Origin of the sequence: uncultured Nostoc sp., from assembly GCF_964245575.1 — a bacterium.
Lineage (GTDB): Bacteria > Cyanobacteriota > Cyanobacteriia > Cyanobacteriales > Nostocaceae > Nostoc.
The window spans coordinates 1-53,970 of record NZ_CAXTNP010000016.1 but is presented as its reverse complement, the minus strand read 5'-3'; the positions used below and the strand labels follow the sequence as shown (position 1 = coordinate 53,970).

The following is a 53,970-nucleotide window of genomic DNA, read 5'->3' as shown; positions in this document are numbered from 1 at the left end:
AATTCAATAAACGACTGCCCGAATTCAATCAACGACTGCCCGAATTCAATCAACGCCTACCCGAATTCAATATAGGAACTTAGCAAATTTGCTTTTATTAAACACGAAAGCGATGGCTTTGCCAACGCCTGCCGTAGGATGCTCGAAGGGCTGTAGGGCGAACGCAAGAGTTGAACTGATATAGCTGTAGTCACTAATGCTAGGACAGTGTTGAGCGCTCAAAGCCTTGACAAAACAGGGTTTTTACTCATAAGTCAGCACTTTGCTATACAAAGCGTAGACGCTTCTTCGGCGAGTCAAGAGACATCGCCTAAAAGTGTATGAAGAACAAGAGCGCGATTGTAGTAATACCAATTCTGTATGAAGCGCCAAACTATATGAGGAACGAACCGCAAAGGGCGCAAAGGAGAGGCAGCGCGGTCTTGGGGGTTTCCCCCATGAGCGACTGCCGTCACAAAGAAGAAAGAAAATTTGGCGCAGCCTTACAAAGAAATGGTATAAGCGATGCTTACGGCAACCCCTCCGGACAACGCCAAAACTGACGAATTATTTGAGCGATGCCTTTGGCAACCCCAGAGCGTGTACGGAATTGTTAATTTTTGCTTGATTGCGTAGACGCTGACTTGGCGAGTCAAGAGACATGGCCTATTGTGTAGGAAGAATCAGTGTGATTAAAGCAAGCGATCGCCTCCTCACTCATCCACTCATCCACCCTAGTACCGCAAGGCGGAATTCACTCATTCAAAATTCAAACAGGTATACAGTGTAAGCGTTTCGTTGATTTGGAATGGTGAGGCAGTCCGGTCTTGGGGGTTCCCCCCATGAGGAACTGCCGAACCCGAAGGGCTGGTTTATTTACGCCGTGTTGTACTAGTGACATCTCACCTGTAAGTCTACAAAATCATTAAAACAGAGAAGGTCAAAACTCCCACGAAATTGTGCCCTGCACCGTGAACGGCTCACCAGGATAAACACGCAAAAGGTCACGAGCAGACTCAAAATAATCCACATCAAACAAATTTCTGAAATTGACCTGTGGGCGGAGCTGTCCTTGTTTATAAAAAATGGCAGCATCAGTACGAAAATAGCTCGGGAGTTCAAAGGAATTCTCTAAATCTGCTTGGCGATCGCCTACATAGAATAATCCCAAACCAAAGCCGAGTCCTTTGAAACTACCAGATTGAATTTCATACTTCGTCCACAAATTGAAACTATTTTTTGGTACATTGTTCAGGTAATTACCTGGTGTGTAAGTCTCGTCTTCGGTGATTTTGGCATCCGTGTAAGCATAACCTGCAATCACATTCAAACCGGGTAAGATTTCACCCCCAATGTTGAATTCGATACCTCGGCTGCGCTGCTCACCTGTTTGAATCGAAAAATCTTGATTAATTGGGTCTTCAGTCAAGACATTGGAGCGAGTCAGATCATAGAAAGCAAGTGTTGTAGAAATTCTCTGATTCAAATCTGCCTTAACCCCGACTTCATACTGCGTGGAACGTTCTGGTTCAAAGGTGCTGCCATCAAAGCTACGTCCAATCGCTGGGGTAAACGAGCGACTGTAGCTAGCATAGAGTGAAATTGGCTCTATGGGTTGGTAGACAATACCGAAACGAGGGCTAAACGCATCTCCTGACTGGCTGCTTTCGGTGTTTGCGACCAAATCTCCATCTGTCTGTTTAAAGGCATCAAACCGTACACCCAACAGCAACTTCAGATTCTCACTCAGCGCGATCTGATCTTGGACATAAATACCAAGTGCCTCTGTTAGAGAAGAATTATTTGGAGTACTGGTAGTTTCACCAATGGATTGGTCATAGACTGGGTTAAACAGGTCAATGGGTGCTGCATTAGCATTCCTAAATAAAGATTCATAAGAGAATCTACTCAGGTCAAATCCAAACAACAACTGATGCTGAATGGAGCCAGTTGAGAATTTGCCAACGATGTCTGTTAACAGATTGTAAGCCTCGTCATTAAACTCTCCTTGATTAAATTCTCAATTTAGTATTCGGTTCTCCACGAGAGGAGTACCATCACGTAGAAAAGCACTGGTTTCAAAATGATAAAATGTTGCCCGAAAAGCGTTTTTTAATGACCAGTTGTCACTAAATTTGTGTTCTAAGCTATATCCAATTCTACCAATGTCTTCATGAACATAATTGTCATTCTTGTTAGGTCCACTCGTGTTCAGGTTGCGTGGTATTTTCCCATTTGGGTTAGGTAGTACAGTGCCGACGGCTGGTAGGAACAATCGATTGGTGTCTGCACTGATGTACTCTCCTTCCAGAGTTAGCTTTGTTCGCTCACCAATTGCAAAACTCAAAACTGGCGCAATCAGTAGATTTTTATCATGAGCAAAATCGATAAAACTGCCTGCATCTTTATAAGACACATTCAGTCGATACAGCCCTGTTTTGTCATCGTTTAAAGGTCCAGACAGATCCACAGCGCCCCGATAATAGCTGTAACTTCCAACCGTTGCTTCAAGGGCATAGTAAGGAGTTGAGAGGGGCTGCTTGGTAATCAAGTTGATTGTGCCACCGGGACTACCATTACCAAACAGAGCTGAAGCCGGACCCTTGAGGACTTCCACTCGCTCTATATTAGAGAGTTCCAGTGAGCGTGAACCCACAGGATCTGCCAGACCATTCCTGAGAATAGTCCCACTATCAAAGCCCCGAATGGTAAATGAACTTTCTTCGGTATTGCCAGTTGATCCCAATGTTGTAATCACACCCGGAACATTTCTTAAAGCATCGTTCAAGCGGGTGACTTGTTGATCACGGAGTACCTGTTGGGGTACAACTTGAATTGATTGTGGGATGTCGCGCAAGGGTGTATCGGTTTTGGTTGCAGTGGTCGCATCTGGTAGATTGTATCCATCTTGTTCCCCTGTTACCACCAACTCAATTGGCTGATCACTTTCTGCCGATGGTTGCTGTGGCTGGGTTTGGTTTGTTGCCTGCTCTACTTGAGGTGTTGGTTGTGTTTGGGGTGGCTGCTGTGCAGTAGATGCAGCAGTTGTCAACCCGAAGATCAGACCTTCATCACTGTCAAATAACTCGACTGTTGGTAAGCTTGCCTCACCTATGACTGTCACTCGGATAGTATTGGCATCAAAATTATTGACTATTATTTCACTAATTCCCGCAAGTGGTTTATCAGAACGGAATGTAAATGCCTCACCTGAAGGTAAGCGCAGCTGGGCATTGGGAATATCAGCAATAAAACTATTACCAGCAGTGCGATTAGTAACTTGTAATTGTTCCCCTTTGCTAGTTTGTAGAATCACCTCTACACCTTTATCAGTGGGATTTGCCTTCACTTGCGTCACTTGCACAACTTCACTTGGAGGTGTTGCTTGTGGGGTTGACGATTGAGAAAACAACCCACTAACATTGGTGGCTGGGCGTTCCATTTCGCTCAGTGACTTAATTTTTGTAATTACTGTTTGCGAATTTTGTTTCACTTCTGCCCGTACAGATTCTGCCATAAACATTGGCAGAAAACTGATCGCCAACCATAGCCAAATAATAGACGACAACTGCTGACTTCTCACAATAATACCCCACACTCCAGTAACCAAAACCCTTTTTGTTGAGAAGGTTTCTGAATAAACTCGAAATGTAGATTACAGGAATTGGATGAGTCGCGTCTACCCCAATACAGAACTAATCATCGTCAAACAGACTTTTCACCCAACAAACACTGACTCGGAGAGATACCAAATTTACGTTTAAAAGCAACACTAAAGTGTGTGGGATTGGAGTAACCAGTCATAATTGCCACTTCTAGGACTGTGCGATTTCCTTCTCTGAGCCAGCGTTTTGCTCGCTCCATGCGTTTATCTGTCAAGTAACCAAATACGGTAGTACCAAAGAGTCGCTGAAAACCACGTTGAAGGGTGCGATCGCTTACTCCCACAAGTTGTGCTAATTCTAATAATGATGGTGGATTAGCTAGGCAAGAGAGTAAAATTTCTCTTGCTTGGTATATACGCTCAACAGTTCCAGCTCTAAATCGCGGTTGTGGTTGCAGTCCACCTTGTTCAGCTAAGAAGGGGGCAAGTTGCAACGATATCAACTCTAGCACCTTCGCCTGTAAATACAAACGCTTCGTCATCCCGTGGTAGGGACAGTTGACTATTTGCTGTGCCACTGTCTGTATTGCTGTTGTAGTTTTTGGGTAGAGCAATGTCTGCCACTCGTTACCTTTTACCAAAAAACGTAGTTGCGGTGGAATTTCTCCGTCCCCTATAGGAAAAAAGGTTGCTAACAACTCAACAGGCATACACAAGCCAATACCCACCTGTGCTTGAGAAGCCAAAAAAGTCATATTTCGTTGAATGCCGCCACCTGAAATGAGTGTGTATCCTTCTCCTAATTGCCCTCCAAATTCATCTATAGTTGTTCCTGAAATATTAACAGCAAATTCCAAAGGGTGAACGCATTCACAGCCTGGTTCTAGTATGTCATCGTAGTATTCGTAGTTACAAATCCCCAGCCACACTTGGGGATGCACTTCTATGCTTCGGCTATATCCTTTGCCTAGTTGCTTGGGTATTTGAGAATAAGATTCAAATGGCTCTGAGGAGTTTTGCTGGCTATTTTGTTTAGCTTCTGCCCAAAGGTCTCTTTCCTGTTCCGGCGTTAGGGTAATGGTCATGGTTAATGATAATAATAAAATTTATCATTAATTATATGTTAGTCTGGCCTTAGTAGAGCTTACCGAGCTACGCGTAGCATCTCGTAGAGAAAGTATCGCTTATAGCAGTTTTCAGTCACCACACAAGCCACGCGTAGGCGTAGCCAGCCGTAGGCATCGCTCAAATTTTTTCGTAACTCATTCTTAAATAGCTGGCGATCGCGTAGCGTCTCCAAAGGAGAATCGCACCTGCACATATCCTAGTTAGTACTCCAAAAAGGCGACGCCGATAGCGAAGCGTTAGCGAGTCTTCGAGCGTCATAGCCCGTCGAAGACATCGCACCCGACATACCCTTAGTTATGGATCTGGCTGCTCAGGTTCCGGTTGTTGTGATGGATAAGTCGCAATTGCAACATACGCTTCATCTCAAGGATAGAAGCGTAAGATACCCACGGTGTTTGCTCAAAACTGCCAGGTAATTGTGCCCTGGATTGTCAGGGGATCGCCAGGTATAATCCGATTTACGTTTTGTGCAGAGACAAAATAATCAGTGTCGAACAAATTCCTGATATTGATCGCAGCTCGGTAATTATCCCGCTTATAATAAATAGCTGCATCTGTACGTACATAACTAGGTAACTCAACCGTGTTGCCTAAGTCGGCTTGCCGATCGCCGTAGTAAAAGGCTCCTACACCGAAACCTAATCCTTTTAAACTGCCGGATTGAATTTCATAAGTTGTCCAAAGGTTGAGCGCATGTCTTGGCACATTATTCAGTTGATTACCTACTAGTAAGTCGTCGTCTTCTGTGATTACTGCATCAGTGTAAGCATAGCCAGCAATGATGTTCCACCCCGGTAATATTTCGCCAGAAATATCAAATTCAATCCCACGACTGCGCTGTTCCCCAACTAGAATTGTTAATCGAGGATCGTTTGGATCTGAGATTGGTAGATTTGTGCGAGTCAAATCATAAAATGCCAAGGTTGCAGCTAATCGCTGTGTCAAATCTGCTTTAACCCCAATTTCATACTGCGTTCTTCGCTCTGGTTCCGGTGGAGCTGCACCCAATGTATATAGCCCCTGACTGAATGAACGGCTATAGCTGGCGTAGAGTGAGATCGGTTTAATCGGCTGGTAAACAATGCCAACACGGGGGCTAAAAGCTTCTGCTTGGTTAAAGTCGGTTGTCTGGTTCAATAAATCTTCATACTTTTGATTGGCAATGTCAAAGCGTCCACCCAAAATTACTTTTAAGTTTTCTGCTAGAATAATTTGATCTTGAAGGTAAAAACCTAATTGTTGGATCGTATTTTTGAGAGCAAAATCTGGAAGAGTTGCTTGTGTAGCAGTTCCATACACAGGATTGAAAACATTGAGAGGAGTAGTGCGATTGAAAAGAGCTTCGGCATTAGTGTCAGTTTTATTCAAGTTAAATCCAGCGACTAGCTCATGCTTAATACTACCTGTTGTCAACTTAGCGACCACATAATTGTCTAGATTATAAGCATTTTCATCGTAGTCAAAATCCTCAACGCCTCTATCTATGGTACGCAAATCATCTTGTAATCCGAAAGGAGCGACAATATTTCGTCTCAGGCGAAACAAAGAAGTCTGAAAAACGCTCCGCGCTTGCCAATTTTCACTAAAGCGATGTTCAAAGTTATAACCAATCCGAAATGCACCGTTAGAGGCGTTATTCAAATCAGGCTCACTCAGAAAACGATTACGAGGAATTTTGCCATTGGGGTTAGGCAGTACGCTTCCCTGTGCTGGTATCCCAAAATCATAGGGTCCCTCTGCATCAGAATAGCTTGCTTCTAGGGTCAGCTTTGTTCTGTCACTAATTTGCCAGCTTACAGTAGGTGCAATTAGATATTCCTGTTGATTGTAGAAATCAATAAAGCTTTCGTTCGATCCAACAGAAGCATTCAGGCGATACAACACCGTTTTACTGTCATTCAACGGACCAGATAAATCAATTGCACCGCTATAGGTATTGTAGCTACCAACAGAAGTTTCCATGGAGTAGAAAGGATCGCGTAATGGTTGCTTCGTTACTAAGTTGACTTTACCGCCGAGTCCGCCTTGACCGAATAGAACTGAAGCGGGCCCTTTGAGTACTTCAACCCGCTCAATATTTGAGCCAAACCCGACACTCCCGATTGAACGGTCTTGTACCCCATTGAGTAGAGTGTCTGAAAAAGCATTAAAGCCGCGAATACTGTAGATATTGAGAGGATCGCGAGGGCTTCGACTTCCTACTACAACACCCGACACATTTTTTAACACGTCTGTTAGGCGAGTTGCTTGCTGGTCTTTAATCACCTGTTGCGGTATGACCTGAATCGACTGGGGAATATCACGCAACGGTGTGTTAGTTCGGGTGCCCACACTACTATCAGGTACGCGATAGCCGTCAAGATCACCTGTCACGACTAATTCAATCGGCTCATCACCCTGTGCTGATGGTGTCTGTGTTGGTGTTTCACTTACTGGCTGCTGTTGTTGTGGCTGTTGTGTGGGAGATGTCGCAATTGCAGCAGAAGTTATACCAAAAACTAGACCTGCATCATCATCAAATAACTCAACTGTTGGTATAGCCGCAACACCCACCACCGTCACTCGCACAGTATTTTCATTGATATTTATAACTGTTATTTCAGTAATTCCCGCAGTCGGTTTCTCCGAACGAAATGTAAAAGCATCGCCTGATGGTAAACGCAACTGCCCACCAGATACATCAACGATAAAATTATTACCCGTACTGCGATTTGTAACTTGCAGTTGAGTGACAACAGGTGTCTCTAAAATCACCTCTACGCCTTGGGGAGTGGGATTGGCTTTAACTCCAGTAATCGGTACAACTGAACTTCTTTGAGAAGGAGGGTTATTTGGTACTGGCGACTGTACTAGCATTCTAGCGCTAGTGCTGGGGCGCTCAACTTCACTCAATTGTTGAATTTTTCGAGTCAGCAGTTTTATATTTTCCTGGCTTTGAACTTCCTGCTTCCCAACCGTTGATTTAATTTCTGCCCATCCAGGTTCAATGGCAACAGTACTCAAGCATCCCGATAGACTAACTAAAAACCACAGTCGCACACTAACAAATAACCAGCAACGTTTCATCACAACTCCTGACACCAGCTTGCAGAACTTTGCCCAATTAATCCGCTTTGCAGTCATACCCTTTAATACTTGCCACTTGTAAGAACAGACACGAAAATCTGTTCCCTGCTTGTTGAAGCAGAGTTCTCAGGTAATATGAATCCAGTTTTTCAGACCAAAAATGGATTAGTGCAAATCGTTTCTAATTCAATGAAGCTGAGTATAGAGAATTAATGGCAACTGTGTCTACTCAAAAACCGCATCACGATCCCGAAACCGACTTTTTCCCCATTAAACTTTGACTCGGTGTAATCCCGAATCTGCGTTTAAAAGCAGCTGCAAAGTGTCCCAGGTTAGAATAGCCAATGCGGTTACCAACCTCAGCAATAGTCATGTTTCCCTGACGCAATAACTGCTCTGCCCATTCCATACGTTTTTCTGTCAGGTAGCTAAATGCTGTTTTGCCAAACAGTTCCTGAAATCCACGTTGCAGGGTGCGATCGCTTACTCCCACCAACTGCGATAATTCCAGTATCGATGGCGGATTCTCCAAACGGGAGAGTAAAATTTCCCTGGCATAATGAATCTGGGCGATAGTTTGTGCCTTTAATCGTGGCGGCTGTTGCAGTCTCCCTTGCTCTGCCAAGAGGGGAGTTAATTGCAACCTCATCAGTTCTGGCACTCTTGTCTGCAAAAACATCCGCTTGCTGATTCCTTGATAGGGACAATTAATGATTTGCTGTGCCACACAGTTGATAGCAGCTGTCTTTTTGGGCTGTAGCATTATCTGCCAATCATCACCCTTTGCTAGTAGGCTGAATTGAGAAGGAATTTCGCCGTCCATTGTTGGGAAAAAAGTTCCTTATAGCTCAGGTGGCATATGAATCTGAATATCCACATTCCGTTGGAATTCTAGATTCTCGAAAGTCCGTGAGCGTTGAACACCAGCACCAGAGATAAGTGTATTGTCTGCATAAATTCCTAAAACATAGACACCAAATTGCAGTGGATGATTTGATTGAGGAATTTTCACCAATACATCATCGTGATATTCACTGTCACTAATTGTAAGCCAGAGATTGGGATACACTTCAATCTCTCGCACATAGCCTTTGCCGAGTTGCCTGGGCACTTGATAAATAAATTCATCAGGCTCTGGGTTTTGCAGGCTGTTCATTTGGGCTTCTTCCCAAAGTTCACACTGCTCTTTCTCCGTCAAGGTAATTGTCATAATTAGTATTAATTAATGATATTGGTTATCAATAATTTACCGCAATTTTCCCCTCACTTTTGATTGAAAATGTTGCAGCCTCTAGAGAAATTATTGAGAAATTTCTCTAAAACTGAGACAAATATTACAGATGGATAATCAATTACAAATTTTTCTCAACTGTATTTCTACAATCTGCGATCGCAGATGCTGATGTCACAGAGTGCAGATATCCTTAAAATGATTAACACCAGATGAACTCTCCCATGTGCGGCTGTATCAAAAATTGATTCTGTGAAATGTATTTCTTTTTCCCTTGTTGCGATACCACCACATCACAAACTTGGTGACAAACTTAAGGGTATAAGTCTGAAGAATACATACAAAATTTCCGGTGGTATTCCCCAGAAAGTTTTGTAGTTTAAGACAACTCATCAGATATCATTCATTTCCCAAATAAGCTTCAATTACAGCCCGATTATTTCTGACAACTGATGGTTCACCCAATGCAATCAATTGCCCAAAATCTAACACAGCAATGCGATCGCACAAACCCATAACCAATGGTACATGGTGTTCAATCAGGATGATCGTCAAATTGAATCGATCGCGCAGGCTACGGATAAATTCACTGAGTTGCTGCTTTTCGTTGGGGTTCATCCCCGCCGCAGGTTCATCGAGAAGTAAAATTTGCGGTTTTAATGCTAAAGCACGGGCAATTTCTAGCCGACGCTGATCGCCATAGGCAAAGTTTTTGGCTTTTTCATCAGCGCGATCGCTTAATCCCACTAAATCCAATAAATCTAAAGCTTTTAGCTTAGTTTTCAATTCTTCACTAGGCGCTGGTGGTAATCCCAAAACTCCTGCAATCATATTACTTTTAGTATGTAAATGCCGAGCAATTATCACATTTTCTAACGCCGATAATTCCCCAAACAAGCGGATGTTTTGGAAAGTACGGGCGACACCTAAAGCAGCAATTTGATGAGGACGCAGTTGGGAGATTTCTGCATCTTGATAAATTAATTGACCGCTAGAAGGTGGAATGAAGGCAGTAATCAAATTAAACAGTGTTGTTTTGCCAGCACCATTAGGGCCAATCAGTCCAAAAATCTCATGTTTCTTTACACTAAAAGATACATTATTTACCGCCACTAAACCACCAAAGCGACGAGTCAATGCTCTTGCTTCTAAAACAATACTGCTGTTAGTTTCTGGAATACTATGTGACATTTTTGCATATTATTATGAATATAGGACTTACGCAATAACTCTCTAAAATCTTATTCCTTTGCGTCCTTTGCGTCCTTCGCGGTTCGTTTATTCCTGATTTTCCGTCTTTGAAAAATATCTGGAGTAATTAGCCCTTGGGGGAAAAAGATTGTACCTATTACTATTAGTAAGCCAAAAATAATTAATCTCCCATCGCGTAAAAATTGTGCTAACCAATTAGGTAAACCACCAGTATCAGCGAGACTTCGCAGAATCTCTGGTAAGGCTGTAAACAGCATACCTCCGATTACTGGGCCTAAAAAACTTCTCGAACCACCAATCAAAACAAAAGTTAAATATATAATACTGGAATCAAAAGTACCTTGACGAGCATTCCAGGTGTTGAGAAAGTGGGCGCTAATTGCACCTACAACCCCTGCAAGCATAGCCCCTAGTGTAAACGCCAAAACTTTGTAATAAGTAGGATCAATTCCCATTGCACCCGCAGCTAATTCATCTTCGCGGATAGCGATAAAAGCCCTTCCTACGCGGATGCGTTCTAAACGATAAAGCAGTATCATACTAATTAATAGTAAAGGCAGAGCAATCCATAAATATTCAATTTGTGTTTGGAAAGGTTGAGGAATGCCAAAAATTCCAACAGCACCGCCTGTAATATCTAGATTGAGAGAGACGACGCGCAGAACTTCCACAAAAGCTATAGTAGCGATCGCTAAATAAATTCCTCGCAATCTCAACGCTGGAATTCCCACTATTACACCCAATAAACCAGAAATTATCCCAGCAATTAACATCTCCAATAACAACAAGGGAATAGGAAATAAAGTACTGCTAGATGTAAAAACTTTGGTAGATAAAATTGCTGCAATATACCCACCTAAAGCATAAAATCCTGGACTAGCTAAAGATAATTGTCCTGTCATTAGCGGTAAGTAAAGCGATAACCCTACTAGCGCCCCTAATACCATAGAGACAATTAGAGATCCGTAAGTAGCTAAAAAATCAGTCATTTTCAAACATTGTGATTAAGCTTAATCAAACTATCACTATTCTCACCTATTAAACTGTTAATATTTGGTCTGCTGTCAGCGCCAGTTCAGGAAAAGTTTGTGACACAATCCGTTCTGAACCTCTAAACAGCGTCCGTTGGTATTTTCCCTCAGCATCTAAGAGAAAAACAAACACAGCCGGAACTTTTGGATTTCCTAAATACTCTCTTAGTCCAATTGCCAAATAATCTACAATCCAATATTCTGTAATACCTAAGCGTTGATATTCATCCAATTTATCAATGTAGTCATCTTCCCAATTAGTTGATGTCACTTCTACAGCTAACTGGATAGGTTCTTCAAGTGCAGCATAAGCAGAACGATTTGAGCGCCATTTATCTTTATCTATGACACTTACATCAGGCTTGCGCCCTTGCTCTATTCCATTAGCAGTTATAGTTTTAAAGACTGCTGTATTTTTTACTACGTAATTCAGATTTAAACGTTTAATTTCATCTTTGAAAGAGTCAGCCATAAAGTCAGCGACATCATCATGATTTCTGGTTGCACGCACCTCTACAATTTCTCCATCTACAAGTTCATATAAACCTTCTTCTGGACACTGTTCTAAAAATTGCTCGAAAGTTAGTTTTTGTCTAATGTATGTTTTCATAGTGCTACGTCTATTTAAACTTTTTGAATAAACCGCCGCCCTAGCAAACCTTGGGGTCTAACTAATAGCATGATAAACAAAATTCCAAAGGCTACTGCGTCTTTATATCCAGAGAATTCCGAAGGAACAAACGCCTCGACTAATCCAATTACTAAGCCTCCCACTACTGCACCGGGAATACTACCTAAACCACCTAAGACAATTACTGCTAAACCCCGCAAACCAAAAGCAATGCCGAAATATGGCCCAGCAATACTAACACTAGAAGCAACTAAAGTTCCTGCTAATCCTGCTAAAAAACTGCTGATGAAGAATGTTAGGATGATAAAGCGATCGCTATTAATTCCTAACAAACTAGCTGTAGTTGGATCTTCTGCGATCGCCTGCATTGCCTTACCATATTTAGTCCGATTGATAAAATAGGTAAGAATTGCCACAATCACCACTGATACAGCAAAAATTACCACCTGAACGCTACGAATAGGAATCGGATTATCTGGACTACCAAAATTAATCGCAGGTGGCAAATTACCGTAAGTATTTGCGGGGTATGTGTAACTTTCTGCGCCTACTAAATACTGGATTAAATTTACAATTACCACTCCTACCCCTAAGCTAGAAACAACAGTTAGCAAGGGATCAGATCCTTGACGGCGCAAAGGTTGAAAAGCAACCCGTTCCATCACTACCCCTACAAATCCCGCCAAGGTACTTCCTAAAATTAAGGCTATAACAAATGGTAATTTTATCGGAAAGGCTGCATTAGCTAGCAAGCCGTTAAATCCAAAGTTACCACCCATGAGTGCATAAGTGAAATATGCACCCAAAGTAAAAATCGCGCCATGAGCTAAATTAATGATGCCCAAAATAGAATAAACTAGGGTATAGCCCAATGCAAAAATTGCATAGATACTACCGATAGATAATCCGTTCAAAAATTGTTGCAGAAATAGAGTTATATCCATGTTGCAACTATTTTATAAATACGAACTTTCCAGTGTTTCCATCTTTATCCATCTTAATTTGGGCAACGTAAAATTCTTTTTGAATCACATCACCGACTGGTGTAAAAGCAATTTCACCTAAAGGAGTATCATACTTTCCAGCTAGTATTTGCTTGTTCAATTCTGTCCGCAGTTTATCAAGAGGTAATGTGCTGATTTTGGTTTTTTTATCCAACTCTTTAAGAGCTTCAACATACACCTGCACCGCAGCAAAAGATTGACCGGTGAATTGGGCTGGTTCTTTCTTGTATTGCTCAATATAAGTTTGGCGAAATACCTTATTAATCTCACCAGTATATTCAGGACTATAAGCTTGAGCAATCAGCACACCATCGCAAAGTGCTTTACACACAGATAAAACATTTGGTGTATTTAGACCATTACCACCAATAATTATGCCTTTATAACCCAGTTCTCGCAGTTGTCGCACTAAATTACCACCATCAGCAGCTAGTCCCGAAATAATTACTAAATCTGGTTTTAAGTTAATTGCATTGGTAGCTTGGGCTTGAAAATCTGTATCAGTAGTTTGAAACTTTTGAACTGTTACTAATTCTAGCCCTTGTTCTTTTACTGCTGTTTGAAAAATCTCCGTTTCTGATTTGTTAAATGCATCATTTTGGGCGTAAAAAACTGCCACTTTTTTAATTTGAGGATTTTGCTTGAGTGCAGCTTTTAGTGAATTAGGGGCAACTATAGAGACGGGGGAAGATACACGAGCTACATAATCACCGATTTCTGGAATTCCTTTTGCGGTATTTGATGCGCCAATAACTGGGACTTTAGCACGTTCGGCGATGGGGTCAGCACTAAAAGCTTGCTGTGACAAAGTAGGCCCAACAATACCGACAACTTTATCTTTGTTAATTAAAGTTTGAAAAGCGTTAATTGCTCCAGCTTCATCACCGCTAGTATCTTGGTTTACCAATTTAATCGGAGTGCCATTAATACCACCTTTACTATTGAAATACTTCTCGGCAATTCTGGCTCCTACGAATCCCTCTTGACCAAGTAATGCTACGTTGCTGGTTTGTGCTAAGGCAATACCGATGGGAATAGCACCTGATGTAGTCGTTGTCTGGGCGGTGTTAGTTGTAGTGTTATTTGTGGTGGTACTAGTTGGAGAATTTGTCACAGAGCCACCGCCACCACCACAGCCTGTTAGTAGCAAAGCGCAAGTTGATAATAATGCTGTTGTCTGAGCGATCGCGTTCTTCATCGTTAGATAATCATGTAGTTATTAGATATTCGGCAAAAGCTAATAGTAATTTTCATCATCTGCAAACAAATTACGCAGATTTCCACTTTTGCACGAATTATATTAAATCATTCTTATTTGACCATGCAAAGACAAATATTCAAAGTGTTTGTAAATACAAATTATAATTAGCCATAATTTTACCATTCCCAGGTAAAACTTGGGAATCGTTAAACATGAGCGCCCTCAGGTGTCAGATGTTCGAGTCAAACTTAAGTGTCTTAACTTATGCAGCCGAATAACGGCGGAGTATCAGACTAAGTTGATGCATGATTTGTTCAGACTTAAACTCTGGTATAAACAAAGTTTTACCTAAAGTTTACTTTAGTAGAGTTTAATTCGATCAGTGTTGATGCAACGGCTGATAATAGCAGTTCTATCGCACGAAGATTATGAGTTTGAACTGGATAATGTAAAGGCTTGTAACTGATTTCTCTAACTTTTAGAACTGACTCTCCCCAGTTATCCTCTTCCCCTTCTTTAATAATTTGAGATCGTTTGAGTATTAGGCAGGTAAAACTTATTAAGACCTTTTTTCACTACCAGCTAATTCCTTAGGTTCGTAGTGACGACAACCATTACATGGGCCTTGGGGATTGACAGCACAACGCATGTAGCCAGATCGGGCATTAAATTTGCAGCTGATATCGCCAATCAGATAACCCACACCTTCTAAATAATAGCGATCGCCTTCTACAGGTCTGACGTTTTGTCGTCCCCGTATCGGTCGAAAATTCATGGCTGCTTGTCTGAGTCGTAGGCGCGATCGCGCATGGGTTTTGCGGATCGCCCACAGAGAAATCAGGGACGGTAAAAAACCAACGGCAATCACTAAAAGTGTCTTTAACACCTTCTTTTTACCTCTTCTATGCGCTGATTGATTGTCCCTGATGTTGCACTCTGGTTTTAGGGAAGTGCAAATATTAGGGCAGCTTTGCCTATTTACTACCACAGTTGGTAGCAATTAGCAATGGCAGTGTAGTGAGTAATTTTGAGGAAGAATTTCCTTCTGCCACTTTAATCAGCATAACTGTTACAACCTCAGGGGTGATCTGCCGTTGAATATTGATAATTTTAAGATTTGTTGACTAATACCTTTTTGAAAAAGTGTTTTGTGTCAGCCTTAGCCCCATTCTTGTTTTTTCTGTGTCGCTGCGATGCTAATCTTTTTTTGGTTTGCTGACGAAGTTGCTGTGCTAGCAGTGCGGCTTCCCTTTCGGCTCGGAGTAAATCAACTTTTCGCGTTGTCAAAATAAATGATTCGTTAGACTTTCGTTTCACCCAAGGCACCCTAACTGCGAAATACTGACAAATATTTTTGCATAGCTCCTTTATCAAGAATGGGCAACGTTTTTGAGTATTCAGTGTGTTAGCGATCGCTTTCAACTCCAATATCGCTGCTTCTAACTCTCCCGCTATCTGATTGATGCGTTCGACTTGTGTTATAAAACGCTCCCGTTCACTGATGATTTTTTCTTGGGGTTGCAGTGGCACTATAGCAGTAATTACAGATGTAGGCTGGAACAGCAAAATGGGCTTTTTGTCCGTGTCTTGGATTTTTTTCATACTACCTCAAGCAAGGCTAGCTGACTTTTAAGGCATTTTAGCAGTTAATTAGTATTTTTGTACTATAAGACTGTGTGTATACGAAGTTTAATCTAAGAAATTCTGCTGCATATAGCTTTTCCTAATCAAATGAAGTAGATTGTAGCCCCCTATCGAAGAGCGGGGAGACAGGGTGTTTTCATACAACGAGAGAAACAAACTAAAACTGGGTTTTAAAGCCTCTCTCCATTTGCCTAACGGCAGGCTGACGCCAACGGGAAGAGGAATGAAAGTGGGATCAAAATCTATAGTTATACATGAGAAGTCAAGACTTATGTATTTTTCTTTTTTTGTATGAAACCACCCTGCTCTCGAAGAGCGGGGAGGGGTTCCGTGAGAACCGCTATAAGCGAAAATGACTGCATTTGTAAGCTGAAGTAGATCCGCCAGGGGTAATAATATTTCTAGTAGAGTTATTTGTAATTAATTATCTTATTTATGAAATTAAGAATATACGAAATAGCTGATACCGAAGAAATTATGAAACTGTTTTACGATACTGTTCATGAAGTGAATATTTACGATTACACACAAGAACAAGTAGATGCTTGGGCACCAGCAAATATGGATATTGACGTTTGGATTAAAGGTTTAGCAAGTAAGTTTACTTATGTAGCAGAGGAGCAGGGTAAAATTATTGGTTTTGGGGAATTAGAGCCTAATGGACACATTGACCGTTTTTACTGTCATAAAGATTTTCAAAGAAAAGGGATTGGTAATAAAATCTTAGAACAGCTTGAATCAAAAGCAAAGTCTTTGAGAATTGAAAAGTTATTTACAGAAGCCAGTATTACAGCTAAACCTTTTTTTGAAAGCCAGAATTTTATTGTTGTGAAGCAGCAAGAGGTAGAACGTAGAGGGCAAAAACTGATAAATTTTATTATGGAAAAATCAATTTAATAATTTTTAAATTTATTTCAATAACTGATTAATTTGAATTTGCAGTTTTTCTCGTAATTGTTGTGCCTGCCGATAAGTTATGTTACGCCCTTTGTTTGAATGGTTATGCAATTCTACTGGTTCCAAAGGTTGAATAAAGTAATGCAGCCGAGTTCTCATTGCCCAAATTCCCATTGAAGGAAACAGAATTAAGGCAAGCATTAAAGGCGAGATAGGCAAAAATGGTAATTTGACTAGTCGTTGCAATTTTTTGAAATTAACAGCCCAAGGATGTAAAGATTCGCTACCGATGCAAACTACTGGCAGAATAGGAATTTGATAGCGATCGCTCAATTTAATAAAACTCACATCAAACTTTTCTAGTTGATAGCGTCTCCTCCAACCTTTCAAAGGGCCGCGGATACCTTCAGGTGCATATAAGACAATTTTATCTTGGGCGATCGCTGTTTCAAAATCATCTAATTCGGCTCGCACACCACCCAAAACCTGCGACCATTTAGGTGGCAACCACCAAATCATCCAAGGATGCTCAAATAATGCTGGACTTGCTAATGGTTGTACCACCCATCCTTTAGCTTCACTTAATAAATAACCCAAAGTCAAAAAATCCCAAGGAAAGCTCATCCCTGCGTGGTTCATTGCCACAATTAATAGCCCTGTTTGCGGCAAGTTTTCGACTTGTTGTAATTCTGCACGAAAATAGTATTTGACGATGGGGCCGAGAACTTCTTTGCGAAAAGCTTGTTGATATTTGGGATCAAATTCACTAACTTCTGTTCGGGGTGAACGAAAACCAAGACGCAACCAACGACTCAGCAGCGCCAGATAAAATCCGCCAGGAATTAAAAATAATCCATATTCTGGCCAATTCCAACCGTCTGAATCCGTATGATAGTGCTGCCAATGACGGTTGAATAAAATTAGCCAGCCTGGAGGATACCAAAGACAAAACCAATCAAACCAGCTAAATATATAGCCTTCACCTGGTGCATTTTCCAGTTGAGTATTTAGGAGGTTTTCAGAGTGTTGATTAATCAAAACAATGATATGAATTAGGCAAAAACTTTATTTAAATCTTATTATAGCTTTATAGCTTTGCCATTGGGATATTACCTTAGAAGTAAAATTAACTACATGATTTGGAAATACTTGTAAATGCAAAGTATTAGATAAAACTTAAACTTATGTATCCAATATATCAGTAGTAATTTTATCTAAATTGTCAAAATTCTATAAGTATACTATTTTGGCATCACGCACCTGAGAAAACTTAATTTTTATTTTATAGTTAGCTAATATAGTTGTTTTGTCTCAACAATTTTTTGTGGCATCACCTTAAAACAGTTAACAGTTATCAAAAATATGGTGGAGACTTAAATCAGTGAACAGTACTTAATGAAGACTGATAACTAATATTGGTATTTAGCCAAAAGATGAAATTGATAATAACTAATGACAGTTTAAATTCTTCCTCAAGCTGGAGACAAATGGCAAGACACCTGTCCTACTCTTCCTATTATGGAACTAGGAAAGTCACTAAAAATTTCAAATTTAATCCGTGAACTTCGGCAGCAGCTTGATCTCTCTCAGGAAAAGTTTGCAGCCAAGTTGGGAGTTTCCCTGCGAACAGTTAATCGCTGGGAGAACGGATCTACAACGCCTTCACACATGGCACTAAAGCTAATTGAAGAAATGTTACAGAAGATGGGCGAACCTGGCAAAAGACTACTGAACGAGTATCTTCTAAAAGCGGAGCAGCGGCAGGACTCTTAAGATGATGGTGAAAGTACTCGAAAAAAGTTTGATGATGCGCTCTTGGCTACTAACATACAGCGTGATGATTCTGGCAGTCATAGCGGCGTTACTGCTGACGCGACTGTTGTTGCCAGTCTTCGATCCGAGCGTATTTACATTTTTTTATGCTGCTGTGGCAATCAGTGCCTGGTATGGTGGCATGAGACTTGGAGTACTAGCGATCGCTCTTTCTGTTACAACTGCGCTCTATTTTTTGATCGAGCCAGTCTACTCGTTCGATTTTCTCAGCCCGAACGTCTTGGTACGATTAACCTCGTTCTCACTAGTATCCTTCTTAATTACCGCCCTCTCTTCAGAGTTACGAACTGCCAGACGCAAGGCAGAAACAAGCCTAAAATTGTTGCAAAATAGCGAAATGCGGTTTAGCCGATTGGCAGAATCCAACATCATTGGAGTTATGGTAACTGATATGAGCAACGGCTCGATCATGGAAGCCAATGATGCTTTTCTGAAGATGGTTGGCTATACGCGAGAAGATTTTGCCGCTAACAAAATGAACTGGCGTAAGATTACCCCACACGAGTATCTTCTTTTAAGTGAGTGTTCAGTAGAAGAACTTAGAACGACCGGAGTATGTAAACCCTTTGAGAAAGAATATATCCGCAAAGATGGCGATCGCATTCCCGTTCTGCTCGGTTCTGTTGTCCTGGGAGATACGCAAGAAACGGTCATTGGCTTCGTTGTTGATTTGAGCGAACGCAAACAAGCAAAAGCGGCATTACAGCAAGCCAATGAGCGGAACAGACGCACTCTGGAAAACATGAGTGATGCATTTATTACTTTAGACCGGGATTGGCGAATCATCTACCAAAATGCCGAAGCAGGGCGAATTAACGGCAAATCCCGGACAGAGGTGATTGGTAAGTCGTACTGGGAGGAATGGCCCTTATCAGTAGGCACTAATGTAGAGTGCCAGTACCGGCGGGCGATGGCAGAACAGATTCCCGTCCACTTTGAGCATCACTACTACTTCCCGTCCAAGTATGACCTGTGGCTGGAGATTCACGCCTACCCTTGTGAAGATGGTCTTGACATTTTCTTCCGTGACATCAGCCAACGCAAGCAAGTAGAACAAACTTTGCGGGAGAAAGAGGAACGTCTGAGATTAGCTAACGAGCGTTTTGAGTTAGCATCTGCTGCGGTCAACTGTCTCATTTATGACTGGAATATAAAGCAGGATACCGTTGAAAGAACCGACGGGTTAACCAGAATTTTGGGTTATTCCCTCGACATTGCCCAACCAACAGGTAATTGGTGGCGTGAGCTTGTCCATCCAGAGGATTTGCAACGTCTAGAAGAAGAGGCAGCGATCGCTTTGGCAAATGGCGATCGCTATGCTGCCGAGTATCGCATTCGCAACCAGGATAATCAGTACATCTATATATTGGATCAGGGAATAGTAGTGCAACGGGATGGTGATGGAAAACCAGTCCGCTTAGTTGGCAGCACTACAGATATCAGCGAACGCAAGCAAGCAGAGAAGGCAGTCCAAGCAAGTGAAGAACGCCTCAGGAGTTTTGTGAAAGCGAATATAGTTGGCATTCTCTTTGGTGATGTCAATGGTAGCATCACTGAAGCTAACGACGAGTTCTTGCGAATTGTGGGCTATACCCAAGCAGATATCCAGGCAGGCAGACTACGCTGGACTGATATCACGTCTCCTGAGTACCAATATTTAGATGAACTGGCTATTGCCGAGGCAACCGCGAAGGGAACCTGTACACCCTATGAGAAGGAATGCATTCGCAAGGATGGTTCTAGTGTGCCGGTTGTAGTTGGTTACTCTCTGTTAGGAGAATCTCGGCAGAACTCAGTTACATTCATTCTTGATATTAGCGATCTCCAGGAAGTTAAAAAAGCGCTAAGTCAGAGTCAAGAGCAATTTCAAGCTTTTATGGACAATATTCCAGCCGCAGCATGGATTACGAATGTAGACGGACGTGTACTTTACCTCAGCCCCACTTATCTAAATACATTCCATGTAGCAACAAAGGCGATTAATAAAAATATTTTTGATCTATACCCAGCCCAAATCGCTCAACCCTTCCTCGATAACATTAGAATGGTTGCCAACACGAATCAGGTTGTTGAAACCATCGAGTCTGCCCCACGCACAGATGGCACTCTCGGCGAATTTTTAGTATATAAGTTTCCGATTGCCAATGCATCTGGGCAACGCCTGGTAGGAGGGGTTGCAGTTGACATCACCGAACGCGAACGCGCCCTTCGTGAACGCCAGCTTGCTGAACTTGCCTTGCAAGAGCGCAGTGAAAGACTCAAACTGCTCTCTGAAACAACCAGTGATTTGCTTTCAACCGAGCGCCCCTTGGATTTAATGAACAGCTTGTTTAGTAAACTCTCGGCGCAGATGGATTTGCACTTTTACTTCCACTATCTAATTGAGACGCACGAAAATAAGCAGAAATTTCGGTTAGTAGCTTGGAACGGCATTACTGATGAAGTATTTCAAGCAATTGAATACCTGGAATTTAATCAAGGGATGTGCGGACTAGTAGCGCAAGAACGCCATCAAATTGTCGTCAATGATGTGCTGCACTCTAGCCATCCAAATGCCCAAATCCTTCATCCTTTTGGAATCACAGCCTATGCTGGTCAACCGTTAATTGCTCAGGGAAAGCTGCTTGGTGTCCTTTCCTTTGCCAGTCGCACCCGTACCCACTTCACTTCTGGGGAAATTGCCCTGCTGCAAGCAACCTCCGATCAGGTGGCAGTTGCTCTGGAACGCGCTCAGTTGATGGATTCGTTACACCAGCAAAAAGAGCAATTAGTCCAAGCTAACCGAATCAAAGATGAATTTTTGGCGGTTCTTTCCCACGAACTTCGCACACCGTTAAACCCGATCCTGGGATGGTCGAAGTTACTGCAAACTAAAAAGTATGATCAAGCAACCACCACTCGCGCCCTGGAAACCATTGAGCGCAATGCCAAGCTTCAGACGCAACTAATTGAAGATTTGTTGGATGTCTCTCGCATTTTGCAAGGTAAACTCAGTCTGAATATTGCTTCTGTGAATCTGGAAACTGCGATCGCAGCAGCAATAGAAACTGTACGTCTAGCGGCTGAAGCCAAATCGATTCAGATTAACACTGTCCTTGAACCAAACATCGGCCAAGTAACCGGTGATTCAGCTCGCTTGCAACAAGTTATCTGGAATTTACTTTCCAATGCGATTAAGTTTACACCCCAAGGTGGACAGGTAGAAATCAATTTACAGTCACTTGATTCTCAGGCTCAACTTCGAGTCAGTGATACAGGTAAGGGAATTAACCCAGATTTTTTACCCTATGTATTTGACTACTTCCGACAAGCTGACGGTGCAACTACCAGGAAATTCGGCGGACTGGGATTAGGATTAGCTATTGTTCGTCACATTGTAGAGCTACATGGCGGTACAGTTCAGGCAGAAAGTTTGCGCGAAGAACAGGGAGCAACCTTTACAGTCATGCTACCGCTGATCAAGATTTATCTAAATAGCCACGAGAGTGAGCAACAACCTGATGATTCGCCTGATCTAAATGGGGTAAAAGTTCTGCTTGTAGATGATGAGCGTGATACGCGAGAGTTAATTGCTTTCATTCTGGAGCAGTCTGGCGCGGTAGTAATTCAAGCAGCATCGGCTGTGGAAGCATTACGAGTCATGCCTCAGTTCCAGCCAAATCTGCTGTTAAGCGACATTGGAATGCCGGAAGTAGACGGCTATATGCTGATGCGTCAAATCAGAGCCATGTCACCAGAACAAGGAGGGACAATTCCAGCGATCGCTCTCACAGCTTATGCAGCTGAGGTTGATTATCAACAAGCAATTGCTGCCGGATTTGAGCAGCATATCACCAAACCAGTAGAGCCAGCTAAATTAATTCGAGCGATCGCTAACCTTATTTGTAGTTGTAGCGATCTGCAAACTAACTTACGATCCTTTTAGACTCCAAAATGACTTTGTGTAAGTTATCTTCTGAAGAGCTTCAAACCGTCTACCCGGAAGCGGAAATTCAATTGTGGTGCGAAGATGAACAGACGCTCGAAGACTCGCTAACGCTTAGGGCTTAAGCCAATTCTAAGACGAGTTTATGTACCTGAGGGAGAAACACCAATTGCCAATGTCAATTGGAGATTTAAATGGAAATGGAAAGTATGCATTCGTACATCCTAAAACAGGAGAAACAAAAGGCGTGGATTCTGCCATACGTCAATACCGAACTTTTTAATCAGGTTTTAGCAGACTTGGCGCGTGAATTTGAATTAGGTGCTAAAAAACACATTCTTCTAGCTGTTGACCGAGCTGGGTGGCATATTAGCCATGATTTAAAAATTCCATTCGGGTTACATTTAACACTTTTGCCCTCTCATTCACCCGAATTACAACCCGCAGAAAGATTGTGGACTTTGGTTGATGAGCCGATCGCCAATCAATCATTTAAAACCCTAGATGATTTGGAGGAAGCTTTATTTCATCGATGCCAATCTCTGCTTCAACAGCAAGATTTGATTCAAGGGTTAACTAGTTTTCATTGGTGGAATAAAATCGGAGTTTAATCGTAAGTCATTTTCCGGACATGATATGAAGCGTAAATATAATCGGGAAACCTGCGGCTGATTCGATTGCTAACCATCCTGTCCTCAAGAAAGGAAAAAAATTGCACAAGCTTCAGGAGAAAGCTGCGTAATTTTTCAGGGAATATAATTGTCTTACTCTTTTACCTCAGCCCAAGAGGTAGAAAAGTAACGCGAATTTTTATTTTCGCGTATGACATACATGAACTAATCTTTTTTGTCTAAAGTCAAGAATTACGAATTAGTAATTATTTGGTTAAGCTATCTTCAATTATGAAGCAGAGACTACAGCTTCAGGTTGATAGCGGATGCCTGCTTGCTTGAAGCGATGTAAAGCTTCACCCAAGCGATCGCAGTCGGCAATCAAACTGATCCTTACATAACCCTCACCTGCAACTCCAAAGGCATTACCTGGCGTAAGAACAACGCCAGTTTGCTGCAACACATTCAAGGCAAAATCCGTGGAACCCATACCCACAGGACACTTCACCCAAAGATACATAGTCGCCTTGGTTTTGGGGATATCCCAACCCAACTCTCCTAACCCTTGAATGAGGAAATCGCGGCGGGTACGGTAGCGCTGTTGTACTTCATGCAAATACACATCTGGCAATTGCAAAGCGGTTTCGGCTGCTGTTTGTAATGCGGCAAAAATGCCGTAATCCAAGTTAGTTTTCAGTGTCCGTAAACCTTGAATTACATGGCGATTACCCACCACAAACCCAACGCGCCAACCAGCCATATTGTAGGTTTTAGATAAGGTGTGAAATTCCACACCAATTTCTTTCGCGCCGGGAATTTCTAACAAGCTAGTGGGTTGATAACCATCAAAAGCTAACTCGGCGTAACACAAATCATGCACCAGCAAAATTTCATATTTGCGGGCGAAGGTGACGATTTCTTCAAAAAATTCGCGGGGCGCGGTGGCAGCAGTGGGATTACTGGGATAGTTGAAATAGAGAATTTTAGCTTGTCTTGCAACTTCGTCAGGAATTGCAGCTAAATCAATTAACCAGTCATTCTCTGGTTTAAGAATCAAGCTGTGGATTTTCCCGCCTGCGATCGCTGGCCCCCGAAAATGGGCAGGATAAGCTGGGGAAGGAACTAAAACTAAATCACCAGGGTTAACGTAGGCAAGTGCTAAATGGGTTAAACCTTCTTTAGAACCGAGTAGCGGTAAAGCTTCACTATCAGGATCGAGAACCACACCATAACGACGATGATACCAATTGGTGATCGCCCGGCGGAAACTAGCAGTCCCTTCAAAAGGAGGATAACCGTGATTGGCGGGATCTTTTAAAGCGGCGATCGCAGCTTCTACAACTGGTGCTGGTGTTGCACCATCAGGGTTTCCCATACCCAAATCAATTAAATCTAACCCTTGTTCCCGCGCTTTAGCTTTCAGTTCATCTAAACGGGCAAATACATAGGGTGGCAGTTTTTGTATACGTTCTGCTGGGACAATCCAATTTAAACTCATGCTTCAACCTCGTCACTCATTCCCTTGGGCGAAACTCGATTCATAGTATCTCTACTATCTATGGGTGCAGTGGTGGAAACCATTGCTGCCATCAACTGTTCTGGCGCGACTTTAAATGGTAGTCGATGGATGTCAGAATTAGGAACTAGGGCAATTTCGGCGGCTGTTTGCAACTCGCCTAATGTAATATTGCCCAATCCCAGATCACTTAATTTTTGGGGTAGTCCAATTTCTGTGTAGAACTTTAACAACTGTTGCCGTGCCGATCCTGCTAGTTGATTGCCTTGTAGCATTTCTTCTAAACGCAGTTGCACCAAAATCCCAAAAGCAACTTTTTCGCCATGAATACTGCCATGTCCTGAAATGTGCGTTAAACCATTATGCACGGCATGGGCCGCAACTGTGCGACACTGTGCCCCTCCAAGTCCTCCAACTACCCCAGCTAATAAAACAGTCGCGTCTACGACTTCTCGCCAAACCTCACTACCTGGTTCTTTCAGGGCGGGGGCTGACTTTTGCAATAAGATATCTCGCAAAACTCGCGCTTGTTGCACCGCAGCAATAATTAAAGTGTCTTGCAAATGCCCACTGCTAACTGAGGCTTCATACCACTTAGCGATCGCATCACCAATTCCAGCGATTAAAGTCCGTTGTGGTGCAGTTTTAATCAAGTCATAATCTAGTATCAATAAATCGGGACAACGAGACAGCCCCACATCGTAAAGAAACGCCCCATTTTCCGAATAAACATTCGACAGGGCACTCCAAGCTGCACAGGTAGACGCTGATGTCGGAATTGTCACCACTGGTAACTGTAACTGATGCGCGACTAATTTCGCCGTATCTAAAGCTTTGCCACCACCAACACCAATAATTACGTCAGCTTTATGTTCTTTTGCTTTCTTCTGTAAAGATTTCAGGCTAGCTTCGCAGCAATCTGCACTGTATGAAGCTTGGGCAGTATGTAACTGTTGCGTTTCTAAAACTGGGAGCAAATTTTTTCGGCTGATGGCAAGAGTAGATTCACCTGCCACAATTAAGGGACGACTTCCCAAACAGGCGATCTCTGCTGCGGCTGCTTGCAACACCCCAGAACCACGGATTACTTTTGCTGGGGCAACTGTGAGCGTCAATAATGAATTAGAGGTTTGAGTAGACAAAGAAGGTTGAGTAGAAAGTTGATTAGACATATAATCTAGTTTGCCAAAACCTTGATATTTCTTAATACTAATAGACTGGTGATAAGGAATACTTGTTGCCAAACTGTTTTTTGGATGGCTCCAACCTTACATCCGACTCATTTGGATTTGAGCCAAGCAATAAACTATACAGAGTAGTTTCACGAAGTTGCTTGAATCTATAATGCCCATTAGCTTGAAATTCCGAACTATCAAAGTTTTGAATAACCGTATAATTAATTAACATTACCATTCTCAGATTCTCAAGAAAAGGGATTGAGAACTGAATAATCTATCGATGGTCATTCCAGCTATGGATACGTGCGTAGGGTCGAACATTTATCTGTACTCTCCACAGTTGATTCATTTGCTGCAAAGACTTATGAAAATGTCAACAGTGGTAATTAGGATAACAACTGACAAATTACAACTGTCAGTACCCATTACCTGCACGTTAATTAACTTTTTCCCAAAGTGTAACCACTAAAAGTGTGAATATCTTAATCGAAAAATAACTATTAATGTATCGGTAAATACAAAATAAATTATGTCATCCTGATAACAGGTAAATTATTTTTGTCCTCTTGCATGAGACAGGGGATAAGGAGAAACTTGTACAAAAATTCCCCCTACCCCTCTGGTTCCTGCTCCTCTGCTTCCTGCTTCTTAAGCGGTAGGTTTTGGCAATTGGGCGAATTTTTCTGTGTAAATTTCGACTGCGATCGCAGAATTTTCCCGAGAAACGAGCGATCGCTTGGCCTCACCCAAGTAAACTGGTATAGAAGTCCCTGGTTCCGGGTGGATAATGGTACGAGCGCGAACTGTCAACTTGTCCTCTTGTCGTGTACCTGAGCGACCAGAAGAAAACAGATTACTAACTGCTTGACGTAAAGTTGCTTCTAATTGTGTGGGTGTAATTTGGGGTGATGTGGCAATCACCGCTTGTGTTGACCCATTGTCATAAACTAAAGTGTACCGGGCTGCTCCTGGAATCACAGTCCGACTCAAGGGGACTATCGAAAGTGCAAATAAACCAGCCGTCAGCACCAGCATAAAGCCAGTCGTACCCACTAGCCGAAAGCGGATGCCCCATTTGAGAATAAAAGCCAAAAATGTTAAGGCAGCAAATAGCGAGGTAGCGATGCCTGACCATTGGGTGTACTGAAGAAAGTTAGCTGTTGTGAGCATAAGGTTGGTTATGGAGGCGTCTTTTTTTTCGTTACCGACACACCCATTTTACCGAGAGCTTACACCATAAGGGTTATCGTAGTCTTTAATTCCAATCAGAATATTGTGTGCGTAGATGCTTCCTCGGCTTGTCGTCAGCAGTCCATGTGCGGGACGCACCTTCAGAATGGAAGAAACCAAAAATCCATCCACAGACAGTCAATAGTTAGCTTAGATGAGCGAACAGATAACATCGTAGTAATAGCAGGTGAAAAGACAGTTGTAGTAATTAATCCAGAAGCAGAGGTTGATTATGAATAAGCTTAACTTTAGAGAAATGACACGCAAGCAATTGCGAGATTATATCTTACAAAATCGTGGCGATGCCGAAGCAATTCACGCCCTAGCATTACACGTTCAGGCTAATGGTAAACGTCTCAATTCAGTAGATGAACTACAACAAGTCATCCAACAAAAACGTAACCAAGGCTTAGAGCCATAGCTAAAAAAAAATTATCACTCCGTTAGGAAGCTATACGATTTTGTTAGGTTGTAGTGAATAAAGCTGGGAAATAAATTGCTTAACCAACTTCCCCAGCCTCCCCAATTTTTCTAGAATAGTATTGGCTCACCAGAGACAATATGGGAATTTTTAGATGTCTGCAACCTAGTTTGAACACTATCAATGATTGCTACCCAATCGGCATCTCTATTCCATTCAGAGTGAATTCTGGTTTTAGTTGCCGCGTCGTAGAGGTTACAAAAAACCACATTCTCTTTTCCAGCAATTGCAGCGATAATCAGGGGCTTGGAAAAGTCCTGGACACATGATGCAGCTAAAAGGAAAGTTTTAGCAAAGTTCGTTTCTATCCCAGTCCTAACAACATAAACTTCATCCGCACTAACAACGATGTGTAACTTAACGTTGTCCTTTCCCTTAAATTCTGTCGTTTTTAATTTCAGTTCAGATATATACCCAGTTAGCCCTGTTTGGTGGACAGGAATAGTTTGATCCTTATTGATATCGTAGTTATACCACAAGTAGGATTCCCCGTTTAATTCTCCGCTTTTCACATACAAATAAATTGGTTCTGGCGGGTTACAAAGACCTAATTTCATTTCAGTGACCATGTTTTACATTCCTTTATGAAAGCTCAAATTATTTCAGAGATTCCGTCAAATCAATAGATTTGAAAATTGTGTTTAACTGAAGAAAAATAATAAATATACAAAAGGGCATCTACAAGAGATGCCCGTCATGCAGGAAAATCCCAAAGGGTTGTCCCTACACCTTCCCAACAATCAGCAACAGTAACTAATTAAGTATTAGTCACACTCACAGACGTGAATATAGTAATCTTATTAACTTGAAAAGCTAAATGTCCCCAGTGCATACACTGAAAATAAAATTATGGATATTTGAAGTTGCTGTTTGTCATTTCCTGACTAATTTGGATGAGATGCAAGTTTGTCATGTATGTTATAACGATATACTACTCCACAAATAGCAGCTAAAATTAACCATGAAAATGCATTCAAACGAAAATCGAATATGGTTACATCTACTGTATTCAATAGAACCCACCCAACAAAAGCCAGAAGATAACTGAAAAATATCAATCTGTCTTCTTTATTTATATATTTTGACTTTCGGAGTAATTGGACACCTGTAATCAAAATCCAAGCGAGTAAGCCACAAAATAAAAGAGTACTGGGAAAACCAGTTTCAGCAGATAACATCAAAAACAAGTTGTGGGGATGGCCCAAGGGAATCTGCATCTTAGCTTGGTAGAGTCCACTAAAACTGCGTAACCCCCAGCCAATCCAAGGATGTTCCTGAGCCAAAGACCAGGCAAACTTCCACTGAGTTTTTCGCATTAAAGCGACTGGTCTATCTGGATACATGTCATCATTTAACCTTGCCCAAAAGAAGGCAGGAACGTACTGACGAAAAAATTGAGCGACTGGCGAGGGAGCAAAAGCTGCCAAAAGCACACTAGAGATGATCGCAGCGACGCCACCCACAAGAATGCGCCAACCTTGGTAGAGTGCATAAGCTAAACAGGCAAAAATAGTGATCGCCCACCCATTGCGCGAGTTGGTAAAAATCAAGGCGATGAAATTTGTAATCATCGCCACGGTTAGGAAGAGAAAGGGGAGTGGGGAGTGGATAGAGAGGCGATTAATCGCGTCTGTACTGGGGAGATGGGGGAGAAATGACTGTTTACTTTTGACTATTAGTTGCTGATAGTTTTCTAGCCACAACCCTAAACCAAGGATGAAAATTATCGCTAGATAAGCTGCGAAGGTGTTAGCGTGCAAAAAGAGTGAGGCTATGCGACCTGGCGGATTTCCTCCTGGTACAATTATCCAATTCAACACAACCCATAAAATCTCGAAATTCAAACTCCAGCCCAAAAATAACTGCCCCAAGCCGATAATTATCAGGGGCATAGAACCGATCACCAAAACCCAAGCCATTTGCCGCAATTGAGTAAATGTTTGAATCAGGGCGCTATGGGCAACGAAAAGTAAAAAGAAGGGTAATAAATTAAATAAGCCGAGGAAAGCTGCTGTCTTGTCATCGGCAAACCCAGCACTCACGATCAGCAAGACACTCAAAAGGGCAAATCCCCAGTTGAGGGGGCGGCGACTAATTTTGCGGGATTGTTTCAACCAAGTTATTAATGATACAAAACCGATAGTCACAGCCCCCATTAAAGGACTCAATGGGAAGATTAACAGTGCCCATAGAGAGTAGTTCCAAGCAGATCGCCAACGAGACTTGAAATAGTCAAAAACCTTGTTCAAGCTGGCTCCCAACATTCCTCACGAGTGAGGCGAATTTGAGCTAAGGTGAAAATAGTCGGGATGATCCGACCATAGTTAGTAGCGATCGCTCTCCACCCTAAATCTGCAAAAAACCAAGTCCACATTATCGGTCCAATCACAGCAAACATAGTGCGGGCTGCCCCATAACGAGCTGCACTCACAGTCATACCCCGTTGCGCCATTTGCATAGCTACATAGCTTTGAAATTGCGTTGCAGCTGCTTCTGAGCCTGTAATCGCCGCTTGCTTGCCTACTTCATAAGTAGCAAAGTGGATGGCAAATTGACGGGCAATTTGCTTAAGTACAAATGGCTGGAGCATAGAAGTAACAGCGATTGCACTACCGCCTTTGAAAAGTAACCCTAAGGGGTCACGTTGCAATAAAAGTGGTAGCGGTTCTTTTAGTTCTGATTTGACAAGCTGACGCTGCACTTGTACAGTCAATTTTTGCTTTTCCTGTTCAGGTAATTTTTTCCACACCTGTCCTAGCAGATGCAAAAATACTTCTGCTTCTAAATCAATGGTTGCCAGCCGATTAGAATAGGTAATTTTTAGATACTTACATACGTGAACTAACGCTTCTCGGTAAGTTACCTGGCCTGTGCGTCCCCGCAATACTGTCATCCCGTCTGCCGCCAAAAAGCGAAAGCGACCCTCTAATGCATCTAACCAAGCTTTGCGGTCTTGGCTTTGTACTTCGATGGGTTCGGGTGTGTGTACATAGTCTAGAGGATTGAACTTACGACTAAATAGAATTGCTGTTAAATCTTGCAATTCTTCTTCGGTTGCTAACTCTAGCGCCGCCCTCATTTCATCCAATTTCCCTTGCTCCCTTCCATGCAGCTTTGTGTACCTTATTCTACTATTAGCTTTCAGCAGTCATTAGTAGTAATTTTGTCCTTTGATAATAACGAATAACTAATGACCATTCATAAGGCAGGAGGCAGGAGTAACCCACGCGCAACTGCGTGGGACTTAGGCTGTGGACACTTTGTATCTTGCGGCACTTTCCGCTTGTACCAGTATCTTCTTTTTAAACTGGGTTTTTGACCCAGAACTAAAGTTTTCATTCATACTTCCTTATTTCCTCCAGCAAGAACTGCCTTCTCTTATAGACTAATAACCAATGACTAGGGACTATTGACTCATGACTGATATTGCAGTGATTGGTGCCGGAATAGCCGGTTTAGTCTGCGCCCAGCAGTTAAGTCAAGCTGGATATTCGGTGCTAGTGGTGGAAAAGTCCCGTGGTTTGGGAGGAAGGCTGGCTACACGCCGCTTACATGGAACTTGCGCGGATCATGGGGCTTGTTACCTGAAGCCAAAGGGTGAATTGTTGGGACGTTTTGTGGAGATATTGCGGTGTCTAACGACAAGCCGCTTTGCGTCTACGCGCCATATCCTCGAAGTTTGGACAGAGGAGGTTTACGAACTCACAGCAGGCGCTCCTTTATCTGAACCCAAAAACCGCAGTCCGCGATATGTTGCACCTGAAGGAATGAGTGCGTAGACGCGAAGCGGCTTGTCGTCAGACATCGCTAAATCCCTCGCCCCAGGTTTAGAAATATTACTGAATCAGCGTGTCATCCCTATTACCTCAACTACCGAAAATAGTTGGCGTTTGACTCTCGAATCCAGTAACGAAGAATTAACTGCAAAAGCTTTAGTCGTCGCTATTCCTGCACCCCAAGCTGTGATGCTGTTGTCACCTTTGGGTGAAAGTGTATTGGATGCAGTCTTTCTTAATAATTTGCGTTCTGTAGAATTTTACCCTTCCATTAGTGCGATCGCTGGATATCCTTCTACATCTCAACCCCTGCCTCAGTGGAAAGCTCTAACTTTTGTGGATGATCCTGATTTAGCATGGATTGGTTTGGACAGTAGCAAGCGTCCTAACCCTCAACAACCACATTTTGTGCTGCAAAGTAGCACTGATTTTGCCCAACATCATCTAGAATTCCAGGATTTACAACCTGTCGGACAGCTTATGTTGCAACGAGCAGCTGAATCTCTGTCCCTTCCTTGGCTGAATACTCCCGAATGGATGCAAGTACATCGTTGGCGTTATGCCTTTCCTAGCCGTCCTTGGCATGAAGCTTTTTTGTCTGCCGGAACTCCCTTACCTTTAGTTTGCTGTGGTGATTGGTGTGGCGGCAATCTTGCCGAAGGTGCGATGCTTTCTGGATTAGCTGCTGCTAATGAAATTAATAATCAGTTGCGTCATCTACCTTTAGATAATGTGAACTTTCTGAACGTTTTTGTCTGATCCCTTCATCTGTCACTAGACTGATTTTGCCGTCTAGCGAGTCGCTATCTTTCTGAGTTACTAAATCAAGATGCAACAAATAAGTTTTTTAGATGAAACAGCAAATTTTGCCGCAACTCTAAAAAGTGATGTAAATTAACAACAGATCTTAACTTCATTAAAAACTTGTTCCTAATTCAAGTTGTTTTATTGCCGTTAAGCTTGATCCCCTAACCTTGATGCTGCATTTTATGTAGATTTCTGCCAAAAAGGCAGAAATTTGAAATAATTAAGATTATAAATATAAAATGTCGCGAAATTACCAGCATATTGGACGCTGCTTTAAGAAGTCATGCTGTAAAACAGTATAAACTTTAACTAAAATAAGCGAAGCCAAATGTCTGATATTCTACCAAGATAAAAGGCTAGTACCGCAAGGCAAAAGTCACTCATTCAAAAGTCAAAAGTCAAAAAGCTTGTGTTGTCAGCTTTTCCCTGATTGTGAATGGTATCTCTATTTACGCCGTGCTGTACTAGTTTCAGTGTCTATTGCATCTGTCAGTTGAATCACTTCTAACTGATTGTCATGACGACGTTACCATCTCAAAAATTTGTTTTTAGCAATACAGTTCAGTTAAGACTTGCTCCTTCCTAACCCTCCTTAAAAAGGAGGGAATTCAGCCCCCCGATCAATTGGGGGGTTGGGGGGAGCTTCCGGGGCAAAATATCACGAACACTAAGCCTATTGGGATTAAAAAAGGAGTTGAAAAATCATGAAAACGGTAGTCAATTTAACACAGCAATCGATAGTAAGAGAGATTGAAAGCGTTTTGGATACATATCCATACCATCCATATCAACAAGCCTTTGCAATTCCTGACTTACGCCAACAGTTAATTACTTTCGTCCTCAACCGTATTCCCTCCTTTTACAGCGCGATGTCTGACGGACATTTTCCGCTAGCGGAGGCTGAAGAAGGAAGCTTGGCTTATTACAAATTGCCTCGTAAACCCTTAGAGCAGCAACTACATTTACAGAATTTGATTCACCAAGGCATTTGTTTAATTGTTCAAGAAAAGTCAGATTGGATTAACCATCGTGTTTATGAAACAGTTCAACCAGCTTGTGAACCCTCTCACTGGTTTGGTTAACGAAAATTGGCGGGAATTCCATCCTAACAAGAAGGGTGAGAGGAATAGCCGCCCGCCGATTTAGTCATTACTCATTTGTCCTTAGTCATTAGTATGAATGACTAATGACTTCGATTTCCCCACGGTTATGAAAACCAGTGATCGCACTTTGATTGAGTCAAGATTAAGAGTGCGATCGCTTGAGCGAAAAAGACTCATGGTACAGAGCAACTAAATTTATTTATGGAGAAAAAATGTATGTAGTGACGCGTTGCGGGTTAGCCCTTGGCGAACGCAAGAGAGAAATACGGCGTCATTATTATAGAGCAACTAAATTTATTTATGGGGATTATTAATTTTGAATGCGTGAATGCGTGACTTCCCCGAACGCGAACAGCGTTTCCAAGAGTTGGGGCTGACTATTTTGCCTTATCTATAAACACTCACTGTCATGAGTCAGTTGATAGAATATCAATAAGTTAGCTGGTACTGTATTAGGAATAGGCGTTGCTTTGGGAGTATATCACCTAGCGAAAGAAAACAAAAAATAGCAAGCTAATTCAGGTGCGTTACACCTACGTTAACGCACTCTAAAGATTGAATATGCAAGTTAATAAATAGGTTATATAGCAATCCGATTTTATTCCTGAATTACTCGTAGACACTGGGGACTGGGGACTGGGAAGAAGGAATAAAGGTGTACTGAGTTTTTTTCACGCAATCAAATATGAATCCTATATAAATCACTAATAATACTCAATCTTTGACTGAAATTAGTAATCCTTTTACCGCACATATAGTGTGCGTGTTCATAATAAAAGTAAAATATCCACTGGAGTCTAGATTAGATGAGTAATTTTAAACAGCAATAATGAAAAAACTCCAGAAATATTTGTGAAAAATCTGGAGCCAGGAAAGATACGCATTTACCTATACCAAATTTTCACCGTAAGAGAATCCTACGTCATCAGGGTATACACTCAAATGTAGATAAAAATCTATGAGGACAAACCACTGTGCTTCTCGTTTACCAGCTATGACTTACATATTGACAAAAATGCCAACTTCTCTGTCGGAAGTAACGCAAAACAGCCCCAGTTAATCTGAGGCTGTTTTGCGAGAGTTGTTTGGCAGGAGGGGTACATCAATAAGTGATGCCCCATGTTAGATATAGATACTTCAGTATGCATCCTTATTCAGCCGTGCTTTGGCATATCCGGATGATTTGGAAAATTGCGACACCGAACAGCCCGTCGTAGACATCGCTTATTTCCAAAAAGAAACTCCAGATGCCTTAAGCGCATCTGGAGTAGTAACAGGTTTCTAACATCAATCAATTTTGACCGATGCGATCGCCAGATGTCGTTAGGGTATATACTCAAATGTATTTATGTCTGTTCATCCGCAAATCGACCAGCAAGTTACCTTCTTTTATACCCATAATCTCAATGCATCTACAGAATTTTACGAACAAAAACTAGGCTTGGAGTTATGGCTTGACCAAGGAACCTGTCGGATTTATACTGTCAGTGGTTCTGGATACTTAGGATTGTGTCAAACAAGCGAAATATCAACTCCTCCAGCTGACAAGCAATCAAGTGTCATTTTTACCTTGGTAACACAGCAGGTAGATGAGTGGTTTGAATATCTCAAAGAACGTGGCATCGAATTTGAAAAGCCACCTACACTAAACGAAAAGTACAACATTTACCACTGTTTTTTACGTGATCCCAGTGGTTATTTAATTGAAATTCAACGTTTTGAGACTAACCGCTAAAAAAAGACATAACTAAATAAGTTATGTCTAAAGGTTTAATTTAGAGGGCAGGATTAGTACCTGACAATTCAGGCCATCTGCAAAACCTCACTTCTATTTCTCTGTTTTTTTAGGAGAAAGACTTTGAATTTCCCCCTTAGAGCGTCGGCAAGGGGGGAGTGCGCTTCGCGCACGCTACGCGAATGAGGTTTCAGGTTTTCAATGCGTAAGTCGTGTTTTTGATTTACTGGGGTACATCATACCGACTAATGCTGTTTAACCATCATTAATAGCCATGTATCTTTTCTTCTATCGATTTATGGGGGTGACGCGCGGGATTTATGCAGCTACCGAGAAATATTTACATTTCCTTACAATTAGCCGCGATTGCTTTTGACTTTTATATAACAGAACGCAATACGTTTGGGATCAGCCTCCCCTACCTACCTCAGAGGATTGTAACAGAAGGTAAGATACAGTCATTACCGCCAGCATATCTTGTGATCTTCGCAACAGTATTTCTTACAGTATCCTCTTTGCCAATTGTGCTATTACTATAGTTATTATTTTTAAAGTATAGATATTTTATCTATCGGTTCACTAAATATTTTATTAGGGTGACTGCATGATAGCCGAAAAACTCACATGGCTACGCACTAAATTGCAACTTAAAGGTTCAGTTATGAAAGCAATTTATAAACATATTTTATGGTGCGGAACTTTCGGATTTTTTATTTCTATACTTTACCATTTTGATTTGCCTGTATCCCAACCTATTTTAGGAAGTATTATTCCTAGTATTGTTTTAGGTTTGTTACTTGTATTTCGCACCAATACTGCTTATGAGCGATTTTGGGAAGGGAGAAAATGCTGGGGGTCTTTAGTAAATAATATCCGTAATCTGGCCCGGCAAATTTGGGTATCAATTGACGAAATTTCTCCAGAAGATAAAGACAATAAAATTACAGCATTAAATTTATTGGTAGCTTTTGCTGTGACAACTAAATTACATTTGCGGGGAGAAGCAGTCAATAGCGAGTTAGAGGATTTAATGCCATCTACTAAGTATATAAAACTGAAGATTATGAATAATCCCCCCATAGAGGTTGCCTTTTGGATAGGAGATTATTTACAAAAGCAGTATCATCGCAATTGCCTTAATAGCTACCAGTTAACATCTATGCAAGAATTATTGAATAATCTGGTGGATAATTTAGGTGCTTGCGAACGTATTTTAAAAACACCTATGCCATTAGCTTATTCCATTCATCTGAAGCAATTATTGTTACTATATTGTTTTTTGTTCCCATTTCAAATAGTGGAGAGTCTGGGTTGGTGGACAGGTTTAATTGCTGCTTTCGTTGGTTTTACAGTATTTGGCATTGAAGCCATCGGCTTGGAGATAGAAAATCCCTTTGGTTATGATCCTAACGACTTACCTCTAGATACAATTTGCGAGACAATGAAACGCAATATTGACGATTTAATTACTCTGACTCCAAATGCGCGATCGCATCCAGGTAATTTGACTTATGAGAAAAGTTGAGATTGGGAATAACTTACAAGGCTTGGTTATAGCTGTCAAGTTTCATCTGGCGGCGTCCATCTTCTTTTGCAGTAATATATAAACGCGAAACTATCTCTTCATTGGTGGATGTGCAATGATGCCTGTACGTCAAACTTTATCAAAGCCTGATATTCAACTTTCTTACTTAGAGTGGAACCAAGGTCAAGAACCTTTACTACTGTTACACGGCTTAGGAGATCATGCTCTAGTATGGTCTAGTTTAGGAGATTACCTAGCGGCAGACTACCACATAGTTGCACCAGATATGAGGGGACATGGGCAAAGTAGTAAGCCTAAGAGAGATTATAGCTTTGAAAGTGCGATCGCAGACCTCGAAGCACTAATGGATCATCTCGGATGGACTTTTGCCCATATTGTAAGTCATTCGTGGACAGGGAAATTAGCCGCCATCTGGGCAAGGCAAAACCCAAAGCGTTTGCGGAGTATAATTCTAGTCGATCCAATTTTTATCTGGAAAATGCCTAGCCTTTTCAGGGTAACTTTTCCAATGTTGTATCGCTTCTTACCTTTTCTCAAAAGCATGGGTCCCTTTGCCAGTTATGAAGAAGCCGAACAACAAGCACAGCAGTTAAAGCAATATCAAGGATGGAGTTCCTTACAACAGCAAGTTTTCCAAGCAGGAATAGAACAAAAACTCGATGGTAGTTGGGGCAGCAAATTTACCATAGCCGCCCGCGACGGGATTTTTGAGGCAGTAATGCAAGTCCCTGGTTTTACAATCCCCCTTGATACCCATGCACTTTTTGTCCAACCACAACAAGGTCTAAATCGCCAAGATTGGCAAATCAAACCCTACAAAACCTATCTTAAAAACTTACGCATCTGCCAAGTTCCTGGCAATCATTGGCCGTTTTTGACACAACCAGAGGCATTTAAGCAAACTGTAGCAGGTTTCTTAGCAGAACACAGATAGAAAATCTCATTATTATTGGACGGGATTATCATACGGCAACAGAAGAATTAATAGGAGCGATGTCTAGGGGCATTGGGCATGGGGCATTGGGAAGAGGACAACCAGACAAGGAGAATTGGGGACAAGGGGAAAGACTTGTTGCAAGTTCTCACGTGTTGTCACCTTCTCCCCAATTCTCCCCTGCCTCCCCTATCTCCCCAGTACAGACGCGATTAATCGCGTCTCTAGCCACTCCCCACTCCCCACTCATGAGCCTTTGTATCAATCCCGTTTGCCCTAAACCAAATCACCCGAATAATCATCAAAACCGCTTTTGTCAAAGTTGTGGTTCCCATTTGGAATTGCTAGGGCGTTATCGGGTGACGAGCCTGTTGAGTGACAAAACAGGGTTTAGTAAAGTTTATGAAGCATACGAACAAGATACCCCTAAAATCCTCAAGATACTCAAAGAGGATTTATCAGGCGACGCCAAAGCAGTAGAACTATTTCAGCAAGAAGTAATCGTATTAGGACAACTCAAGCATCCCGGCATTCCCAAAGAGGATAGTTACTTCCAATATCGAACCCGAAATGGTTTAGTGTTGCATTGCATTGCAATGGAAAAAATTGCTGGATACAACTTAGAACAGTGGCTACAGCAGCAGAATTACCCTATTTCGCAGGAACAAGCTATAGCCTGGTTAAAACAATTGGTAGAAATTTTGGATTTAGTGCATAGTAAACAGTACCTGCATCGAGATATTAAGCCATCTAATATCATGATTCGATCCCCTCTTGGTAAGAACTGGGGGGATTTGGTACTGATTGATTTTGGCACCGCCACTGAAATTGATAGAACCTACCCAGACAAACTCAACAACGGCGACGGGATGACACCACTTATGTCATCTGGCTACAGCGCTTCAGAACAAATGAATGCTCAAGCAGTACCACAATCAGATTTCTTTGCCTTGGGGCGCACATTTGTATTTTTACTCACGGGATACCATCCTTTAGATATGTATGATATGCAGCAAAATTCATTGCACTGGCAAAATCATGCTATCCATATCTCACCCTTACTATTGAATTTAATTGATTGGCTCACAGCACCGGATATAGAAAAGCGTCCTGCCAATACTCAGGAAATTTTACAACGCCTAGAAGAAATTGAAACCCAACTAATAGAAACTACGGCTGAAAATATTAATTTATTAGAAAATTGTAACATCGAGCAATTGCCACCACCAATTACTAAAACTTCATTTGCTCCACAGAAACAACCAGAAGAAGTACCATTACTGAAATTTTTTGCAACGCTGCTAGTGATATTAGGATTATTTAGTATAGTGGCCTTAGCAACGCGGACATCAAAATTTTCTGTAATACAGAATTACGGGCAATCTCCCGAAAAAAAAGGTAAGATTGATTATTTTCCTTATCAAGAAGGTAGGGATAGTCAAGGCAGGGTAGCCGAATTTAATATAGCTATTTTATCACTAGAATATAAATGGCTTTTAGGTAGCAATTTTCAAATTAAATATAATGATGAAATTATTAGTCTTGACCTTTTAAAGTTGAATTTAGAACAAGAAGGTATACAGAATATAATGGAAGACCCTAGTGAGATTATCTCTGTAGGCACAGTTTCTTGTAAAGGTAATATAGAAGTTCAACAGCGAATGGCTCTAGAACGTTCCAAACAAATACAGTTTTTAGTAAAACAATTATTTATGAATACACCAAGCTTCAAAGGCTATCATATATTAAATTTGGGACAATTTCAACGGAGTGATTGTCAGGCAAATCAGGATTTAACTAAATATCAGAGAAGTATTATAATCATTGGTGTTAGAAAACAATCATCAGGTGTAATTCTCGATGAAGCATTACGGGATAGGTTAGAAAAGAAGCCTTTTGCTGATTTTAAGTTAGAAGATTATTCTTTGGGGACGCCAGAAAAGTTTAAGACAATACCGAGTAATTTATAAAATCTCTACCAAAATACATCAGTGCATAGGCGTAACCCATCGTAGATATCGCCACAAATACTCTAGACGAATTGCGTGGTATCAGTAGTATTCAAACTTCCTCAACTTAGTACATGATTTTATAAATTCGTAGCGAAAAAATTGCCACATATCAAACTTTTGTGTACCCTCTGCGTTTCATCACCCTCAATTCTGCACGGTTTGACGCAAAGCTGTACTTAGCCAAATCATTGAATGGGATTTTTTTAATTGAATGTTAAATTATTTAAGCTCCCATCCCAGAGTACCGCTTTAAACCTGCACGCCAAAGAAAGCGATTCGCACCCAAAAACACTAATATCCATCCCACCATTGACCCAAATCCTCGCCCTATATCCACGGGTAGCCCTACCAAAAGACTTGCAGGAAAATTAATCAAATAGGGAAAAGGCGTAAACATCACTATTTTCTGCACAGGTTCTGGGAAGACTTCTAAAGGTGCTATCAAACCAGATAAAAATAGATAAAACAACAACCAAAAATTTTCTAAAGCACTAGCCCGTTCTGTCCAAAAGGCGAACATCGCAAAGGTATACTGAATCATAAACCGCAAAGCAAAAGCTAGCACCACCGCGAATGTAAACAGCAAAAATTTACTCAAACTTGGTAACCAAAAAGCTTGGGGATAAAGAATAAAAAATAATCCCACTAATAGTAAAGCAAACGTTAGCCGAACAAATCTTTCAGAAACATGACCCGCAACATGATGCCATACTGGGTCGAGTGGTTGTAGCAACTTGGGCGAAAGCTTGCCTTCTACTACCTCTCTTTCAAAGTCCCAAATTACCCAAACAACTGTTAATTGCCTAATGACGAAAACTGTGATAAAGTAACGAGCAAAATCCACAGGTGATAGCCCAAACTGCCCGCCTTGTGCTGCCTGTATCCAGACACCCATGAGGATAATTGGCAAAGACCCAGCCAAAACCCATAAGATTAGTTCTGCTCGATACTCAACCATATAGGCGTAGTATACTGACAGCAAAGTTAAGGCTTTTCTGATTATCCGCTTCATTTATTCACTTCCCGCTACAAAAATTACCCACTCTTGTACAGACGTGATTAATCGCGTCTCTACACAATACCTGCCTGAAAAACTTGTCCAATAACTTCTTCTACAGGCGGTTCGGTAACTGTTAAATCAATTACCTCCAAATCCGTCAAAATCTGAGAAACGGTGCGGGTGAGCGCCTCTCTTGGTACCATAAAATGCACCGATCGCCCTTCTAAGAGTTGCACATCACCATAGGTCATAAGTTTTTCTCTCGGTAGAGGTTGGGCTAACTCTATATGGACTTCCCGATGAGGAGCAAAACGTTTCAGCAGTCCATCCAAACTACCGTCATACATCAGCCTTCCCTGATGAATCAACAGCACCCGTTGACACAAAGCTGTGATATCAGCCATATAATGACTCGTCAACAGCACTGTAGCTTGATAACGCTGATTGTAATCGCGCAAAAAATCGCGCACCGCCACCTGAGCATTTACATCTAGTCCCAGCGTTGGTTCATCTAGGAATAATACGTGAGGACGGTGCAAAAGTGCTGCTAGCAATTCCGCCTTCATTCGTTCACCCAAAGATAGCTTCCGTACTGCTTGGGTAAGCTTGCCTTCTAGAGAAAGCATCTCTGTTAGTTCTCCCACCCGCCGTTGAAACTCTTTATCAGAGATGTTGTATACAGCAGCATTAATTCTTAAAGAATCCAGCGCTGGTAAGTCCCAAAGTAACTGCTGCTTTTGCCCCATTACCAAGGTAATTTTTTGCAAAAATGCTTCTTTGCGATGAAACGGAACTTGTCCAGCAACTTTGACTGTACCGCTAGAGGGATGAATCAGCCCCGTGAGCATTTTGAGTGTGGTAGTTTTACCAGCCCCATTTGGGCCCAAAAACCCCACTACTTCACCAGGGGCAATTTCAAAGGAAACATCCTGAACTGCTTTAATTGAGCGGTAGGTGCGGCGAAAAAAGTGGTTGATTGTACCTTTAATACCCGGACTTTTAACTGCCACTGGATAAGATTTACTCAGGTTTTCAGCAATGATGATTGACATAGTTTTTTATATTAGAATCACCGAAACAGTGCTGAGTGCTGAGTAAAAAAAAGTAATAATCGCACTCAGCTAATGAGTGTCTGAAGACCCAACATACGGTATGGAAAAAGAAATACATATTTATTTCCAGCCTCAAGTGGCACAATAAATAATGCGTCCTTACTTCAATCCCCTAGATTTATCTATGGGGTTACTCTAAGCCAAGGCACTCCTGAAAGATTACACAGGTAAACACACAAAAATGATTGGTGTCTAACGCTATTTATCTATGATTCCAAATACTAAAGCAGGGATTTTCGCCAGTGACATATCATGATTTACTATGCTGGGCATTACTCAAGCACAACACATAGACTTTAGCGTAAACGTCCCGATCGCAATGTACTAATAATTAACCACAAACCCAATAAACTAGCGACGGCAAACAGGGTGGTGCTTAAAAAAGATAGCTGAGTTGTCTGCGCTCTGGTGGAAATAATTGCTGCACCCATAATCAGTGAACCCACTAATATACTAAAAGATAGTCGGTTAGCTGCATCGTCCATTGTGCGCCGCACGCCATCTAACCCCCGCAGTGATAGATTCCACTGTAAGGTTTCTGAGGTAACTCGGTCTAATAGCAGTTCGATTTGGCGAGGAGATTGGAGAGAGAGACTTTTAATATCTAAGGCTGTTCTTAATAGCGATCGCACTGGATTATCGCCCAGCAACTGCCGACGAAACAAGTCTGTAATTAATGGTTTTATTTCATCAAAAAAATTAAGCTCTGGGTTGAATGTCCGCGCTACCCCTTCTAAATTTGCTAGGGTTTTGGCATACAAACCCATATTACTAGGTAATCTAATTTTATTGTTGCGGGCAACTTGTAAAACTTCATAAATTATCTGACTGAAGTTTATTTGCGTGAGGCTGACATTGTGATATTTTCGCAACATGCGATCGTAATCATTTTCTAACCGCGACAAAATTACTGGCTGACCAGAATCTGATAGCTGCAAAGTTAATTGAGCGCACCGTTGAGCATCTAAATCAACGATCGCTAACAACATTTCCGTTAATATCTGCTGCGTACGGGGATCGAGTCTTCCCACCATGCCACAATCTAAGAGGGCAACACGACCATCTTTGAGATAAAACAAGTTTCCTGGATGGGGATCAGCGTGAAAAAAGCCATCAATATATAATTGCTGAAAAAATACCCGAAACAACAAAGTAGTTATTTCTTTACGCTCTACAGCAGGGTCTTTACCATTATTGTTGTTCTCCAAATCCGCCAACAAAAACGGCACCCCATCTAGCCATTCCATCACCAATAATTTTTCTGTGGTCAATTCCCAGTTAATTTCCGCAACCACTATTTGCGTGGGATCATACCACCGACTTTTAGATAAGTTGCGCCGCAGTTGGTCTGTAAAACCCGCTTCTCGTGTAAAATCTAACTCGGCTTCTAGGGCTTTGGTGAATTCTTCAGCGATGGATTTGATTTCATAGGTTTGCCCAAACTCAGTCCGCGCCACTAAATCGGCAATACCTTGAATTAAGGCAATATCTTGAGCAATAGTCAGATCAATTCCCGGACGTTGCACTTTTAAAGCGACTTCTCGACCGTCTGCTAATGTGGCGCGATGTGTCTGGGCAATTGATCCCGCCGCTACTGGGATCGGGTTAACTGTGCTGAAGGTTTCTGCTAGTGAAAGTTTTAATTCTTTACGGAGGATTATTTCTATCTCTGACCAAGGAACTGGCGGTACTTCGTCTTGTAAAGTTGATAGTTCTTCAATGTAGGCGGCGTTCAGTAAATCTGGACGCGTAGACATTAGCTGGCCAAGTTTAACGTAAACTGGCCCCAAGTCTACCAAGATATTTTTTAAAACCGCAGGTGTCGGAAGCTGGGGTTCATCAGCTTTGCCACCAGTGAGTAACCTTCGCATATAGTCCCAGCCATTGCGAAGGAATACTTCAAGAATTTCTCGTTGACGGGGAACAGTTTGGGTGAGGAACATTTTTGTAAAGAACTGCAAAGATGCAGAGGAGTTAAAGAGGTAAGCAGCAGGGGATGACAATACAACGGAAGTCGGCTTTAGCTTTGCTACTGGTTAAAGTTTTGCTAGCTGCGGCACATTCTTGAAATCTTTTGATGGATGATTGTACGGCTTGGTAGAGCTTCTGTTCACTCAGCATTTGTTTGACGTAATTTGAGCAAGAATCCCCGCCGTGTAATAAGCGATGGGAACAAGAAAATCCTTTGGAAGGAGAAATATATTTTTGATAGGCAGTAATAGACTCGATTGCCATTGTTTTGGCGAGAGGCTCAAAGCTAATAATGTCCATAACTGTCAGATAGAATAACAGACAGTCAAGTTATAATGGGAAAATAGACTTTTTCGCCTCTGCCAAGGGTTCTAACTTTTATAGCAGGTCGGTAAATCGGGAATCGCTTTGGAGAATTTTGAGGATCTGCTTGATTTCCTGGGTACGTTCTTTTTTAACGACGAGGGTGACATTGCGATCGCGCACAATCACCACGTCCTCTAAACCAATTGTAACAACTACATCCTCTGGATTTGAGGCGTAAATAATTGCCCCCTGCGTATCTAGCCCTACGTGGGTAGCGAGTTCCACATTGGGAGTCTCTTCTGTCTTCAGTAAGCGTTCGATCGCATTCCAATCTCCTAAATCATCCCAACCAAAATCAACTGGCAAAACGTATGCTAGAGTTGTCTTTTCCATTAACGCATAGTCTATACTCTTCTTAGGCAACTGGGGATAGATATCAGGGCCATGTTGTTCTAAAGGTTCGATAATTTCTGGAGCATGGGTATGTAGTTCCTTGAGAACAACCCCTGCCCGAAAAACGAACATTCCACTATTCCAGCTAAAGCGTCCCGTAGATAAAAAAGTTTCTGCCGTTTCACGGTTGGGCTTTTCAGTAAAACGGTTGACGTGATAAGCTGGCAACTCATTAAAGCTACCTATTTTTTCACCTTGTTCAATGTAGCCGTAACCTGTCGATGGAAAAGTAGGCTTGATCCCCAGTGTAACGATCGCTGCTGTGCTTGCTGCCAGTTGCGTAGCCGCGCTTAATGTGTGTGCAAACGCCTCTTGGTCAGCAATCCAGTGGTCAGCAGGGAAAAAGCCAATAACAGCGTCTTCTCCATAGCGCTGTTTGATTTCTAAACTTGTCCAAGCAACGGCTGCGGCAGTGTCTCTGCCTTCCGACTCAATAAGTAAGTTTTCAACTGGTAGATCAGGTAATTGTTGACGTACCCCTTCAGCTATCTGATTAGAAGTTATTACCCACAAGGAATCCCACCCGCCACCGAGTTCAATCAATCGATCGGCGGTTGCTTGTAATAAACTTCTAGAGCTACCATCAAGACTTAAAAATTGCTTGGGTCGGTCTTTACGACTCAGGGGCCAAAAACGTTCACCTTTACCACCAGCAAGGATTACGGGGAACAATAAAGTATTCATGTTGTCATACAGGCTTACCGAAGAACATTACAAGTTTACAGTGAGCTTTTCCACTGGCAATATTTGTAGCTTGGATTAACATACTTTTAGGGAGTGGTTGAGTGGGGAGATAATTGTGATAAAACAAGTCGAATGGTCGGAAAATCCGCTTGGATCTCAGCAAGTTGCAGAATTTGAAACTGAGGTGCGATCGCAGCAACTTCAACGAACAGAAAATCAAGTAACACCAGCACCAGTAGAGGATTTGGAGGAGGAGGTAGAACTAAACCCGCCAGCGAATCCCAACCGTAGCGTTGTCGAATCAGTGGGTGCAATTCCCAATCAGCTTTATGAGAGACTGGGCTTAACCATGCCTCGATGGCTGTTGTGGATCATGACGGTTGTCATCGGCATCATCTTATCTGGTTTACTGGTATCAACGTTAGCTTTGTGGACTCCCTTATGGAGCAATTTAGATCGAACAGATGAAGATTTAGGAACTGCTGCTAAAGACGAGGTAAAAATACCACTACCAGGGGAGTTATGGAGCAAACTCTCCCAGTATCAGCTTTCAAGACCCATGAATATTTTAATTATGGGGATTGAACCAGTTAGCGGTACTGTTGACGGTTCACCAGAAAGCTTTGCTGGGAAAAGCGACACCATGCTGCTGGTAAGGCTTAACCCTAGTGACAAATCTGTACGGGTGCTTTCCATTCCCAGAGATACGATGATCGCCATCCCAGAAAAGGGGGAAAAGGGTTTAACTAAGGTATCTGATGCCAATGCCAAAGGCGGCCCAGTCTTGGCAGCACGGGTAGTTAGCCGTACCTTAAACAATGCTCCAATTGATCGCTATATTCGTATTTCTACTAGCGGCTTACGGCAGTTAGTCGATCAGTTAGGCGGAGTAGAAGTCTTTGTTCCGCAATCAATGGAATATAAAGACTCCAGCAGTCGCCTGTCGATTAATTTAGTCAGTGGCTGGCAAACCCTTAACGGCGAACAAGCAGAACAGTTTGTCCGGTTCCGCGAGCCAGGTTTGGGAGATTTGCCAAGAGTGCAGCGTCAGCAAGCACTCGTAGCAGCATTGCTGCAACGCTTAAATAGTCCTACCGTCTTACCCAGGTTGCCTCAATTAACTCGCTTGATGCGAAAATACTTTGATACCAACCTAAAGATGGAAGAAATGATGGCGTTGGTGAACTTCGGCCTCAACTTAGATCGGGATAATTTTCAAATGACCGTATTGCCTGGTACGTTTAGCCGTTTTAGCAAAGACCCTGATAGCTATTGGCTAAATATGACTGGACAACAGAGCCTGTTGAATGATTATGTTGGGGTAAATGTCCCTGGTCTTAAACCAGATATGCGTCAGGTTCCTAACCTCAAAATTGCTATCCAAAATGCTTCCAATCAACCTCAGCTAACTGAAAAAGTTATTGCTTATCTCAAACAGAAAGGCTTTACTAATATTTACAAAGTGCCTGATTGGCCAGATACCCAACGTCAAACTCAGATTGTTGTCCAAAAAGGCAACCGACAAGTTGGAGTTGATTTGCAAAAAGTCTTAGGCTTGGGTCAAATTGAGGTAGCGGCGATTGGTGATTTAGAATCTGATCTCACAATTCGGATTGGTAAAGATTGGAAATAGCTAAGAGTCATTAGTCATTGGTCATTAGTCATTAGTCATTGTTAATTAACAGAGGACAAATGACAAAGGACTAATGACAAAGGACAAATAATAAAGTTATGAAAAAGATTTTACTGCGCTTTTTTGGTTTTATTGCAATTTTGATACTAGCATTTTTGTGGTTAATACTTAATCCAAAACCTGCTTTTGCTCAAATAAATACAATCAATTACAACAATATAAATTTAGAAAATCGTGATTTTTCTAAAGCTAATTTGGCAGGTGTGACTTTTGTAGCAGCAGAAATGCGGGGGACAAATTTTCAAGGAGCAAATTTAACCAACGCAATTCTCACTAAAGGAGTTTTGTTAAAAGCAAATTTGGAAGGCGCGAATCTGACAGGTGCTTTGGTTGATCGCGTCACTATGGATGGTGCTAACCTGAAAAATGCCATTTTTACAGAAGCAACTTTGACCCGTAGCCGCTTTTATGATGCTGATGTGACTGGCGCTGATTTTACCGATGCTTTAATTGACCGCTATCAAGTATCACTGCTGTGTGAAAGAGCCGATGGTGTAAATCCAGTTACGGGTCTGTCAACGCGAGATAGTTTGGGTTGTAGGTAAAGAATCTCAGGAATGAGGATTTATTAACTTCCAGATTTCCTGCATAGAAGTATTTCAGTGCTATGCCCCCAGAAAAAAGTTATGGATCTAATTTAATCCTCATTCCTCAGCATTGATACCAATTCTCTGTGAGGCTGCACATTATTTAGACTCCTCCCAACCTCTCCAAAGCATCGGGGAGGTGCCGCAGGCGGTGGGGTTCTTTCTATGTGTCTTCATAAAGAATTGGTATGAGCCTAAAAACAGAGAAATTTTACTTAAAAAATGGAAAATAAAGCTTCTTTTTTAGACTATGTATTATTAATTATCAATTTGATATCAGCGATCGCAGGCTGAAATCGGTAAGTACAACACTTTGATTGCACAAAGAGTTCCTCTCTTCACCTGAAAACAAGAGGGAATGAGAGCTAAAATGCGTACTATTATAGCGATCGCAGTATATTTCGTTTTGAGCGATCGCTTCGCCAATACCTGCCGTAGGATGCCCAAAGGGCTTTAGGGCGAAAGCATTTAAAATAAGTAATTTGTCAAAATTTACCTGACAGACTGCGGAATTTCAGGTTAAATGTTTTAAAATATGCACTCTGCAAGAGTTGTCGGGTAATATTCGTGACACAACAAGACCAAAAACCCTCTCGTTCTTTCGCTGGAATTGCTGGCATTGTTGCCGCAGCCACATTAATTAGTAAAATCTTCGGTTTAGTGCGGCAGCAAGCGATCGCTGCCGCTTTTGGTGTTGGTGCTGCTGCCACCGCCTATAGTTATGCCTATATTATCCCTGGCTTTCTATTGATATTACTCGGTGGTGTCAATGGGCCATTACACAGTGCGCTCGTCAGCGTTTTAGCCAAGCGGCGGCGAGAAGAAGCGGCTCCTTTAGTAGAAACCGTGACAACGCTGGTGGCTGGATTGCTGTTGCTGGTGACAGTTGCTCAAGTTTTGTTTGCGGATGCGATCGTTGATTTAGTTGGTCATGGTTTGGAAGCGACAACCAGAGCGATCGCAATTCAACAACTCCGCATTATGGCACCAATGGCTTTATTTGCCGGATTAATTGGTATTGGCTTTGGTACTCTTAATACAGCCAATCAATATTGGTTACTCTCCATTAGTCCCTTATTATCTAGTATTACCGTTGTTGCCGGTCTTGGTATCTTGGCTATGCAACTGGGCAAAGACATTATTAAGCCGGAGTACGCTTTAATCGGTGGAATGGTTTTAGCTTGGGGAACCTTGGCAGGAGCAGTTCTCCAGTGGTTAGTGCAGCTAATTGTCCAGTGGCGGTTAGGACTAGGCACATTACGTCTGCGGTTTGAGTTTAAATCCCCAGGTGTTCAAGAAGTGATTAAAATCATGACTCCGGCAACAGTTTCCTCTGGAATGATGCCAATTAATGTCGCCACTGACCTTTATTTTGCCAGTCCTATCCCTGGTGCTGCGGCGGGATTTAACTATGCGAATCTATTAGTACAAACTCCGTTAGGGATTATTTCTAATATCATTTTACTGCCCCTGTTACCGATATTTGCCAAACTTGCCGGCCCCGAAAATTGGCCAGATTTAAAATTACGCATTCGCCAAGGATTGTTACTCACTGCCTTCACCATGCTACCGCTAGGGGCGTTGATGGTGTCGTTATCTGTACCTATTGTGCAGGTAGTATATGAACGCGGTGCTTTCAAGCCAGAAGCCACAGAGCTAGTTTCATCCTTGCTAGTCGCTTATGGAATTGGGATGTTTGTCTATTTGGGACGTGATGTTTTGGTGCGGGTGTTCTATGCTTTAGGCGATGGACAGACACCTTTTCGCATCAGCGTTTTTAACATTTTGCTCAACATCATATTAGATTGGTTTTTCGTTAAACCTTTTGGCGCTCCAGGTTTGGTGTTGGCAACAGTGGGTGTAAATTGCAGCTCAATGTTAATGCTGTTGTGGTTGCTCGATCGCAAGCTCAATGGTTTACCTTGGCGTGAGTGGGGTTTGCCAATTTTGGGTTTGACTGCGGGTAGCGTTATAGCTGGGGTAGCAAGCTATGGGACATTGGTTGGTTCTCAACAATTACTGGGTAAAACGGGTTTACTGATTCTGGTGTTGCAGTTGTGTATATCAGGCTTCGTGGGGATTGCGGTGTTTGCTGCGATCGCTTCATCAATGAAAATACCAGAGGTGAATACTTTTATATCTCGTCTACGTCAGCGCTTTTTGAAGAAATAACTGTTGTTTGAATATTTCACCTGGTACACCCAAGTGGGTGAGAAAGAATTCAGCCACTTGGGTGAACCAGGTGTGCGAGGTTACATTTTGTAAAAAAAGAGATTCTAGTACTAGAGAATATTGATTTTACCTAACTCTAGTGAGAAGAATTCTATGAAATTTACAAAATTAGCTGCCTCTTTCCTCGCTGTTGCTTCGATTGTCCTCTCGGCCGGAATTGCATCTGCTCAAACAGCTGGTACAAACGGCAATTACATCGGTGCTGGTGTTGCAGTTGGTGCAACCAGTGGCGGACAAGGAAACGATGAAGCACAAATTGGTGGTAATATTCAAGGACGTTACGCCGTTCCCAATGCGCCTGTTTCAGTGCGGGGTTCTGTGCTGTATGGTGGTGATGCTGCCGCAATTATGCCCATAGTGACTTACGATGCGCCCATCGCCAGAAATACTAACGTTTACTTCGGTGGTGGTTATTCTTTTGTAACTGATGAAGGTCAAAAAACCCCATTGGGCAATCAGAATGCACCTGTAGTTACCCTTGGTGTTGAATCAGAAGTTAGCAAGAATGTCATTGCCTACGGCGATACTAAATGGGGTATTGACGCCTACAGAAATAGTGATGCTGATGCCGTCAGCTTCCAAGCCGGATTAGGCTATCGCTTCTAATGACTACGAGCTAGAAAACAGCTTATTTGCAAGCTAAAATAATGATGTTTGCTAGCGTAATATAGCGGTTTTCAATTGCATAGAATACAGACCATTCGTAGGGGTACAGCAATGCTGTGCCCCTACTGTGTATTGCATCCAAATGAGAGCCGTAATAGTTATTCGTTCTGTAATATCTGAGTATCCATACCTTTTTTTAATCATTTTTATTTATGATTTTGATAAACAATTATATTGGCTATTATCAATAGTTTTTCTTAAAGTAAAATGACGAATTTTAAATATGCATAAAAGATATTACTCATGGAAAAGATTAATCCCCTTTCAGAAATACTTGGTGAAACAACTGACGTGGAATCTTGGCTGATTCGAGCGGGGCTAAGATTTTCAGACTTAGGTGACGATGCTGTAAGTATTGCAATCCGCAAACAATGGCGAGAGTACCAAGCCGCAGTGCAAAGATGCTGTGCAACTCTACACCAACCACCGTCACGTGTTCAACTAAGCGGCGACTATGCCAACCTGAGAATACCTGGTGCGGCATCAACCAATTGTGTAATACGCTGTCGTGTTGTGCCAAGTCCTTAGACTAGGCAAAAGATAGAAAATCTGTGAATAGAAAATATCCATTGCGGTTAGAGAATCAAGTGTCGGCTAGGTCAACTAATGACTGTTTGACTAATAATTCTGTTCCACGCCGCCTACTACTGGCTTAACTTCTGAAAATGGATCAGTGCCGCCACCCCAGTTAAAATCACTTATTCGGATACTGATGCCGCCTAACTCCAGCACTGGATTGTAACGCAAGGTAATGCCATAGGTGCGACGGCTATATTCCACAATGTAGTCGGTGCTAGCTTCTCTACCAGTATCCAAGTTAACAGATGTTTGGAAACCTAAGCGAAAAGGGCCGTAGATTTGCTGTGATATCCCAGCGCTCAACACTTTGTTATCAACGGAGCGATCAAACAAAAAGGGTGATAATCCGTTGTTTAAGCCTTGAGAATAAATAATATTAAAGGCGGTATAGTCTAAAAAAGGTCGAGAAAAATGACCAATTTGCCCTACTAAACCAATTGTTCCAGTTAGGGTACTTTGGTTATCACCATTGGTGTAATAACTGGTAGTGCCAGTAAGTCCAGCGATCGCTCGCAAGTAAGGAACTACAGGGTTAGCCGTGTATCGTAATCCCTCAGTGGCAGTGGGTGGTAATGGTTTTCCCTGCCACAGCAACACCCCAGTACTGAGCATAGCGCTGGCTTGTAAACGACCTAGTGAGATGCGATCGTTTTCCCGCACTGGTTCTAGTAAGTCTTGGCGATCGGTGTTGGCATTGATATATCGAGCGCTTCCCTGATAGGTGAGGTTGATGCCACTCTTGCCTAAAGGAATCACAGGAGAGGTAATAATGCCGCCAAGACTGCTCTGGACAGTTTGAAAGCCAAGAGTACCGTTGTAAAAGCGATCGCGGTAGCTATACTCCAGATTCAAAAGATGGGGAAGGGAAGTCCCTAATATCTGGCGCAATCCTAACCTCACCCGCAAATTATCTTCTATCTTGTTCAAGTCAAAACTAGTTAACTCCCCAGTCCCCTCAACTACCGCTCGTGGACTCAAAACAGAATTTATCTTTGTCTTCACAGCAAATAGTGCGCCTAAATCACCCGTGCCTTCTTGCACAGCTCTCTGTATTAACAACTGGGGCGTGATCGTCCAGCGTGTCTGCTCTGTATCGATCACTGGAAAGCCACGTTCAATATACAAACCACCCCGATCTTCTCCATCATAGCCGGGGGAGACTATTGCAGGTGTAACGTCCCGCTCCCGGCGGTCAATAGTCCGCTCATTCACCGGAATTGGTAAAGAGACGGTTTGATCCAATACCAAACGCTGCTTCTGTGTCCTGATGCGGTCTACCAAGGGTGATTCTCGCGTTAGAGTTACTGTATCTGCACGCAACTCTAGTTCTGGGGGCGAAAAAGGATCATTGGTGATGCGGACATCCCTTGCTTGCCAGCCTTGCGGATAAAAGTCAATGTGTTCAGCTTCAAACCTGAGTCGATTGACTGCACCCCCTGCTTTCGGTGGCGGGATGTTGCTAGCATCTGCTTGACCACCAATTGTCACATCAAGTCCTCCAGGACTGCTCACACCAGAAATCGGCTGATTGGCTCTAATGCCATCGCTGGGCGGACGTTTTGGGACTCCACCAGCAGTTATACCCGTGGGTGAGAAAGCAAAATCTGTTTGTGCTGAGGGGACGTAAATTTCTCCGCTACCATTTAGCAGTTCTCCACTATCTTGAACAAAGTTATAGGTAAAGCGTTGTCCACGCAGTACCTGGTCACCTCGTGTTAAAGTTACGTTGCCGTAACCCGCAGCAATCAAGTTGTCTAAATTGACTTGTAGGCGATCGGCATCCACCACCGCCCCATCAAATCGCACAAGTACATTACCAACAGCTGTAATAATTCGCCGTTGCTCGTCATACTCTTGCCGATCTGAAGTGACTTCTACAATTCTCGGTTTAGCTGGCGGGGTACTAGCTGGCGCAGTTGTACCAGATGGTTGACTTTGTGGCTGATTAGTGGTGTTAACCTCTGGTGTAGGCGTTGGTGCTTGAGTTTGTTGTTGGACTTGGGACTTGAATCCTACAGTGATGGGTGATGAGAGTTGGTTTTTCGGGTTACGAGACTTGAATTTTATAAAATTTTGTACTGATTGAGAACTCGGTGCAAGATCAGCAGCAGATACAGAGATATTGTCTCTTCCTAAAGACTGTGGTGCAGTAATATCACTTTGCTGTTTTTGCTGGGTTAACTTCTGGGCTAAAATTCTCGCCTTGGATTCGACTAACTTGTTGCTATTTGTAGCACTTGGGACAATTTGAAGAGGACGCAAAGATTGGGCGAAAAGTGGATTTGGGGTAACTCTATAGCTAAAGCTACCATCCAAAAAGGTTTGTTTTTCACCACCACTAGAATTTGGATCTGGCGATCGCTCACCGAGTTTTTGAGAAGGTTCACGTTTTACGTTTACAGAGGAAGCCTCCGTTGCAACTTTTCTTGGCAACGCAGTGGCAACTCTATGCGTCTCCTGTTTGCGTAACGCCGCTCTTAGGAGAAGTTCCGAGCGTCGGCGTTCGGCGGATGGACTTGTCTTTGTGTCTTGTTTATCTTGGTAATTAGAGGTTTTAACCTCTTGGGTAGGATAACCAACGACCAGCGATCGCCCCAAAAGTGCAGCAGTTCCAGAGCTGTTGATGGGCGAAATTTCTGGTGGGAAGGTTGCTGGTGGATGGGGTAGAGAGGGAGTTTCGGCAACTACCAAGTTATCCTGAGTTGAGTTTATCTGAGTTGGCAATGGCGGATCACTCTTGGTGTCACCCGCAATTGCCAATTCAGCTAAATCTTTGGGCTGCTTGGATTTGTCTGTCTTTTCGTGTATTCCAGTATCTACACCTGAAAGAAACTTTGTATGACTAGCAGATGAGGCGGGATTTACAGATTGTAAAGATTCGAGGATAGGAGGCGGATTAGGCGGCAGAACTGGATGAAGCATATTTGAGCATAATCGGGCTAACAAACAGCCAAATGACGGACGGAAGCATAAATATACATTTTGCCTTCCGACTGTCGCCTTCTGCTACCGGTAGCAAGCCACTTGCAGGAGGAAACTTACTAGGCGAAAGTTTAGTAAGTTTCCGTGGCGTTTAATATCTTCCGCCTTCTAAAGATCGCGGATGATTTATCGCCCTTTTACTCTAAGTCCCGACGGCCGGGGTTACGAGCTGGATCGTTCGACAAAAATCCGAAGACGAAGATAATTACGAAGAAGGCAACAACAATATAAACAGCGATTTTTAAAGTCAGCATAGAAATATCTCCAACGGGTAAGACAAAGAAAGCTTTTCTTTCAGGATCTGCCATGCAGAAAAGATAGCTCCTTTATATTACCCAAATCTCGTCCCTTTTTGAGAGGACTCTGGGGACTTGGGACTGGGGACTGGGG

The 53,970-nt window shown here is 42.2% G+C and carries 44 protein-coding genes and 2 pseudogenes; 17 read left to right on the top strand and 29 right to left on the bottom strand.

The features are described from left to right. Positions 1-919: 919 nt before the first annotated feature. From ACFFAP_RS04470 to ACFFAP_RS04405, 14 genes and pseudogenes are all read right to left on the bottom strand, one after another. Positions 920-1,969 (bottom strand): annotated as a pseudogene (locus ACFFAP_RS04470) (TonB-dependent siderophore receptor); the annotation flags it as partial. 30 nt (positions 1,970-1,999) lie between these two features. Then, positions 2,000-3,547 carry a TonB-dependent receptor plug domain-containing protein gene (locus tag ACFFAP_RS04465; protein ID WP_375510095.1) on the bottom strand — a complete coding sequence of 516 codons (1,548 nt, stop codon included), beginning with the start codon at positions 3,545-3,547 and terminating at the stop codon, positions 2,000-2,002. Between the two features lie 137 nt (positions 3,548-3,684). Beyond that, entirely contained in the window at positions 3,685-4,668 is a 984-nt protein-coding gene (locus ACFFAP_RS04460) for a helix-turn-helix transcriptional regulator (RefSeq protein ID WP_375510094.1), read from the bottom strand. A 59-nt stretch (positions 4,669-4,727) separates the two neighbouring features. Continuing rightward, entirely contained in the window at positions 4,728-4,904 is a 177-nt protein-coding gene (locus tag ACFFAP_RS04455) for a hypothetical protein (RefSeq protein ID WP_375510093.1), read from the bottom strand. A gap of 206 nt (positions 4,905-5,110) precedes the next feature. Further along, positions 5,111-7,834, bottom strand: a complete 2,724-nt coding sequence (locus tag ACFFAP_RS04450) for a TonB-dependent siderophore receptor (RefSeq protein WP_375510092.1) — start codon at positions 7,832-7,834, stop codon at positions 5,111-5,113. Between the two features lie 184 nt (positions 7,835-8,018). Continuing rightward, entirely contained in the window at positions 8,019-8,600 is a 582-nt protein-coding gene (locus ACFFAP_RS04445) for a helix-turn-helix transcriptional regulator (protein WP_375510091.1), read from the bottom strand. Positions 8,601-8,618: 18 nt separating this feature from the next. Then, on the bottom strand, positions 8,619-8,987 hold the full coding sequence (locus ACFFAP_RS04440; protein ID WP_375510090.1) for a hypothetical protein: 369 nt from the start codon (positions 8,985-8,987) through the stop codon (positions 8,619-8,621). Between the two features lie 420 nt (positions 8,988-9,407). Then, on the bottom strand, positions 9,408-10,199 hold the full coding sequence (locus ACFFAP_RS04435; RefSeq protein ID WP_375510089.1) for an ABC transporter ATP-binding protein: 792 nt from the start codon (positions 10,197-10,199) through the stop codon (positions 9,408-9,410). Positions 10,200-10,249: 50 nt separating this feature from the next. Beyond that, positions 10,250-11,209: a branched-chain amino acid ABC transporter permease gene (locus tag ACFFAP_RS04430; protein ID WP_375510088.1), complete on the bottom strand. Its 960-nt coding sequence runs from the start codon at positions 11,207-11,209 to the stop codon at positions 10,250-10,252. Positions 11,210-11,258: 49 nt separating this feature from the next. Then, positions 11,259-11,861 (bottom strand): Uma2 family endonuclease, encoded by a 603-nt coding sequence (locus tag ACFFAP_RS04425; protein ID WP_375510087.1) that lies wholly within the window; start codon positions 11,859-11,861, stop codon positions 11,259-11,261. 14 nt (positions 11,862-11,875) lie between these two features. Further along, complete coding sequence (locus ACFFAP_RS04420; RefSeq protein WP_375510086.1) at positions 11,876-12,826, bottom strand: branched-chain amino acid ABC transporter permease; 951 nt, start codon at positions 12,824-12,826, stop codon at positions 11,876-11,878. A gap of 7 nt (positions 12,827-12,833) precedes the next feature. Then, entirely contained in the window at positions 12,834-14,084 is a 1,251-nt protein-coding gene (locus ACFFAP_RS04415; protein WP_375510085.1) for an ABC transporter substrate-binding protein, read from the bottom strand. A gap of 562 nt (positions 14,085-14,646) precedes the next feature. Further along, entirely contained in the window at positions 14,647-14,973 is a 327-nt protein-coding gene (locus tag ACFFAP_RS04410; protein ID WP_375510084.1) for a DUF6464 family protein, read from the bottom strand. Positions 14,974-15,197: 224 nt separating this feature from the next. Next, positions 15,198-15,689, bottom strand: coding sequence for a hypothetical protein (locus tag ACFFAP_RS04405; RefSeq protein ID WP_375510083.1), 492 nt, complete (start codon positions 15,687-15,689; stop codon positions 15,198-15,200). Positions 15,690-16,166: 477 nt separating this feature from the next. Here ACFFAP_RS04405 and ACFFAP_RS04400 point away from each other — a divergent pair, with 477 nt between their 5' ends. After that, positions 16,167-16,628: a GNAT family N-acetyltransferase gene (locus ACFFAP_RS04400; RefSeq protein WP_375510082.1), complete on the top strand. Its 462-nt coding sequence runs from the start codon at positions 16,167-16,169 to the stop codon at positions 16,626-16,628. 12 nt (positions 16,629-16,640) lie between these two features. Here the strand turns inward: ACFFAP_RS04400 and ACFFAP_RS04395 are convergent, their stop codons facing one another. After that, positions 16,641-17,666, bottom strand: a complete 1,026-nt coding sequence (locus ACFFAP_RS04395) for a 1-acyl-sn-glycerol-3-phosphate acyltransferase (RefSeq protein WP_375510081.1) — start codon at positions 17,664-17,666, stop codon at positions 16,641-16,643. 480 nt (positions 17,667-18,146) lie between these two features. On the opposite strand from ACFFAP_RS04395, the gene ACFFAP_RS04390 reads away from it, so the two are divergent. The 3 genes from ACFFAP_RS04390 (at position 18,147) to ACFFAP_RS04380 (ending at position 22,997) form a co-directional block, all read left to right on the top strand. Next, a complete protein-coding gene (locus tag ACFFAP_RS04390; RefSeq protein ID WP_375510080.1) occupies positions 18,147-18,401 on the top strand; it encodes a helix-turn-helix domain-containing protein in 255 nt (84 codons plus the stop codon). Between the two features lies 1 nt (position 18,402). Beyond that, positions 18,403-22,386, top strand: coding sequence for a PAS domain S-box protein (locus tag ACFFAP_RS04385; protein WP_375510079.1), 3,984 nt, complete (start codon positions 18,403-18,405; stop codon positions 22,384-22,386). Between the two features lie 209 nt (positions 22,387-22,595). Further along, positions 22,596-22,997: a transposase gene (locus ACFFAP_RS04380; protein WP_375510078.1), complete on the top strand. Its 402-nt coding sequence runs from the start codon at positions 22,596-22,598 to the stop codon at positions 22,995-22,997. A gap of 289 nt (positions 22,998-23,286) precedes the next feature. On the opposite strand, the gene ACFFAP_RS04375 is transcribed toward ACFFAP_RS04380, so the two are convergent. The 3 genes from ACFFAP_RS04375 to ACFFAP_RS04365 all read right to left on the bottom strand — a co-directional run bounded on the left by ACFFAP_RS04375 (position 23,287) and on the right by ACFFAP_RS04365 (position 26,861). Next, complete coding sequence (locus tag ACFFAP_RS04375) at positions 23,287-24,495, bottom strand: aspartate aminotransferase (protein ID WP_375510077.1); 1,209 nt, start codon at positions 24,493-24,495, stop codon at positions 23,287-23,289. Next, positions 24,492-25,685 (bottom strand): iron-containing alcohol dehydrogenase family protein, encoded by a 1,194-nt coding sequence (locus ACFFAP_RS04370; RefSeq protein ID WP_375510076.1) that lies wholly within the window; start codon positions 25,683-25,685, stop codon positions 24,492-24,494. The genes ACFFAP_RS04375 and ACFFAP_RS04370 overlap by 4 nt, the downstream gene beginning before the upstream one ends. 654 nt (positions 25,686-26,339) lie before the next feature. Next, positions 26,340-26,861: a Ycf51 family protein gene (locus ACFFAP_RS04365; protein WP_375510075.1), complete on the bottom strand. Its 522-nt coding sequence runs from the start codon at positions 26,859-26,861 to the stop codon at positions 26,340-26,342. Positions 26,862-26,966: 105 nt separating this feature from the next. On the opposite strand from ACFFAP_RS04365, the gene ACFFAP_RS04360 reads away from it, so the two are divergent. Together ACFFAP_RS04360 and ACFFAP_RS04355 are read left to right on the top strand one after the other, a co-directional pair. Then, positions 26,967-27,161: a DUF6888 family protein gene (locus tag ACFFAP_RS04360; RefSeq protein WP_375510074.1), complete on the top strand. Its 195-nt coding sequence runs from the start codon at positions 26,967-26,969 to the stop codon at positions 27,159-27,161. Continuing rightward, positions 27,154-27,342: a DUF6887 family protein gene (locus ACFFAP_RS04355; protein WP_375510073.1), complete on the top strand. Its 189-nt coding sequence runs from the start codon at positions 27,154-27,156 to the stop codon at positions 27,340-27,342. The genes ACFFAP_RS04360 and ACFFAP_RS04355 overlap by 8 nt, the downstream gene beginning before the upstream one ends. Before the next feature lie 110 nt (positions 27,343-27,452). Here the strand turns inward: ACFFAP_RS04355 and ACFFAP_RS04350 are convergent, their stop codons facing one another. From ACFFAP_RS04350 to ACFFAP_RS04340, 3 genes are all read right to left on the bottom strand, one after another. Beyond that, on the bottom strand, positions 27,453-27,971 hold the full coding sequence (locus ACFFAP_RS04350) for a hypothetical protein (protein WP_375510072.1): 519 nt from the start codon (positions 27,969-27,971) through the stop codon (positions 27,453-27,455). Between the two features lie 315 nt (positions 27,972-28,286). Continuing rightward, positions 28,287-29,666, bottom strand: coding sequence for an O-antigen ligase family protein (locus ACFFAP_RS04345; RefSeq protein WP_375510071.1), 1,380 nt, complete (start codon positions 29,664-29,666; stop codon positions 28,287-28,289). Continuing rightward, positions 29,648-30,490 carry a YaaW family protein gene (locus ACFFAP_RS04340; RefSeq protein ID WP_375510070.1) on the bottom strand — a complete coding sequence of 281 codons (843 nt, stop codon included), beginning with the start codon at positions 30,488-30,490 and terminating at the stop codon, positions 29,648-29,650. The genes ACFFAP_RS04345 and ACFFAP_RS04340 overlap by 19 nt, the downstream gene beginning before the upstream one ends. Positions 30,491-30,818: 328 nt before the next feature. Between ACFFAP_RS04340 and ACFFAP_RS04335 the strand changes: the two are divergent. The 6 genes and pseudogenes from ACFFAP_RS04335 (at position 30,819) to ACFFAP_RS04310 (ending at position 39,273) form a co-directional block, all read left to right on the top strand. Continuing rightward, positions 30,819-31,937 (top strand): annotated as a pseudogene (locus ACFFAP_RS04335) (NAD(P)/FAD-dependent oxidoreductase). A 752-nt stretch (positions 31,938-32,689) separates the two neighbouring features. Then, entirely contained in the window at positions 32,690-33,067 is a 378-nt protein-coding gene (locus ACFFAP_RS04330) for a hypothetical protein (RefSeq protein ID WP_375510069.1), read from the top strand. A 1,369-nt stretch (positions 33,068-34,436) separates the two neighbouring features. Continuing rightward, complete coding sequence (locus ACFFAP_RS04325; protein WP_375510068.1) at positions 34,437-34,823, top strand: VOC family protein; 387 nt, start codon at positions 34,437-34,439, stop codon at positions 34,821-34,823. 604 nt (positions 34,824-35,427) lie between these two features. Next, positions 35,428-36,348 carry a bestrophin family protein gene (locus ACFFAP_RS04320; RefSeq protein WP_375510067.1) on the top strand — a complete coding sequence of 307 codons (921 nt, stop codon included), beginning with the start codon at positions 35,428-35,430 and terminating at the stop codon, positions 36,346-36,348. A gap of 118 nt (positions 36,349-36,466) precedes the next feature. After that, on the top strand, positions 36,467-37,303 hold the full coding sequence (locus ACFFAP_RS04315) for an alpha/beta fold hydrolase (protein ID WP_375510097.1): 837 nt from the start codon (positions 36,467-36,469) through the stop codon (positions 37,301-37,303). A gap of 248 nt (positions 37,304-37,551) precedes the next feature. Then, positions 37,552-39,273: a protein kinase gene (locus tag ACFFAP_RS04310; RefSeq protein WP_375510096.1), complete on the top strand. Its 1,722-nt coding sequence runs from the start codon at positions 37,552-37,554 to the stop codon at positions 39,271-39,273. 265 nt (positions 39,274-39,538) lie between these two features. On the opposite strand, the gene ACFFAP_RS04305 is transcribed toward ACFFAP_RS04310, so the two are convergent. From ACFFAP_RS04305 to ACFFAP_RS04285, 5 genes are all read right to left on the bottom strand, one after another. Continuing rightward, entirely contained in the window at positions 39,539-40,327 is a 789-nt protein-coding gene (locus ACFFAP_RS04305) for an ABC transporter permease (protein WP_375510066.1), read from the bottom strand. Between the two features lie 59 nt (positions 40,328-40,386). After that, the gene (locus tag ACFFAP_RS04300) at positions 40,387-41,367 is read right to left on the bottom strand and encodes an ATP-binding cassette domain-containing protein (protein ID WP_375510065.1); all 981 of its coding nucleotides are present in this window, start codon (positions 41,365-41,367) and stop codon (positions 40,387-40,389) included. Between the two features lie 356 nt (positions 41,368-41,723). Beyond that, positions 41,724-43,370, bottom strand: coding sequence for an ABC1 kinase family protein (locus tag ACFFAP_RS04295; RefSeq protein ID WP_375510064.1), 1,647 nt, complete (start codon positions 43,368-43,370; stop codon positions 41,724-41,726). A gap of 31 nt (positions 43,371-43,401) precedes the next feature. Next, positions 43,402-43,698: a membrane protein insertion efficiency factor YidD gene (yidD, locus tag ACFFAP_RS04290; protein WP_375510063.1), complete on the bottom strand. Its 297-nt coding sequence runs from the start codon at positions 43,696-43,698 to the stop codon at positions 43,402-43,404. A 78-nt stretch (positions 43,699-43,776) separates the two neighbouring features. Then, the gene (locus tag ACFFAP_RS04285) at positions 43,777-44,841 is read right to left on the bottom strand and encodes a mannose-1-phosphate guanylyltransferase (RefSeq protein ID WP_375510062.1); all 1,065 of its coding nucleotides are present in this window, start codon (positions 44,839-44,841) and stop codon (positions 43,777-43,779) included. 115 nt (positions 44,842-44,956) lie between these two features. Here ACFFAP_RS04285 and ACFFAP_RS04280 point away from each other — a divergent pair, with 115 nt between their 5' ends. Together ACFFAP_RS04280 and ACFFAP_RS04275 are read left to right on the top strand one after the other, a co-directional pair. Further along, positions 44,957-46,474, top strand: coding sequence for an LCP family protein (locus ACFFAP_RS04280; RefSeq protein WP_375510061.1), 1,518 nt, complete (start codon positions 44,957-44,959; stop codon positions 46,472-46,474). A 98-nt stretch (positions 46,475-46,572) separates the two neighbouring features. Further along, the gene (locus tag ACFFAP_RS04275) at positions 46,573-47,079 is read left to right on the top strand and encodes a pentapeptide repeat-containing protein (protein ID WP_375510060.1); all 507 of its coding nucleotides are present in this window, start codon (positions 46,573-46,575) and stop codon (positions 47,077-47,079) included. Between the two features lie 318 nt (positions 47,080-47,397). Here the strand turns inward: ACFFAP_RS04275 and ACFFAP_RS04270 are convergent, their stop codons facing one another. Next, entirely contained in the window at positions 47,398-47,568 is a 171-nt protein-coding gene (locus ACFFAP_RS04270) for a hypothetical protein (protein WP_375510059.1), read from the bottom strand. A 120-nt stretch (positions 47,569-47,688) separates the two neighbouring features. Here ACFFAP_RS04270 and murJ point away from each other — a divergent pair, with 120 nt between their 5' ends. From murJ to ACFFAP_RS04255, 3 genes are all read left to right on the top strand, one after another. Next, positions 47,689-49,293 carry a murein biosynthesis integral membrane protein MurJ gene (gene murJ / locus ACFFAP_RS04265; RefSeq protein WP_375510058.1) on the top strand — a complete coding sequence of 535 codons (1,605 nt, stop codon included), beginning with the start codon at positions 47,689-47,691 and terminating at the stop codon, positions 49,291-49,293. 153 nt (positions 49,294-49,446) lie between these two features. Then, the gene (locus ACFFAP_RS04260) at positions 49,447-49,959 is read left to right on the top strand and encodes an outer membrane beta-barrel protein (RefSeq protein ID WP_375510057.1); all 513 of its coding nucleotides are present in this window, start codon (positions 49,447-49,449) and stop codon (positions 49,957-49,959) included. 303 nt (positions 49,960-50,262) lie between these two features. Further along, complete coding sequence (locus ACFFAP_RS04255) at positions 50,263-50,547, top strand: hypothetical protein (RefSeq protein ID WP_375510056.1); 285 nt, start codon at positions 50,263-50,265, stop codon at positions 50,545-50,547. 90 nt (positions 50,548-50,637) lie between these two features. On the opposite strand, the gene ACFFAP_RS04250 is transcribed toward ACFFAP_RS04255, so the two are convergent. Continuing rightward, complete coding sequence (locus ACFFAP_RS04250; RefSeq protein ID WP_375510055.1) at positions 50,638-53,520, bottom strand: DUF3769 domain-containing protein; 2,883 nt, start codon at positions 53,518-53,520, stop codon at positions 50,638-50,640. Between the two features lie 197 nt (positions 53,521-53,717). Continuing rightward, complete coding sequence (locus tag ACFFAP_RS04245) at positions 53,718-53,834, bottom strand: photosystem II reaction center protein I (protein ID WP_335118822.1); 117 nt, start codon at positions 53,832-53,834, stop codon at positions 53,718-53,720. Between the last annotated feature and the right edge of the window lie 136 nt (positions 53,835-53,970).

What these genes read in the sequence shown, in the direction of transcription:
- ACFFAP_RS04460 (WP_375510094.1), bottom strand. Translation starts at nt 4,668, where the DNA reads ATGACCATTACCCTAACGCCGGAACAGGAAAGAGACCTTTGGGCAGAA.
- ACFFAP_RS04455 (WP_375510093.1), bottom strand. Translation starts at nt 4,904, where the DNA reads ATGTGCAGGTGCGATTCTCCTTTGGAGACGCTACGCGATCGCCAGCTA.
- ACFFAP_RS04450 (WP_375510092.1), bottom strand. Translation starts at nt 7,834, where the DNA reads ATGACTGCAAAGCGGATTAATTGGGCAAAGTTCTGCAAGCTGGTGTCA.
- ACFFAP_RS04445 (WP_375510091.1), bottom strand. Translation starts at nt 8,600, where the DNA reads ATGGACGGCGAAATTCCTTCTCAATTCAGCCTACTAGCAAAGGGTGAT.
- ACFFAP_RS04440 (WP_375510090.1), bottom strand. Translation starts at nt 8,987, where the DNA reads ATGACAATTACCTTGACGGAGAAAGAGCAGTGTGAACTTTGGGAAGAA.
- ACFFAP_RS04435 (WP_375510089.1), bottom strand. Translation starts at nt 10,199, where the DNA reads ATGTCACATAGTATTCCAGAAACTAACAGCAGTATTGTTTTAGAAGCA.
- ACFFAP_RS04430 (WP_375510088.1), bottom strand. Translation starts at nt 11,209, where the DNA reads ATGACTGATTTTTTAGCTACTTACGGATCTCTAATTGTCTCTATGGTA.
- ACFFAP_RS04425 (WP_375510087.1), bottom strand. Translation starts at nt 11,861, where the DNA reads ATGAAAACATACATTAGACAAAAACTAACTTTCGAGCAATTTTTAGAA.
- ACFFAP_RS04420 (WP_375510086.1), bottom strand. Translation starts at nt 12,826, where the DNA reads ATGGATATAACTCTATTTCTGCAACAATTTTTGAACGGATTATCTATC.
- ACFFAP_RS04415 (WP_375510085.1), bottom strand. Translation starts at nt 14,084, where the DNA reads ATGAAGAACGCGATCGCTCAGACAACAGCATTATTATCAACTTGCGCT.
- ACFFAP_RS04405 (WP_375510083.1), bottom strand. Translation starts at nt 15,689, where the DNA reads ATGAAAAAAATCCAAGACACGGACAAAAAGCCCATTTTGCTGTTCCAG.
- ACFFAP_RS04400 (WP_375510082.1), top strand. Translation starts at nt 16,167, where the DNA reads ATGAAATTAAGAATATACGAAATAGCTGATACCGAAGAAATTATGAAA.
- ACFFAP_RS04390 (WP_375510080.1), top strand. Translation starts at nt 18,147, where the DNA reads ATGGAACTAGGAAAGTCACTAAAAATTTCAAATTTAATCCGTGAACTT.
- ACFFAP_RS04385 (WP_375510079.1), top strand. Translation starts at nt 18,403, where the DNA reads ATGATGGTGAAAGTACTCGAAAAAAGTTTGATGATGCGCTCTTGGCTA.
- ACFFAP_RS04380 (WP_375510078.1), top strand. Translation starts at nt 22,596, where the DNA reads ATGCATTCGTACATCCTAAAACAGGAGAAACAAAAGGCGTGGATTCTG.
- ACFFAP_RS04375 (WP_375510077.1), bottom strand. Translation starts at nt 24,495, where the DNA reads ATGAGTTTAAATTGGATTGTCCCAGCAGAACGTATACAAAAACTGCCA.
- ACFFAP_RS04370 (WP_375510076.1), bottom strand. Translation starts at nt 25,685, where the DNA reads ATGTCTAATCAACTTTCTACTCAACCTTCTTTGTCTACTCAAACCTCT.
- ACFFAP_RS04365 (WP_375510075.1), bottom strand. Translation starts at nt 26,861, where the DNA reads ATGCTCACAACAGCTAACTTTCTTCAGTACACCCAATGGTCAGGCATC.
- ACFFAP_RS04355 (WP_375510073.1), top strand. Translation starts at nt 27,154, where the DNA reads ATGAATAAGCTTAACTTTAGAGAAATGACACGCAAGCAATTGCGAGAT.
- ACFFAP_RS04350 (WP_375510072.1), bottom strand. Translation starts at nt 27,971, where the DNA reads ATGGTCACTGAAATGAAATTAGGTCTTTGTAACCCGCCAGAACCAATT.
- ACFFAP_RS04345 (WP_375510071.1), bottom strand. Translation starts at nt 29,666, where the DNA reads ATGTTGGGAGCCAGCTTGAACAAGGTTTTTGACTATTTCAAGTCTCGT.
- ACFFAP_RS04330 (WP_375510069.1), top strand. Translation starts at nt 32,690, where the DNA reads ATGAAAACGGTAGTCAATTTAACACAGCAATCGATAGTAAGAGAGATT.
- ACFFAP_RS04325 (WP_375510068.1), top strand. Translation starts at nt 34,437, where the DNA reads ATGTCTGTTCATCCGCAAATCGACCAGCAAGTTACCTTCTTTTATACC.
- ACFFAP_RS04320 (WP_375510067.1), top strand. Translation starts at nt 35,428, where the DNA reads ATGATAGCCGAAAAACTCACATGGCTACGCACTAAATTGCAACTTAAA.
- ACFFAP_RS04315 (WP_375510097.1), top strand. Translation starts at nt 36,467, where the DNA reads ATGCCTGTACGTCAAACTTTATCAAAGCCTGATATTCAACTTTCTTAC.
- ACFFAP_RS04310 (WP_375510096.1), top strand. Translation starts at nt 37,552, where the DNA reads ATGAGCCTTTGTATCAATCCCGTTTGCCCTAAACCAAATCACCCGAAT.
- ACFFAP_RS04305 (WP_375510066.1), bottom strand. Translation starts at nt 40,327, where the DNA reads ATGAAGCGGATAATCAGAAAAGCCTTAACTTTGCTGTCAGTATACTAC.
- ACFFAP_RS04300 (WP_375510065.1), bottom strand. Translation starts at nt 41,367, where the DNA reads ATGTCAATCATCATTGCTGAAAACCTGAGTAAATCTTATCCAGTGGCA.
- ACFFAP_RS04295 (WP_375510064.1), bottom strand. Translation starts at nt 43,370, where the DNA reads ATGTTCCTCACCCAAACTGTTCCCCGTCAACGAGAAATTCTTGAAGTA.
- yidD (WP_375510063.1), bottom strand. Translation starts at nt 43,698, where the DNA reads ATGGACATTATTAGCTTTGAGCCTCTCGCCAAAACAATGGCAATCGAG.
- ACFFAP_RS04285 (WP_375510062.1), bottom strand. Translation starts at nt 44,841, where the DNA reads ATGAATACTTTATTGTTCCCCGTAATCCTTGCTGGTGGTAAAGGTGAA.
- ACFFAP_RS04275 (WP_375510060.1), top strand. Translation starts at nt 46,573, where the DNA reads ATGAAAAAGATTTTACTGCGCTTTTTTGGTTTTATTGCAATTTTGATA.
- ACFFAP_RS04260 (WP_375510057.1), top strand. Translation starts at nt 49,447, where the DNA reads ATGAAATTTACAAAATTAGCTGCCTCTTTCCTCGCTGTTGCTTCGATT.
- ACFFAP_RS04255 (WP_375510056.1), top strand. Translation starts at nt 50,263, where the DNA reads ATGGAAAAGATTAATCCCCTTTCAGAAATACTTGGTGAAACAACTGAC.
- ACFFAP_RS04250 (WP_375510055.1), bottom strand. Translation starts at nt 53,520, where the DNA reads ATGCTTCATCCAGTTCTGCCGCCTAATCCGCCTCCTATCCTCGAATCT.
- ACFFAP_RS04245 (WP_335118822.1), bottom strand. Translation starts at nt 53,834, where the DNA reads ATGCTGACTTTAAAAATCGCTGTTTATATTGTTGTTGCCTTCTTCGTA.